The sequence below is a fragment of the Cyanobium gracile PCC 6307 genome, assembly GCF_000316515.1.
GTDB classification, from domain to species: domain Bacteria; phylum Cyanobacteriota; class Cyanobacteriia; order PCC-6307; family Cyanobiaceae; genus Cyanobium; species Cyanobium gracile.
In genome coordinates this window covers 614420-670313 of sequence record NC_019675.1, presented here as the reverse complement: position 1 = coordinate 670313, position 55894 = coordinate 614420, and the positions used below count along the sequence as shown (strand labels likewise).

At 70.0% G+C, this 55894-nt stretch carries 55 protein-coding genes, 1 tRNA gene and 1 other RNA gene (2 of these 57 cut by a window edge); 25 read left to right on the top strand and 32 right to left on the bottom strand.

The genetic code is table 11. The features are described 5' to 3' along the window. Positions 1-276, top strand: partial view of a glycoside hydrolase family 24 protein gene (locus CYAGR_RS03020; RefSeq protein WP_015108294.1) — the end only. 471 nt of this gene lie to the left of the window's left edge; 276 of the gene's 747 nt are visible here — the last part of the coding sequence; its start codon lies off the left edge, out of view; its stop codon occupies positions 274-276. 2 nt (positions 277-278) lie between these two features. Here the strand turns inward: CYAGR_RS03020 and CYAGR_RS03015 are convergent, their stop codons facing one another. Continuing rightward, a complete protein-coding gene (locus CYAGR_RS03015) occupies positions 279-1142 on the bottom strand; it encodes a TPM domain-containing protein (protein ID WP_015108293.1) in 864 nt (287 codons plus the stop codon). An 89-nt stretch (positions 1143-1231) separates the two neighbouring features. Here CYAGR_RS03015 and CYAGR_RS03010 point away from each other — a divergent pair, with 89 nt between their 5' ends. Continuing rightward, positions 1232-2410 (top strand): class I SAM-dependent methyltransferase, encoded by a 1179-nt coding sequence (locus CYAGR_RS03010; protein ID WP_015108292.1) that lies wholly within the window; start codon positions 1232-1234, stop codon positions 2408-2410. 191 nt (positions 2411-2601) lie between these two features. Here CYAGR_RS03010 and CYAGR_RS03005 read toward each other — a convergent pair whose 3' ends face one another. The 3 genes from CYAGR_RS03005 to recQ form a co-directional block, all read right to left on the bottom strand. Further along, positions 2602-3699 (bottom strand): DUF4912 domain-containing protein, encoded by a 1098-nt coding sequence (locus CYAGR_RS03005; protein WP_015108291.1) that lies wholly within the window; start codon positions 3697-3699, stop codon positions 2602-2604. 138 nt (positions 3700-3837) lie between these two features. Further along, positions 3838-4977, bottom strand: coding sequence for a 3-dehydroquinate synthase (aroB, locus tag CYAGR_RS03000; RefSeq protein ID WP_015108290.1), 1140 nt, complete (start codon positions 4975-4977; stop codon positions 3838-3840). Positions 4978-5004: 27 nt separating this feature from the next. Beyond that, positions 5005-6828 (bottom strand): DNA helicase RecQ, encoded by a 1824-nt coding sequence (gene recQ / locus CYAGR_RS02995; RefSeq protein ID WP_015108289.1) that lies wholly within the window; start codon positions 6826-6828, stop codon positions 5005-5007. A gap of 82 nt (positions 6829-6910) precedes the next feature. Between recQ and CYAGR_RS02990 the strand changes: the two genes are divergently transcribed. From CYAGR_RS02990 to CYAGR_RS02980, 4 genes are all read left to right on the top strand, one after another. Continuing rightward, positions 6911-7807, top strand: coding sequence for a carbohydrate ABC transporter permease (locus tag CYAGR_RS02990; protein WP_015108288.1), 897 nt, complete (start codon positions 6911-6913; stop codon positions 7805-7807). A gap of 28 nt (positions 7808-7835) precedes the next feature. Next, complete coding sequence (locus CYAGR_RS02985) at positions 7836-9158, top strand: 5-(carboxyamino)imidazole ribonucleotide synthase (protein WP_015108287.1); 1323 nt, start codon at positions 7836-7838, stop codon at positions 9156-9158. Positions 9159-9164: 6 nt separating this feature from the next. Then, positions 9165-9347: non-coding RNA, 6S RNA (gene ssrS, locus CYAGR_RS16845), on the top strand. A gap of 61 nt (positions 9348-9408) precedes the next feature. Then, the gene (locus tag CYAGR_RS02980; protein ID WP_156818369.1) at positions 9409-9858 is read left to right on the top strand and encodes a hypothetical protein; all 450 of its coding nucleotides are present in this window, start codon (positions 9409-9411) and stop codon (positions 9856-9858) included. Here CYAGR_RS02980 and CYAGR_RS02975 read toward each other — a convergent pair. Next, on the bottom strand, positions 9803-10078 hold the full coding sequence (locus CYAGR_RS02975; RefSeq protein WP_015108285.1) for a DUF2103 domain-containing protein: 276 nt from the start codon (positions 10076-10078) through the stop codon (positions 9803-9805). The genes CYAGR_RS02980 and CYAGR_RS02975 overlap by 56 nt on opposite strands. 9 nt (positions 10079-10087) lie before the next feature. Further along, the gene (clpS, locus tag CYAGR_RS02970) at positions 10088-10381 is read right to left on the bottom strand and encodes an ATP-dependent Clp protease adapter ClpS (protein ID WP_043325364.1); all 294 of its coding nucleotides are present in this window, start codon (positions 10379-10381) and stop codon (positions 10088-10090) included. 63 nt (positions 10382-10444) lie between these two features. Between clpS and petN the strand changes: the two genes are divergently transcribed. From petN to CYAGR_RS02965, 3 genes are all read left to right on the top strand, one after another. Next, complete coding sequence (gene petN / locus CYAGR_RS16840) at positions 10445-10546, top strand: cytochrome b6-f complex subunit PetN (RefSeq protein WP_015108283.1); 102 nt, start codon at positions 10445-10447, stop codon at positions 10544-10546. Next, positions 10524-10688 (top strand): hypothetical protein, encoded by a 165-nt coding sequence (locus tag CYAGR_RS18105; RefSeq protein WP_015108282.1) that lies wholly within the window; start codon positions 10524-10526, stop codon positions 10686-10688. Before petN ends, CYAGR_RS18105 begins: the two co-directional genes overlap by 23 nt. A 194-nt stretch (positions 10689-10882) precedes the next feature. Next, entirely contained in the window at positions 10883-12283 is a 1401-nt protein-coding gene (locus tag CYAGR_RS02965) for a hypothetical protein (protein ID WP_015108281.1), read from the top strand. Here the strand turns inward: CYAGR_RS02965 and psb29 are convergent. Next, on the bottom strand, positions 12246-12941 hold the full coding sequence (gene psb29, locus CYAGR_RS02960) for a photosystem II biogenesis protein Psp29 (RefSeq protein ID WP_015108280.1): 696 nt from the start codon (positions 12939-12941) through the stop codon (positions 12246-12248). The two genes, CYAGR_RS02965 and psb29, sit on opposite strands and share 38 nt — an antisense overlap. Before the next feature lie 95 nt (positions 12942-13036). Between psb29 and clpP the strand changes: the two genes are divergently transcribed. Next, on the top strand, positions 13037-13627 hold the full coding sequence (gene clpP / locus CYAGR_RS02955) for an ATP-dependent Clp endopeptidase proteolytic subunit ClpP (protein ID WP_015108279.1): 591 nt from the start codon (positions 13037-13039) through the stop codon (positions 13625-13627). Positions 13628-13692: 65 nt separating this feature from the next. Here the strand turns inward: clpP and ftsH are convergent, their stop codons facing one another. The 4 genes from ftsH to pyk all read right to left on the bottom strand — a co-directional run bounded on the left by ftsH (position 13693) and on the right by pyk (position 19291). Continuing rightward, complete coding sequence (gene ftsH / locus CYAGR_RS02950) at positions 13693-15672, bottom strand: ATP-dependent zinc metalloprotease FtsH (protein ID WP_015108278.1); 1980 nt, start codon at positions 15670-15672, stop codon at positions 13693-13695. Positions 15673-15747: 75 nt separating this feature from the next. Next, entirely contained in the window at positions 15748-16056 is a 309-nt protein-coding gene (locus CYAGR_RS02945; RefSeq protein WP_015108277.1) for a DUF1830 domain-containing protein, read from the bottom strand. A gap of 193 nt (positions 16057-16249) precedes the next feature. Then, positions 16250-17479, bottom strand: a complete 1230-nt coding sequence (locus tag CYAGR_RS02940; protein WP_015108276.1) for an ABC transporter permease — start codon at positions 17477-17479, stop codon at positions 16250-16252. A 27-nt stretch (positions 17480-17506) separates the two neighbouring features. Continuing rightward, the gene (pyk, locus tag CYAGR_RS02935; RefSeq protein WP_043325362.1) at positions 17507-19291 is read right to left on the bottom strand and encodes a pyruvate kinase; all 1785 of its coding nucleotides are present in this window, start codon (positions 19289-19291) and stop codon (positions 17507-17509) included. Between the two features lie 59 nt (positions 19292-19350). Between pyk and CYAGR_RS02930 the strand changes: the two genes are divergently transcribed. Then, a complete protein-coding gene (locus CYAGR_RS02930; RefSeq protein WP_015108274.1) occupies positions 19351-19680 on the top strand; it encodes a nucleoside triphosphate pyrophosphohydrolase family protein in 330 nt (109 codons plus the stop codon). A 98-nt stretch (positions 19681-19778) separates the two neighbouring features. Beyond that, on the top strand, positions 19779-20252 hold the full coding sequence (locus CYAGR_RS02925) for a hypothetical protein (protein WP_015108273.1): 474 nt from the start codon (positions 19779-19781) through the stop codon (positions 20250-20252). Here the strand turns inward: CYAGR_RS02925 and CYAGR_RS02920 are convergent. The 3 genes from CYAGR_RS02920 to ilvA are packed head-to-tail and all read right to left on the bottom strand — an operon-like array spanning position 20246 to position 22833. Next, on the bottom strand, positions 20246-20533 hold the full coding sequence (locus tag CYAGR_RS02920; RefSeq protein ID WP_015108272.1) for a YggT family protein: 288 nt from the start codon (positions 20531-20533) through the stop codon (positions 20246-20248). The genes CYAGR_RS02925 and CYAGR_RS02920 overlap by 7 nt on opposite strands. A 51-nt stretch (positions 20534-20584) precedes the next feature. Further along, complete coding sequence (scpB, locus tag CYAGR_RS02915; RefSeq protein WP_015108271.1) at positions 20585-21184, bottom strand: SMC-Scp complex subunit ScpB; 600 nt, start codon at positions 21182-21184, stop codon at positions 20585-20587. Positions 21185-21225: 41 nt separating this feature from the next. Beyond that, the gene (gene ilvA / locus CYAGR_RS02910) at positions 21226-22833 is read right to left on the bottom strand and encodes a threonine ammonia-lyase, biosynthetic (protein ID WP_015108270.1); all 1608 of its coding nucleotides are present in this window, start codon (positions 22831-22833) and stop codon (positions 21226-21228) included. A gap of 96 nt (positions 22834-22929) precedes the next feature. Between ilvA and dxs the strand changes: the two genes are divergently transcribed. Continuing rightward, positions 22930-24849: a 1-deoxy-D-xylulose-5-phosphate synthase gene (gene dxs, locus CYAGR_RS02905; RefSeq protein WP_015108269.1), complete on the top strand. Its 1920-nt coding sequence runs from the start codon at positions 22930-22932 to the stop codon at positions 24847-24849. Then, positions 24839-26098 (top strand): NAD(P)/FAD-dependent oxidoreductase, encoded by a 1260-nt coding sequence (locus CYAGR_RS02900; RefSeq protein ID WP_015108268.1) that lies wholly within the window; start codon positions 24839-24841, stop codon positions 26096-26098. Before dxs ends, CYAGR_RS02900 begins: the two co-directional genes overlap by 11 nt. Positions 26099-26102: 4 nt before the next feature. On the opposite strand, the gene psaK is transcribed toward CYAGR_RS02900, so the two are convergent. From psaK to CYAGR_RS02885, 3 genes are read right to left on the bottom strand one after another with little or no spacing between them, the layout of a single operon-like run. Next, entirely contained in the window at positions 26103-26360 is a 258-nt protein-coding gene (gene psaK, locus CYAGR_RS02895) for a photosystem I reaction center subunit PsaK (protein ID WP_015108267.1), read from the bottom strand. 55 nt (positions 26361-26415) lie between these two features. Further along, on the bottom strand, positions 26416-26775 hold the full coding sequence (locus CYAGR_RS02890; protein ID WP_015108266.1) for a DUF3593 domain-containing protein: 360 nt from the start codon (positions 26773-26775) through the stop codon (positions 26416-26418). Then, positions 26772-27089 (bottom strand): DUF2499 domain-containing protein, encoded by a 318-nt coding sequence (locus tag CYAGR_RS02885; protein ID WP_015108265.1) that lies wholly within the window; start codon positions 27087-27089, stop codon positions 26772-26774. The genes CYAGR_RS02890 and CYAGR_RS02885 overlap by 4 nt, the downstream gene beginning before the upstream one ends. A gap of 55 nt (positions 27090-27144) precedes the next feature. On the opposite strand from CYAGR_RS02885, the gene csaB reads away from it, so the two are divergent. Next, positions 27145-28176: a polysaccharide pyruvyl transferase CsaB gene (gene csaB, locus CYAGR_RS02880; protein WP_015108264.1), complete on the top strand. Its 1032-nt coding sequence runs from the start codon at positions 27145-27147 to the stop codon at positions 28174-28176. A 41-nt stretch (positions 28177-28217) separates the two neighbouring features. Here the strand turns inward: csaB and CYAGR_RS02875 are convergent, their stop codons facing one another. From CYAGR_RS02875 to CYAGR_RS02825, 11 genes are all read right to left on the bottom strand, one after another. Next, entirely contained in the window at positions 28218-28787 is a 570-nt protein-coding gene (locus CYAGR_RS02875; RefSeq protein ID WP_015108263.1) for a peroxiredoxin, read from the bottom strand. A gap of 52 nt (positions 28788-28839) precedes the next feature. Beyond that, positions 28840-29076, bottom strand: a complete 237-nt coding sequence (gene rpmB / locus CYAGR_RS02870) for a 50S ribosomal protein L28 (RefSeq protein ID WP_015108262.1) — start codon at positions 29074-29076, stop codon at positions 28840-28842. Between the two features lie 48 nt (positions 29077-29124). Beyond that, the gene (locus CYAGR_RS02865) at positions 29125-30132 is read right to left on the bottom strand and encodes an ABC transporter ATP-binding protein (protein ID WP_015108261.1); all 1008 of its coding nucleotides are present in this window, start codon (positions 30130-30132) and stop codon (positions 29125-29127) included. Beyond that, positions 30129-30923, bottom strand: coding sequence for a carbohydrate ABC transporter permease (locus tag CYAGR_RS02860; protein WP_015108260.1), 795 nt, complete (start codon positions 30921-30923; stop codon positions 30129-30131). The genes CYAGR_RS02865 and CYAGR_RS02860 overlap by 4 nt, the downstream gene beginning before the upstream one ends. Then, entirely contained in the window at positions 30920-31807 is an 888-nt protein-coding gene (locus CYAGR_RS02855) for a carbohydrate ABC transporter permease (protein ID WP_015108259.1), read from the bottom strand. Before CYAGR_RS02855 ends, CYAGR_RS02860 begins: the two co-directional genes overlap by 4 nt. Further along, entirely contained in the window at positions 31804-33186 is a 1383-nt protein-coding gene (locus CYAGR_RS02850; protein WP_015108258.1) for an extracellular solute-binding protein, read from the bottom strand. The genes CYAGR_RS02855 and CYAGR_RS02850 overlap by 4 nt, the downstream gene beginning before the upstream one ends. Positions 33187-33267: 81 nt before the next feature. Beyond that, positions 33268-35187 (bottom strand): molecular chaperone HtpG, encoded by a 1920-nt coding sequence (gene htpG, locus CYAGR_RS02845; protein WP_015108257.1) that lies wholly within the window; start codon positions 35185-35187, stop codon positions 33268-33270. An 87-nt stretch (positions 35188-35274) separates the two neighbouring features. Continuing rightward, positions 35275-35502 carry a ferredoxin family protein gene (locus CYAGR_RS02840; protein WP_015108256.1) on the bottom strand — a complete coding sequence of 76 codons (228 nt, stop codon included), beginning with the start codon at positions 35500-35502 and terminating at the stop codon, positions 35275-35277. A gap of 27 nt (positions 35503-35529) precedes the next feature. Next, positions 35530-36717, bottom strand: coding sequence for an ATP phosphoribosyltransferase regulatory subunit (locus CYAGR_RS02835; RefSeq protein ID WP_015108255.1), 1188 nt, complete (start codon positions 36715-36717; stop codon positions 35530-35532). A gap of 41 nt (positions 36718-36758) precedes the next feature. Then, the gene (locus CYAGR_RS02830) at positions 36759-37673 is read right to left on the bottom strand and encodes an inositol monophosphatase family protein (protein WP_015108254.1); all 915 of its coding nucleotides are present in this window, start codon (positions 37671-37673) and stop codon (positions 36759-36761) included. Further along, on the bottom strand, positions 37670-38038 hold the full coding sequence (locus CYAGR_RS02825) for a 2Fe-2S iron-sulfur cluster-binding protein (protein WP_015108253.1): 369 nt from the start codon (positions 38036-38038) through the stop codon (positions 37670-37672). The genes CYAGR_RS02830 and CYAGR_RS02825 overlap by 4 nt, the downstream gene beginning before the upstream one ends. 102 nt (positions 38039-38140) lie before the next feature. Between CYAGR_RS02825 and CYAGR_RS02820 the strand changes: the two genes are divergently transcribed. Then, positions 38141-38227, top strand: a tRNA-Ser gene (locus CYAGR_RS02820). 136 nt (positions 38228-38363) lie between these two features. Here CYAGR_RS02820 and pstB read toward each other — a convergent pair. The 3 genes from pstB to pstC are packed head-to-tail and all read right to left on the bottom strand — an operon-like array spanning position 38364 to position 41133. After that, complete coding sequence (gene pstB / locus CYAGR_RS02815) at positions 38364-39173, bottom strand: phosphate ABC transporter ATP-binding protein PstB (RefSeq protein ID WP_015108252.1); 810 nt, start codon at positions 39171-39173, stop codon at positions 38364-38366. Positions 39174-39222: 49 nt separating this feature from the next. Beyond that, entirely contained in the window at positions 39223-40131 is a 909-nt protein-coding gene (pstA, locus tag CYAGR_RS02810) for a phosphate ABC transporter permease PstA (protein WP_015108251.1), read from the bottom strand. A gap of 48 nt (positions 40132-40179) precedes the next feature. Beyond that, the gene (pstC, locus tag CYAGR_RS02805) at positions 40180-41133 is read right to left on the bottom strand and encodes a phosphate ABC transporter permease subunit PstC (protein WP_015108250.1); all 954 of its coding nucleotides are present in this window, start codon (positions 41131-41133) and stop codon (positions 40180-40182) included. A 124-nt stretch (positions 41134-41257) separates the two neighbouring features. Between pstC and dnaK the strand changes: the two genes are divergently transcribed. The 4 genes from dnaK (at position 41258) to murQ (ending at position 45796) form a co-directional block, all read left to right on the top strand. After that, positions 41258-43405, top strand: coding sequence for a molecular chaperone DnaK (gene dnaK / locus CYAGR_RS02800; protein WP_015108249.1), 2148 nt, complete (start codon positions 41258-41260; stop codon positions 43403-43405). A gap of 5 nt (positions 43406-43410) precedes the next feature. Next, a complete protein-coding gene (locus CYAGR_RS02795; protein WP_015108248.1) occupies positions 43411-44355 on the top strand; it encodes a DnaJ domain-containing protein in 945 nt (314 codons plus the stop codon). Positions 44356-44441: 86 nt separating this feature from the next. Beyond that, positions 44442-44843, top strand: a complete 402-nt coding sequence (locus CYAGR_RS02790; protein WP_015108247.1) for a DUF3110 domain-containing protein — start codon at positions 44442-44444, stop codon at positions 44841-44843. Continuing rightward, the gene (gene murQ / locus CYAGR_RS02785) at positions 44840-45796 is read left to right on the top strand and encodes an N-acetylmuramic acid 6-phosphate etherase (RefSeq protein WP_015108246.1); all 957 of its coding nucleotides are present in this window, start codon (positions 44840-44842) and stop codon (positions 45794-45796) included. Before CYAGR_RS02790 ends, murQ begins: the two co-directional genes overlap by 4 nt. Here the strand turns inward: murQ and mtnP are convergent. Next, complete coding sequence (gene mtnP / locus CYAGR_RS02780) at positions 45753-46748, bottom strand: S-methyl-5'-thioadenosine phosphorylase (protein ID WP_015108245.1); 996 nt, start codon at positions 46746-46748, stop codon at positions 45753-45755. The two genes, murQ and mtnP, sit on opposite strands and share 44 nt — an antisense overlap. A 49-nt stretch (positions 46749-46797) precedes the next feature. Here mtnP and CYAGR_RS02775 point away from each other — a divergent pair, with 49 nt between their 5' ends. From CYAGR_RS02775 to CYAGR_RS02755, 5 genes are all read left to right on the top strand, one after another. Beyond that, positions 46798-47238, top strand: coding sequence for a peptidylprolyl isomerase (locus CYAGR_RS02775; protein ID WP_043325359.1), 441 nt, complete (start codon positions 46798-46800; stop codon positions 47236-47238). A 422-nt stretch (positions 47239-47660) separates the two neighbouring features. Further along, positions 47661-50369, top strand: coding sequence for a beta strand repeat-containing protein (locus CYAGR_RS02770; protein ID WP_015108243.1), 2709 nt, complete (start codon positions 47661-47663; stop codon positions 50367-50369). Between the two features lie 93 nt (positions 50370-50462). Next, entirely contained in the window at positions 50463-52520 is a 2058-nt protein-coding gene (locus CYAGR_RS02765; RefSeq protein ID WP_015108242.1) for a hypothetical protein, read from the top strand. 49 nt (positions 52521-52569) lie between these two features. Continuing rightward, entirely contained in the window at positions 52570-53373 is an 804-nt protein-coding gene (locus CYAGR_RS02760) for a peptidylprolyl isomerase (protein ID WP_015108241.1), read from the top strand. 3 nt (positions 53374-53376) lie between these two features. Next, positions 53377-55894: the 5' portion of a peptidase domain-containing ABC transporter gene (locus CYAGR_RS02755; protein WP_015108240.1), read on the top strand. The gene runs 1025 nt beyond the window's last position; 2518 of the gene's 3543 nt are visible here — the first part of the coding sequence; the start codon lies at positions 53377-53379; its stop codon lies beyond the right edge, outside the window.

The window sequence follows — 55894 nt, the reverse complement described above, 5'->3', positions numbered from 1 at the left end:
CTGCACCTGGCCGACCGCGGCGAGCTGACCCCCGATCTGGCGGCCCGCCTGGCGCCCGAGTGGGCCTCCTTCCCCACCCTGGCCGGCCGCAGCTTCTACGGGCAGCCGGTGAAACGCCTCAACGACCTGCGCCGCTTCTACGAGCAGAACCTGGCCCAGCTGCGCAGGGAGGAGGCCACCGTCTGGGAGGACGTGGCCATCCGCCAGGTGCCCCCGGTCTGCAACGACGCCAGCCTGTCCTGTCAGCTGGAGCGCGTCAGCACCCCGGCTCCCTGATCTCAGCCCTCCCCCTTACCCTCCAGCCGCACACCGCCGAGCGTCTTCTGGGCGATCAGGTAGGCCAGCACCGCCGCCCCGAGGAAGCCCAGAACGTTGCGCAGCAGGGGCAGCACGTCGTGGGTACGGGTGATGATCGGTCCCATGCCCAGGGCGACGAACAGAATCACCCACAGGGGTGAGAGCAGCAGCACCCAGGTCCATTCCACCCGGCGACCTTCCTGGCGGGGGAAGGCGGCGAACCCGACGATCAGGCCCCCCAGGATCGAGGTGCACAACGTCAGGATCCACTGCTCCTGGGGCAGGCCGGGAACCACCTGGCAGCCGCCGATGGCCAGGCACCCCTTCACGGCATGGATGGCGGAGAGGATCGAACCGTCCTCCCCGTGGTCCCGCACGTAGAACTGGTTGCCGTAGCGGGTCTGGAGTTCTACCCAGAAGGTGCGGGGCATCAGGGCGAACAGGGCCTCACCCACGTTGAAGTTCAGCAGGTTGCCTCCGCGGGGATCGGCCACCAGCAGCAGGCTGCGCTCATCGAGGTCCCAGAAGCCCTTGACCGCCAGGCCGGGGGTGCGCTCGTACTGGGTCAGCACCCGCAGCTTCCAGCCGCTGGTGGCTTCGAACTCCTCCAGTTCGCTCTCCAGGGCCCCCCGTTCGCCGTCGGTGAGGGCCTTGGCCAGGTCGATCACCGGGGTGGGGTGATCGGGCAGCAGCTGGGGGTTGTCCGCCGCCAGGGCAGGTCCGACGGAGCCCGGCAGCAGCCAGGTGACGAGCACGAGGCAGACGCCGGCCAGGGCGGCCCCGAGCCGCCGCGCCAGGACGCCGCGCCGCTGCTGCCCATCCCGGTGCGGTTGCTGAGCCGCCATCGCAGCCGCTATCGGTGCCGTCGCTGCCGCCATCGCCATCGTTCCGTCGTCCATCGGTCAGCATTCTCACCGAGTCGCCCCGACGCCGCGTGATCCCTCCCTCCCCTGGCTTCCCGGCGGTTCCCGCCTGGCTGGCTCAGCGACTGCGAGCGGCGGGGGGCTCGGTGCCGTTCCTCGACTACATGGACTGGGCCCTGCACGACCCGGACCATGGCGCCTACGGCAGCGGCCGGCTCCAGATCGGCCCAGGGGGTGACTTCGCCACGGCCCCCTCCCTGGGGGAGGAGTTCGCCCGGCTGCTGGCCCCCCAGGTGGCCCAGTGGCTGGCCCTGCTCCCCGCTGATGAATCCCTGACCCTGGTGGAGACCGGCCCGGGAGAGGGACAGCTGGCCCAGCAGCTGGCCGAGGCGCTCCATACGGGCTGGCCCTCCCTGGCCGGGCGCACCGAGCTGGTGCTCGTCGAGCCGAATGCCGGCATGGCCGAGCGGCAGCGCCACCGCCTCGCCAGCTGCCCCCTGCCTGTGCGCTGGGCCGACCTTCGGACCCTGGCAGATGCCCCGCGGCGCGGGGTGGTGTTGGCCCACGAAGTGCTTGACGCCCTGGCCGTGGAGAGGATCGAGCGCCGGGGTGAAGGCTGGTGCCGCCAACGGGTCGTGCTGGAGGACGACGGTCTCCGGCTAGAGGCCGGTGAGCCCGTGTCCGGCGCAATGCTGGCATCGCTGGCCGATCTCGGACTGCTGCCCCTCGATGGACGTCGCCCCGAGGGCTGGTGCAGCGAGCTCCATCCCGGTCTGGCCCCCTGGCTGGCCGCCTGCGCCGGAGCCCTTGCCCAGGGCTGGCTGCTGGTGATCGACTACGCCCACGAGGCCCGTCGTTACTACGCGCCCCAGCGCAGCAACGGCACCCTGATGGCCTACCGCCGCCAGAGGGCCAGCGACGACCCGCTGCGGGAGCCGGGCCAGTGGGACCTGACCGCCCACCTCTGCCTGGAGAGCCTGGAGGTCGCCGCCCGGGCCGGTGGCTGGCAGCCCCAGGGCGTCTGCCGCCAGGGCGAAGCCCTGCTGGCCCTCGGTCTGGCCCAGCGTCTGCACGGGCTCCAGCGGGAGAGCGGTACGCCGCTGGCGCAGCTCCTTCAGCGCAGGGAGACCCTGCTGCGGCTGGTGGATCCGGCCGGGCTCGGTGAGTTCCGCTGGATCGCCCTGCGCCGCGACGGGGAACCGCCAACCCCAGGTATGGAACCGCTGTTCCTGAGTCCACCCTCGGTCTGATCCCGGGGGGCAGCGCCGCCCCTCAACGCAGCATTTCGCCCTCCGGGCAGCGTTTCACCCTCCGGCACCGTTCCATCCCACAGGTTGGCTGGCGTAGTCCTGCTCCAACCTTCAGGCGCCGAGAAAAGTCCGGTGAGATCGCCAGCATCACGATCGGCACAGAGCCGGTGCGGGAGAGCCACGGAGGCCGGTCAGAACCACTCCGACTGGGCCTCTTCGCGGGGATTGACGTTGGCCTGGGGGGTGGTGCGGCGGAACTCCATGGTGATGCTGCGCTTCTGTTCCCCATCGGCCGCCAGCGCCTCGATCGGGTAGAACTGCTGACCATCGCGGAAGGGCACCTGGAGCCGGAAGGTGCCATCGGCGGAGAGGGGAACGACCTCACCGCCGATACTCAGGCGGGCTGAGGGGTCGGTGGCTCCATAGACAATCAGCTCGGCATCGGCCACCAGCCAGAAGGAACGCTGCCGGGGGGCCACCCCACCGATGCCGGAACCGCTGCGGCCGGAGGCCCAGGGACCCGCGCCGGAGTCGGACAGGACACCGCCCGCCCCGTGCAGGCCGGCGGCGGAATCGATCTCGTGGAAGGCCTCCGAGCCGCGGCCCAGCCGCCGCCAGGGGCTGGTGGCGCTCTGGTAGAGCCGTTCGTGCAGATCGTTGACGATCTCGCCGGCCGGCGCGGCTCCCGGTGCCGGTTCGGCGGCGGGAGGCATGGAGAAAGCCACGAAGGGATCGGGCGTGGTCAGGGCCGGACCGTCCAGCTCCGGCACATGGGCGGTGGCGGAAAAGGCCAGGGAGATCCAACCGCCGCTGCCGCCCTTGCGGAAGCCCAGTTCCACCCGGTAGTCGCGGCCGGACAGGGGCACCGGCAGATACCACTCACTGGCCTGGCTGTCGACCACCACCTCCTGGAGGGTGTGGGGATGGGTGGACCCCCCATCGAGCCCGGTGACGTCGGCGACGCGCAGGCACAGCTGGGTGGCTCCCTCGGCCTGGGCCCGCTTCCGGTCGGCCGGCTCGATGAACCAGCGCACCTGGGACCACTGGGGATCGCGGGGAATGAAGGCCACCCAGCTGGCACCGCTGCCGGGCTCCTGGGGCGCGGGCTCAGGTATGGAGGACGCCTGTGCCGGCGCCGACGACGATGGGGGCTCCTCCGCGGGGGCGGCGGATGGGTCGGGGTCGGCGGTCTCCTGTGGGCCCCCGAGCCCGACGGTTCTGGCGAGGGCACCGAGTCGTCGCAGGGGCTGGCTCAGGATGTCTTTGAACCGGCTGGGACGAAGGCTCATGGGCCGTGCTGAAGAAAACCTTGCGGTGATGGTCTCCGATCCGAGGGGTCCGCGCCTTCCCTGTCAGCGAAAGACCACCTTTGAGCCCCTCTCCCCGGCCCCCTGGCCCGCAGGAGGGGGCCGCAGCGGGCCCCTGTGTCAGGGGGCGCCGATCGAAGTGGCGACCGCCAGGGTGGCCTGGATCGTGGCGGGATCGACGTCATCACGGATCGTGACCGACCCCACACCGGTGGGCAGGACGAAACGCACCTTCCCCTGACGCACCTTCTTGTCGGCCTGCAGGGAAGCCAGCACCGCCTCGGGATCCAGGGCCGGCCAGTCCATGGGCAGACCGGCGGCGGCGATCAGACGTCGCTGGCGGTCCTGATCGGCCTGGCTCCAGAGCCCCATGGCCACGGCGATGTCACCGGCCGCCAGCATGCCCAGGCCCACGGCCTCGCCGTGCAGCCAGGTGCCGTAGCCGCTGAGGTTCTCCACCGCATGCCCCAGGGTGTGTCCGTAATTGAGGATCGCCCGCAATCCCCCTTCCCGTTCGTCAGCCGCCACGACGCGGGCCTTGGCGGCGGCGGAACGTTCCAACAGCCGCTGCAGCAGCACCGGGCCGAGGGCGTCCCGGCTGGCCAGGCCCCCGCTGGGATCCCGCTCGGCGGCCGCCTCCAGATCCCGGAACAGGATCCCGTCGCCGATGACGGCGTACTTGATCACCTCCGCCATGCCGGCCCGGAACTCCCGTTCCGGAAGGGTCCCCAGCACCAGGGGATCGATCAGCACCAGCTTCGGCTGGTGGAAGGCGCCGATCAGGTTCTTGCCGCCGGGATGGTTCACGCCGGTCTTGCCGCCGATGGCCGCATCCACCATCGCCAGCAGGGTGGTGGGCACCTGCACCACGGCGATGCCCCGCAGCCAGGTGGCGGCGGCGAAGCCGGCCATGTCCCCCACCACACCGCCGCCGAGGGCGACGATCAGGGAGCTCCGCTCCAGGCGGTGGGCGAAGGCGGCGTCGTGGATGGCCGCCACCGTGGCGGGGGTCTTCTGTTCCTCACCGGCCTCGATCACCAGCGTCCGCACCACGAAGCCGGAGGCCTCCAGGCTCTGCAGCGCCCGGGCCCCGTGGAACGCGTCCACATCGGGGTTCGTCACCATCAGCACCCGGGTGCCGCTCTGGATTCCCCGTTCGAGCAGGAACGAACCGAGGCCCCCGAGCAGGCCCTCACCGATCAGGATCGGGTAAGGATCGGCAGCGAGGGACACCGTGATGGTGCGGTACTCCTGCGGCACGGACGAAGGGGCGAGGGTGGACCGAGGCTAGGCCTGGGGCGAGAGGCGCCGGACCACCTCCAGCACCGCCTCCCCGTAGCTGGCGAGCTTGGCGGTGCCGATGCCGGTGAGGCCGGCGAGCTCGTCGAGGCTGGTGGGACGGCGTTCGGCGATGGCCACCAGGGTGCGGTCATGAAAGACCACGTAGGGGGGCAGGCGCTGCTGCCGGGCCTGCTCCAGCCGCCAGGCCTTCAGGGCCGCCAGGAGTTCCGGATCGGCGGACTCCGCGCCGGCCGCGGGCGTTGCGGCTCCCCCGGAGGCGCGCCCACGCCGCTCCCGGGCCGGCGGCGGCAGCCGGATCTCGAGGCGGGACTCGCCCCGCAGCAGCGGCCGCACCAGCGCATCGGGGCCGAACTCCAGGCCGCCATGGCCATCGGCGGCCGCCACCAGGTACCCCCTGGCGGTGAGCTGGCGGAACAGGCTGCGCCACTGGAGCCGGTCCAGTTCCCTGCCGATCCCGTACACCCCCAGCCGGTCATGGCCGAGGCTGCGGACCCGGGCGGTGTCCCCCCCCAGCAGCACGTCCACCAGGTGGGCGGCGCCGAAGCGGCCGCCGGTGCGGTAGACGGCCGAGAGGGCCTTCCGCGCCGGCTCGGTCACGTCCACCCCCTGGTTCGGCTCCAGGCAGACGTCGCAGTTGCCGCAGTCGGCACTGCCTGTTTCGCCCAGATAGTCGAGCAGGATCCGGCGGCGGCAGCCGGAGGTCTCGGCGAAACCGATCAAGGAATCGAGCCGGCCGTGCTCGATGCGTTTCTGGGCCGGTTCGGCGTCGGACTCCTCGATGAAGCGACGCAGCGGTGGCACGTCAGCGGCGCCGTGCACCATCCAGGCAATCGCCGGCAACCCATCGCGGCCCGCCCGGCCCGTCTCCTGGTAGTAGGCCTCCAGGCTCTTGGGCAGGTCGACATGGGCCACGAAGCGCACGTCGGGCTTGTCGATGCCCATGCCGAAGGCGATGGTGGCCACCACGATCACGCCGCTGCCGTGACGGAAGCGCTCCAGAGCGGCGCTGCGTGTGTCCGCCGCCAGCCCGGCGTGGTACGGCAGGGCGTCATGCCCCTCGGCCTTGATCAGGGCTGCGAACTCCTCCACCCGCTTGCGGGAGCGGGCGTAGACGATGCCGGCGTGGCCCCGCTGGCTGGCGAGGAACTCCAGCAGCTGGCGCTTCGGGTCGCTCTTGTCCCGCAGCAGGTAACGGATGTTGGGCCGATCGAAGCTGGCCAGAAACACCGCTGCCTGCTCCAGGCCCAGGCGCGCCACGATCTCGGAGCGGGTGCGGGGATCGGCGGTGGCGGTGAGGGCGATGCGGGGAACGGCCCTGAAGCGCTCCGCGAGCACTGCCAGCTGCAGGTACTCGGGACGGAAATCGTGGCCCCACTGGGAGACGCAGTGGGCTTCATCGATGGCGAACAGGGCCAGGGGCAGGTCGGCGAGCCGCTCGATGAGGTCACCGTTCAGCAGCCGCTCCGGCGACACGTAGAGCAGATCCAGCCCGCCGGCCTGCAGCTCCCGCCAGGTGGCGGCGGCCGAGGCGGCGCTCTCGGCCGAATGGAGTGCGGCCGCCCGCACGCCCGCCTGCCGCAGGGCCCCCACCTGGTCCTGCATCAGGGCGATCAAGGGTGAGACCACCACCGCCGTGCCCGGCCGGCAGAGGGCCGGGATCTGATAGCAGAGCGACTTGCCGCCACCGGTGGGCATCAGCACCAGGGCCGACCCCCCGGAGCAGACGTGCTCGACGATGGCGGCCTGGGGGCCGCGGAAGGCGTCGTAGCCGAAGACCTCCCGCAGCACCTGCTTGGGCGTCGGCGTCATGGGGAATGGGAATCGGGCGGCACCGGGGGGCTCCTGCCTCGGTTCCGATTGTGCATCGCCCCGGCTCCGGCAGGATGCCCCCATGGCCCCACCCACCCCCGCCGCACCGGCAGCCACCCGCTCCGCCTGGGCGTTCCTGACCCCCGCCCTGGTGCTGCTCGCCGTCTCGGTGCTGATCCCGGCGGCGATGGCCCTGGTGATCAGCTTCACCCGCACCGGTCTGGATGTGGGCGAGCCGCTCACCTTCGTGGGCCTGGCCAACTTCCGCCGCCTGCTGGCCGACCCGATGCTGCTGCGGGTCACGGGCACCACCTTCCTTTATCTGGTGGGGGTGGTGCCGCCGATCGTGCTCGGATCCCTGGCCCTGGCGGTGCTGGTCAACCGCCAGCTGCCGGGGATCCACGCGTTCCGCGGTGCCTTCTACACCCCGGTGCTGGTGTCGCTGGTGGTGGCGGCGATCGCCTTCCGCTGGCTCTACGCCGAGAACGGCCTGGTCAACGGCTGGCTCGGCGCCCTGCTGGGGGATCGCTTCTCGCCGATCGGCTTCCTCACCTCCACCGGCCTGGCCCTGCCCTCGGTGATGCTCGTGACCCTCTGGAAGGGCCTCGGCTACTACATGGTCATCTTCGTGGCCGGCCTGCAGGGGATCTCCGCCGATCTCTACGAGGCGGCGGCCCTCGATGGCAGCGAGGGCTGGCGCCGCCATCTGGACATCACCCTGCCCCTGCTGAGGCCCTACATCACGCTGGTGGCGGTGATCTCGGCGATCGGGGCCACCAAGGTGTTTGAGGAGGTCTACCTGATGACCCAGGGGGGGCCGGCCGACAGCACCCGCACGATTGTGTATTACGTGTACGACCAGGCCTTTTCCGAGCTGGAGATCAGCTACGCCTGCACCGTGGGGCTGGCCCTGTTCCTGATCGTGCTGCTGCTCAGCCTGCTGCGCTACGCCTTCGCCGCCGACAATCCGCTCCAGTGATCCCCCGCCGGGGTGCTGCGACGCCCTGATGGCAGGCTGGTTTCCGCTCCGAGCCACCGACCCCAGGGTGCAGACCATCGCGGACCCCCTTTCCCAGGCCACGCCGGCACCGCTCGATTCCATCGGCATCGTCGGCGGTGGCCAGCTCGCCTGGATGCTGGCGGAGGCCGCCCGGGACCTCGGTGTCGCCTTGCATGTGCAGACGCCCGGCGCCGAGGATCCGGCCACCCGTGCCGCCGCCAGTGTGGTGCTGGCGCCGGTCGATGACGTGAACGCCACCCGGGAGCTGGCGGGCCGCTGCGGCGCCATCAGTTTCGAGAACGAGTGGATCCCGCTCGAGGATCTGCGGGGCCTGGAGGGGCCCGGGCTGCGATTCCTGCCGGATCTCGACGCCCTCCAGCCCCTGGTCAGCAAGGCGGGCCAGCGGCGGCTGCTCGGCGATCTGCATCTGCCCGCCCCCCGCTGGTGTCCCCTGGCCGATGTGCTCCAGCCGGAGCTTCCGCTCTCCCCGGGCGGCGATACGGATGGGTTGCCGCCGGCGGGCCCACCGAGCCCGCTGCAGGCGCCGGCGGTGCCGCGCCTCCCCGACGGCTTCCGCTTTCCCCTGATGGCCAAGGCCAGCCGGGGCGGCTACGACGGCCGGGGCACGGTGCCGGTGGCCGACCTGGGGGAGCTGGAGCAGCTGCTGGATCGCGTCGAGCCGGACGACTGGATCCTCGAGGAGCTGGTGGCCTTCGAGCGGGAACTGGCGATCGTGGCCTGCCGCGACCGACAGGGGCAGGTGGCCTGTTACCCCCTGGTGCAGACCCACCAGCACCGCCGTGTCTGCGACTGGGTTCTCTTCCCCGCACCGGTGGACCACCGGGTGGAGGTGTTCGCCCGCAACGTGGCCGCCTCCCTGCTCACCGCCCTGGATTACGTGGGGGTGCTGTCGATCGAGTTCTTCTACGGGCCCTCGGGGTTGCAGGTCAACGAGCTGGCCCCCCGCACCCACAACTCCGGCCATCTGACGATCGAGGCCTGCCGCACCAGCCAGTTCGCCCAGCAGGTGCGGATCGTCGCCGGTCTGCCGATGGGGGCCACCGAGGCCGTGGTGCCCGGGGCGCTGATGGTCAACCTGCTGGCGCCGGAGGCCGGTGATGACGACCAGCTGGCGCGACGCCGGGCACTGGAGGCCCTCCCGGACGCCCACCTGCACTGGTACGGCAAGCGGGGCGGAGGGGTGGGTCGCAAGCTGGGCCACCTGACCCTGCTTCTGCAGGGCCGAACCGCAGAAAAGCGGGAACTGGAACGGCAGCGCCTGTTGGCCGAGGTGCGGGCCATCTGGCCGCTCCCCCACCAACCCGCCTAGGATGCATCTGGACTGCTGTGTTGGTGACTGCCTTTCACAGTTTTCTGATCTGACTCCCTTTCGACACGGGGAGTCTTCAGCGACGGCAACGTAGACCGGCTTCATTGCCGGAAACGAAGCCCCGCCCCTGACTCCCCTTCTGGTTCATCCAGGTCGAACACTGGGGCAAGACGGCACGGCGGTCCACCCCTTTTCACCCCATCCCGATCGCACCCGGGCCGGCATGCTGGGGACACGTCGCCCCGCCGCCGTGAACAGCGAGCCTTCGAGCTTCCAGCAGGCCTTCGAGCGCCTGCTCGCCCGTGCCCCGGGTCCGGTGTTCCCCCGGGCCCGGGCGCTGTATCTGCAGAAGTACCCCCTGGAAGGGGAGGCGACGGGCGAGTTCCGCACCTTCCTGCTGGAGGAGGAGATCCAGGAAAGTCCCGCCGGTGCCCTGCGGATCCGGGCCCTGGCATTGGCGATCGTGGCCTGGGGCCAGCCCCGCTTCGATGCGGCCGCTGCCGCGGCCTATCTGGAGCGCCGCTGGGGTCTCCACCCCAGCGATCTGCAGGTGGTGGAAGGGGCGAACTGGTTTCGCGACAGCGGTGCCTACGGCCGCTTTGGCACCCCGGCCGTCTACGAACGGGTGGCCCCCACCAGCCTGCTCAGTTCGTCAGCCGATCCAGCTCCTCCTGCAGCTGATCCCGGCTCAGCCGGGTGACCACGAACACCTCCTGGGCCGTGCTGCCCCGGCGGGCCAGCAGCTTGTGGCCCCCGGTGATCGGGGTCGACACCCGCAGCCGCAGGCCGACGCTGCGGCCCCTGACCCGGGTGATCACTGCCGGGGTGATCGTGTCGATCTCCGGCAGGGTCGCCAGCCGCCTGAGCAACGGGATCAGGCCCTCCACGTAGGTGCTGTGGGTGATCACCAGCCGGGCCATGGGTGCTGCTCAGCCGTGGCCCAGGGGAGCCATGGTCAGACCTTCGGCGGAGAGCAGCTGGTGGTACAGCTCCCCCTGCTCGAGCGGTCCGCTCCAGACCACCGCAGATCCCTCGCCATCGATGCGGTGGGCCAGCTCCCAGGCCCGGTCGGGCTGCATGCCGGGCAGATGGCGCACGAGCACCGCGACCACGTGCTGAAACGTGTTGACGTCGTCGTCGAGCACGATCACGTTGACACTGGGGTAGGGCGCGGACCGGCGCTGGGCGATCGGTGCGGGACTTCTCGAGGGGGCGACGACCATGGGCCTGCAGCGGCTGCCGGTCCCCAGCGTAGGTAACATGCCGGGAGTCTTGAACCGGGCCCGATGTTGATCACCCTTGGTTGGTCCGCCCTTGCGGCCATCTTCACTTTCTCGATCGCCATGGTGGTGTGGGGCCGCAACGGTGACAACAGCATCGGTTTCTGATCTGGCCTTCCCCACCACCACCCTGCTGGCGGGCCTGGCCTCTGCCCTGCTGCTCTTCGTGAGTGTGGGCGTGATCTATCTCTCCACCGTCGAATGGCGCGACAAGCGTCGGCGCCGCTCCAGCGAAGGCCGGAACCGCTGATGGGAGACGCTGCGGCGGCCCCGGCGTGAGGGGGGCCGATGGGCTTCTGTTGCTGATTCCCCCCCCGCTGGTGGCCAGGCCATCGCCACCGTTCGCTGACGCCCGTTTGCCGCAGGGTCACCACCGATGAAGGAGCGGCCCTGGGGCCGGCAGCCGCGTCTCTCCCTCCCTGGCTCCACCCCGCCGGCGATTCCATGAACCGCCCGATCCATCGTCTGCGCCGCTCGCTGATGGCACCGGCCCTGCCCCGGCTACCCCGGGGGCTGCCTGGGCCGCTGCCCCTGCCGCTCACCACGGTCACCCTGCTGCTGTTGCTGCTGCTGCCCAGCCTCACCCTGTGGCGCTGGCCCCGGCCCCGCGCCCAGGGACTTGAGCAGCTGATGGCGGTGAGCAGCCTGCTGCAGAGCTTCCCCGCCAGCCCGGAGCGGGCGGTTCCGGCCCTCTGGCGTGACCGCCTCGGCGAGGCAGCGGGCCGCCGGCTGTGGCGCGAGCAGCGCCGCACCTGGTGGCAGTTCTGGGGGCCGCACACCGATGGGGGCGCCTACCTGGTGGTGCAGGAGAACGCCGCCGCCGGGGCCCAGCGGCCCCTGCCGGCCCAGGGCCTGCGGGTGGGGAACCTGCTGGTGGTGGCACCGGACCCCCTCTCCCGGCGCCTGCTGCAGGACCAGCTGCGGCCGGACCAGCGGGCCGGCCGCGGACTGTTCAGCACCTGCCTGCCCCGGCTGGAGAGCGGTCAGGGGGTCTTCTGGAACGCCTCCGGCCTCGGGGCGCTGGTGGGGCCCCTGGCCCCCCTGCTGGAGGCCTACCAGGAGGGTTGCTTCTCCCTGTCACTGGAGGGCTCGGAGGTGCGCTGGCAAGGCGAAGCCTCCGACCGCCCCGCCTCCACCGGCCCGGCGGGCCGCCTGAGGATCCCGGACCTGCCGCCCACCTCCCGGCCGCCGCTGCCCGCCGACCTTCTGCTGGAGCTTCAGGGCTCCTCCCTCGAGCAGCTGTTCCGTGGCCTTCTGACCCGGCAGCTGATCCGCGATCCCCTGGCAGCCCGCTACGGCATCGACACCAAGGGGCTCGCCCTGCTGCGGCGTTCCCCCTTCCGGCTGCGTCTCCAGCCCCAGCCCTCCGGTGCTTTCCAGGCTTCGCTCGAGCTCCAGGTGGCGGTGGGGGCCGACCGCCAGGGCTGGCGCCAGCTGCTTCAGGGTCTGGCCCGGGCCCTGCAGGCCCAGGGGCTGGAGGCTGGCCCCGCCACGGCCGCATCCCAGGCGGTGGCCGCCACCTGGAGCCGGCAGGACGGCGTGGTGCTGGGGGGATGGCGCTGGATCGGCGAGGGGGGACCAGCACCCCAGCTGCTGCTGTTCCTCGGTCCGGTGCCGGGCCGCTGGCAGGCCATGACCACCAGAGGGGCGAGCGCCCCGGCCAGCGGCGAGCTGTGGTTGCGGGTCCGACCCCGGGGGCTTGACCAGCTGGGCCTGCTCCCCGAACCCCTGCCGGAGCTGGTGCGCCGTGCCGATCAGTTGTGGATGGAGGCCGTTCCCGGCACAACGGCCACCGGAGCCGATGGGCTCAGCTGGCTGAAGGGACGCCTTCAGGTGAGCCGCTGACGGCTTGGCGCTCGCGCCGCCGCCGCTCGGCGGCCACCGTTTCCTCCATGAGCTCGACGGCCATGGACATCTTCTCCAGGTTGCTGGCGTAGAGGGCGAGGTCCTTATCGAGACGGTCGCGCAGCAGGCCCATCGACTCGCCGATCTCATGGGCCAGCTGGCGCAGGGCCTGGGGTTCCATGGCGTCGTCGGCCAGGGCCTGCTCCAGCAGGGCCAGCAGGCCGACGGCCATCAGACGCGAGTAGTGGAAGTCGGGCCGGCGGATGCCGGCCAGGGCGGTGGCCACCGGCGCCGGGGCCCCCGCCCCCTGGCTTTCGATCCACTGGCGCACCTCGGCCTGGCTGTGGCGTCCCATGGCGGCCAGCGCTTCCTGGCACTGGCGGCGCAGGTCGGGGCCATCGAAGCCGGAGGAGGCGCACAGGGCCTGGAAAAGGGGGCCCTTCTGGGCCTCGGGGCGGTAGCCCCGGGCAAAGCCATCGAACACCTGGATGAGTCCGACGGCGAACAGGGCATCAATCTGGAAGCCCTTCTGACGGCTCAGCAGGTGGAGCTCCACCAGCAGTTCGTCGACCATGCGCCGGTAGAGGGGACTGATGACATGGGGGAAGGCGCCGTGGAAGGCGCGCTTGCTGTCGGCGACGGTGAGAGCAGCGCTCACGCGGATGGATTCTTCGTTGCAGCGACCTTAGCGCTGCAGGCACTCGACCCGATCGGCGGCTGGGTAGGATCGTTTCAATCGCCTGTCTGGAGCCCATGATCCCGATCGTCATCGAGGAGTCGGGTCGCGGTGAAAGAGCCTTCGACATCTATTCCCGCCTGCTGCGCGAGAGGATCATCTTCCTCGGCGAACCGGTAACGGCGGAGTCTGCCAACCGCGTGGTGGCCCAGCTGCTGTTTCTGGAGGCCGAAGATCCTGAAAAGGATATCTTCCTCTATGTCAATTCCCCCGGCGGTTCTGTTTACGACGGACTCGGCATCTTTGACACGATGCAGCACATTAAACCCGATGTGCAGACCGTCTGCGTGGGCCTGGCGGCCAGCATGGGTGCCTTCCTGCTCTGCGCCGGCGCTAAGGGCAAGCGCAGCAGCCTCAGCCATTCCCGAATCATGATCCACCAGCCCCTCGGCGGGGCCCGGGGCCAGGCCAGCGACATCCGCATCCAGGCCGACGAGATTCTCTATCTGAAGGACAAGCTCAACCGCGAACTGGCGAGCCGGACCGGGCAGGATCTGGAGCGCATCCAGATCGACACCGACCGGGATTTCTTCATGTCCCCGGCCGAAGCGATGGCCTACGGCCTGATCGACAAGGTGATCGAGAAGCGGCCTGTTCGCCCCGTCTGAGCCCCTGCCGCCCACAAAAAAGGGCCTGCCGGAGCAGGCCTTTTTTCAGGCGCCGAAGCCGAAGCTCAGGGAGCTTCCCTGATCTCGGCCACGGCGGCGCCCTGAGCGGGGGCGGTGGCCAGGTCTGCGGCGGTGAGCAGGGGGGAGAAGCGATCCTTGTCGGGTATCGAAGCGAACTCGGAGACGATCAGACGGAACTCGTCACCATCGAGGCTCTCCTTCTCGATCAGCAGCTCCACCAGCCGGTCCATGCAGGCCCGGTGGTCAGCCACGAGCTTGACGGTGTCGGCGTAGCAGCTCTGGACGATCTGGCGGACGGCCTCATCGATCTTGTGGGCGATGGCATCGGAGACATCGCTGCGGGTCATCAGGTCGCGGCCCAGGAACACCTCCTGGTTGCCGGCCTCCAGGGACATCGGACCCAGATCGCTCATGCCGAAGCGGGTCACCATCTGTCGGGCCATCGAGGCCACCTGCTGGATGTCACCCCCGGCCCCGGTGGTCACCTCCGAATGGCCGAACACCACGTCCTCGGCGGCACGACCCCCGAGGGCCCCCATGATCCGGGCCCGCAGCTGGGCACGGCTGACGAGCATCTGCTCCTCATCGGGGGCGAACCAGGTGAGGCCCTGGGCCTGGCCCCGGGGGATCAGGGTGACTTTCTGAACAGGGTCGTGCTGCTTCACCAGGGTGCCCACCAGGGCATGGCCCACTTCGTGGTAAGCGATCAGACGCTTGCTGCGGCCATCGGTGAGGGGCTTGCCCTCCATGCCGGCGATGATCCGGTCGACGGCATCGTCGATCTCCGCCAGACCGGTGGCCTCCTTGCGCCGGCGGGCGGTGAGAATCGCCGCTTCATTCAGCAGGTTGGCCAGGTCGGCGCCGGTGAAGCCGGGGGTGCGGCGGGCGATCATCTCCAGGGAGACGTCGTCGGCCAGCTTCTTGTTGCGGCTGTGCACCTTGAGGATCGAGAGCCGTCCCTTGATGTCGGGCGCATCCACCTGCACCTGGCGATCGAAGCGGCCTGGCCGCATCAGGGCCGAATCCAGGACGTCGGGTCGGTTGGTGGCGGCGATGATGATGATGCCGCTGTTGCCCTCGAAGCCATCCATCTCGGTAAGGAGCTGGTTGAGGGTCTGCTCCCGCTCATCGTTGCCGCCGCCGATGCCGGCGCCGCGCTGGCGGCCGACGGCGTCGATCTCATCAATGAAGATCAGGCAGGGGCTGTTTTCCTTGGCCCGTTTGAACAGGTCGCGGACCCGGCTGGCGCCAACGCCGACGAACATCTCCACGAACTCCGAACCGGAGAGAGAGAAGAAGGGCACCCCTGCCTCGCCGGCGATCGCCTTGGCGAGAAGGGTCTTGCCGGTGCCGGGAGGGCCCACCAGCAGCACGCCGCGGGGGATTTTGGCTCCCACAGAGGTGAAGCGCTCGGGTGTCTTGAGGAAGGTGACCACCTCCTGAAGGTCCTGCTTGGCCTCTTCCACCCCGGCCACGTCGTCGAACTTGACGCCGGTTTCGGCCTCCATGGCGAAACGGGCCTTGGACTTGCCGAACTGCATGGCCTGGCCGGGCCCACCCGGCATGCCGGAGGAGCGCCGGGCCAGGAAGATCAGCGAGCCGATCAGCAGCAGTGGGAAGAGAAGGTTGCCCAGGAGGCCCAGGGCCGGCGGGGTGGACTTGGGGGGATGAACATCGAAGCTGATGCCCTGATCCTTGAGTTTGTTGATCAGCTCGGGAGCCACGCCGGGCAGATCGACGCGCAGGCGCTGGACGCGGTTGTCGAGGTCAGGGTCCACCGCCTCAATGACGGCGGTGCGACCCCCGTCGAAGATGTCAACGGCGGTGACACGCCCGGCCTCCACGTAATCCAGGAAACGGCCGTAGCTCATCCGGGCCACCGCCGCATTGCGGGGGGCGGTGGTGTCGCCACCACTGCCGGCGGGGGCCAGGCGCCCTCCGGAACTCAGCAGCTGCCAGCCCAGGAAGAGGGCCACGGCGACCGGCAACAGCCACAGGGCAAGGACACGCCAGCGCTGATTCATGGTTGTGAAGCTTTTGGACAACCTTAAGAGCGCGGGGCCCGGCAACGGGAGCTCGGCAGCCCCGGAGCGGACGGCTCAGCTGGCCTGCAGCCAGGGGTTGAGCTCAATGCCGCCGGCGGCAGCCTCGGGGACGGGGGCCGATTCCATGATCAGTTCGCGGGACTCGATCGATTCGAGCAGCTCCGGGCCGCCCAGGCCGTGGGTCCAGATCTCCACCTCGCTCATTTCGGGACACTGAAAGGTCAGGAGTTCGAAAGGAAAGACGACCCGTTCGAGGAAGAACTGCCCCGGCCCGATGCAGCGCAGGATGACCATGCGGTCGGAGCTGTTCCGGTAGCCGCAATCCACCTGTTCTGTCCTGGCCAGTTGATCCAACACCTTCATGCGGCGACGTCCATACCATCAAGCCATTGCGGCTGTGGGGATTCGGTGACGAAGGCGACGGATTGGCAGTCTTAATGTTTTCTTCGATTCTCTCAGGGCGAAGCCGGGGCTAGGCCTGCCCGGGCGATGGCGTCGGGCCCCGTGCGCGGTGACGGCAGCCTGGCCGCTCCCCCCCCCGAGCTCCCCCGCGACTTCAGAGACTCCTGAGGGCTGCGATTGGATCCAGTCGGGCGGCGCGGCGGGCCGGCACCACCCCGAAGAACAGGCCGATCGAGCCGGACAGCCCCACCGTCAGCAGCACGGTGCTGGCCTCGATCGTGGCCGGCAGGGGGGTGAAGGCCGCCACCAGGGCCACGGTGCCCAGGCCCATGGCGCTGCCGATCACCCCGCCCAGGCTGGCGAGCACCAGGGACTCCACCAGAAACTGGAGCAGCACGTCGCTGCTGCGGGCTCCGAGGGCCTTGCGCAGGCCGATTTCCTCGGTGCGTTCACTCACCGACACCAGCATGATGTTCATGATGCCGATCCCGCCCACCAGCAGGGACACGGCGCCGATGGCCGCGAGCATCAGGGTGAGCCCGCCGGTGATCGTGCCGACGATCGTGAGGGCATCCTTCTGGGAACGCACGGCGAAGTCGTCCTCCCGCAGGATGCGGTGGCGCTGGCGTAGCAGGTTGGTGATCTGGAAGGCGGCGGCGCCGGTGCTGGCCTCGTCGCGGGCCTCCACGCTGATGAAGGTGAGGCTGACGCCGAAGGTGGGATCCCGTCCGCTCAGCTGGCTCACCATGGTGGTGAGGGGGATGTAGGCGTTCTCGTCCTGGTTGGAGCCGAACACCGCCCCCTTGGAAGCCAGAACGCCGATGACCTCGAAGGACTTGTCCCGGATGCGCAGCTGGCGGCCCAGGGCTTCGCCGGTGGGCATCAGCTTCTTCTGCAGATCGGGCCCGATCACCACCACGTTGCGGGCGCCCTTGAGATCGCGCTCGTCGATGAAGCGGCCCCGGGTCACTTCGAAACTGCGGACCGGCAGGAATTCCGGCGTCACCCCCGAGACCGAGATCGTTGAGCTGAAGCCCCCGGCCTGGGCCACCTCATTGAGGGTGATCTGGGGGGCGACGCGGCGCACGCTCGGCACCTGCTCGGCGATCGCCTTGGCGTCCTCCAGCACCAGGGTGCGCGGGGTCTCGATCCCCTGGCGCCGGGTGTCGTTGTTGCCCGGCACCACGAACAGCACGTTGGCGCCCAGGGTGCTGAGCTGGCTCTCGGCAAGGTTCTGGGCGCCGCGCCCGACCCCCACCAGGGTGATGACCGAGGCGTTGCCGATCACGATGCCGAGCATGGTGAGCAGGCTGCGCAGACGGTTCGAGCGCAGCGTCAGCAGCGCCATGGCCACCGTCTCGCTCAGGGGCAGCTTGGAGGCCATGGCGGCGCAGCCGGAGTCGCTTCGGTTCTAGAGGAAAGAGGGCACCTCCGAAGGGTGGGCACTGCGGGGGCCCCGGTGCACCACCCCCTCCTGAATCTCGAGGGTGACCACCTCGCCCATGCGCAGTTCGAGGGTGGCGTTGGCCACCCCCACGATCACCGGCACCCCGAGTCGCTCGGCGATCACGGCGGCGTGGCTCTGGCGGCCCTCCTCCTCGGCAATCACCCCGCGGGCCTTGCGGATCGCCTCCAGGTAGGCGGCGCTGGTCTCGCGGACCACCAGGATCTCGCCGGCCTCCAGACGGGCCGCATCCTCCGGTGAGCTGGCCAGGCGCACCTTGCCGCTCACGGTGCCGCTGCCGATGCCGACACCACGGCCCATGACGGCGGAGACGATGCCCACCTTGACCAGGTCGGTGGAGCCGCTCACCCCTTCGAGGGTGCCGGCGGTCTGGACCACCAGGTCACCGGCACCCAGGAGCCCCAGCTGCTGGGCCGTGGCCATGGCCACGCTGAAGGTGCGGCTGCTGCTGGATTGGTCCTGGATCAGCAGGGGGTTGACCCCCCACACCAGCTGCAACTGCCGCGCCACCGTCACATCGGAGGTGATCGCCAGGATCGGGGTGCTGGGGCGGAACTTGCTGACGTTGCGCGCCGTGGAGCCGGTCTTGGTGAGGGGCAGGATCGCCGCGGCGTTGAGCTGGCGGGCGATGCTGCTGACCGCCTGGCAGATGGCATTGGGAATGGTGGTGGCCATGTGGCTGTCGAGCACCCGCTGGGGGTAGTCGCGCTCGATGCGACGGGCGATCTGGTCCATGGTGGCCACCGCCTCCACCGGGTAGTCCCCCACGGCGGTTTCGTTGGAGAGCATCACCGCATCAGTGCCGTCGAGGATGGCGTTGGCCACATCGCTCACCTCGGCCCGGGTGGGCCGGGGACAGGCGGCCATCGAATCGAGCATCTGGGTGGCGGTGATGATCGGGATGCCGAGGCTGTTGGCTTTGCGGATCAGTTCCTTCTGCAGCAGCGGCACCTCCTCGGCGGGCATCTCCACCCCGAGGTCGCCCCGGGCCACCATCACCCCATCGCAGAGGGGCAGGATCGCGTCGATGGCGTCGATGGCCTCGAATTTCTCGATCTTGGCCACCACCGGCGTGTTGTGGCCCTGGCTGCGGATCAGTTCCCGGATCTCCAGCATGTCGGAGGGGTTGCGCACGAAGCTCAGGGCCACCCAGTCGACGCCCTGCTGCAGCCCGAAGGCCAGGTCACGCCGGTCCTTGGGCGTGAGGGCCCGGATCGAGAGCTGCACATCGGGAAAGTTCACCCCCTTGTTGTTGGAGAGCACCCCGCCCACCGTCACCCGGCACTTCAGGGTCTGCCCGGGGCCGTCGACCTCCACCACCACCATCTCCACCCGGCCGTCATCGAGCAGGATCCGACTGCCGCTGGTCACCTCATCTGCCAGCCGGTCGTAGGTGACGGTGGCGATGGTGTGGTCGCAGTTGACGGCGCGGGATGTAAGCGAGAAGGGATCCCCCTTGGCCAGGGTGATGGGACCGGCCTGGAAGCGGCCCAGACGGATCTTGGGACCCTGCAGGTCCTGGAGGATGCCGATGTGAACGCCCAGTTCGTGGGCCACCTGGCGGATGGTGGCGATCCGATCGGCGTGATCGCTGTGATCGCCGTGGGAAAAGTTGAGACGGAAGGTGGTGGCGCCGGCGGCGATCAGCTGCCGCAGCACCTCGGGCGACTCGGTGGCGGGCCCGATCGTGGCCACGATCTTTGTGCGACGCATGAGATCGTGAGGGGCCATTGGACGACCGATGACAAGGGCGGAAACTACCATCCGGACTTGCCCGGAGCGCGCTTGCAATGGACTTTCACGACTACCAGCAACGCTCCCGTGAGACGGCGCGCTATCCCGATGCCGGCAACAACATCCTCTATCCCACCCTGGGCCTGTGCGGCGAGGCCGGTGAGGTGGCCGACAAGGTGAAGAAGGTGCTGCGCGACCGAGCGGGGGTGTTCAGCCCCGAGGTTCGCGACGACCTGCGGCTGGAGCTGGGGGACGTGCTCTGGTACGTGGCCCAGTTGGCCACGGAACTGGGGCTGGATCTCGACGACGTGGCGGCCGCCAACCTGGCCAAGCTGGCCGACCGGGTGAACCGTAACGTGATCGCAGGCAGCGGCGACCGGCGGTGACTCAGGCAGGGATCGTCGTTCCAGGGACCAGGACTCCGGCCGGACCGTGGGCCGGCAGGCTGGCCGCCACCCGGGTCGGGCCCCTCCTCGGGCTGCTGGTGCGGCTGGCGCTCGTGCTGCTGGTCGTCTGCGGTGCCCCGGCCCTGGCCGGCGCCACCGACCTGACGGTGTCACAGGTGGTTCTGGAGCCCTGCCCCGCCGATGACCTGGCCACCCAGCCCACCCTGGCCCGCCCCAGTGGTGCCACCTGCTGGGCGCTGCGGGGCGTGGTGGTCAACCCCGGATCGAAGCCGGTGGTGGATACCGATGTGTTCGGCCTGATCCTCGATGCCAGCGGTGAACCGGTGCTGCCGAACCGCACCCGGGTGGGATCGATCGGTGATGTGCCCCCCGGGCGCTCAAGCTTTGCCCTGCGGCTGGCGGTGCCGGCCGGTACCCCGGGCCCCCTGGGCACCCGCAGCGTCAAAGCCCGGGGGTTCAGCGCCCCGGTGCGTACGCGTGCCGGCGTCGACGACGAGCTCCTGCCCCTGGAGGAGGCCCTGGCGACGTCCCCGGCCGCCGACCCTCAGTAGAGGCCGCCGGAGAGGCTGGCGATGGAGGCCCCCAGCAGGCTCTGGGCCAGCTGCAGGGCGATGAAGGCCACCAGCGCCGAAAGGTCGAGGCCACCCAGCGGCGGAATCAGCCCGCGGAAGGCGTTGAGGTAGGGGTCGGTGATGGCGCTGACGCTGGAGAGCAGCGGATTGCTCCAGTCGAGATTGGGGAACCAGCTCAGCAGCACGCGGACCAGCAGCACCAGGAGGTAGATGCTCAGGGTCTGGGCCAGCACCTGGAGCAGGAAGACGAGGATGCTCATGGAAGGGGTCGGAGGATGGGCTGCAGGCTTGCGCCATTTGTTGGGCCAACTCTATGGATCCGCCTCCTCGTCGGGAGGCGGCGGCGTTCCGGCCGTCTCGGCGGCCGCCAGGCGGGAGCCGAGGGCGGCCAGATCATCGGCCTTCAGGGAGAAGGTGCGATGGAACTTCTCGCTCAGGCTCAGCCAGTAGGAGCGGCCGTCGCTCTGGCGGCGGCGTTCGATGAAGTCCTGGGCGAGGAGCTCCCTGATGTGGTCATAGGCCCCCGAGCCGCGCAGCTCCACCAGCTCCGACTGCAGCAGGCGCTTCTTGAGGGCGATGGTGGCCAGGGTCCGCAGGGCGGCGACCGAGAGATCCACCGGCAGCAGGTTCTGGACCAGATCCCCCAGGCCGGCGCGCAGCTGCAGGGCGTAATGCTGGCCCTCCTGGTGGATCTCCAGGGCGGTGTCCCGGTGCGCGTAGTCGGCCATCAGGGTGATCAGGGCCAGCTCCGTCTCGTCCCGGTCGATGCCGGCGATGGCGGCCAGCTCCCCCAGCTCCAGGGGCCGGCCCTTCAGATAGAGAATCGCCTCGAGCCGGGCCGGCAGGGACAGCCCCGGGGTGGCCGCCGCGGAGGGGTCGCCGTCGGGGGGCAGGGCGTCGGGTTCAGCCATGGGGACGTCCGGCACGGCGTGGCGGCAACGTATCGCAGGCCTCAGACCCCCACCAGCCCGCCCGGACTGGGCAGGGGCCGTCCCACCTCACCCAGGAACAGCCGGTAGGCCGGATTGCCCGTCTCCTCCCAGTGCTGGTAGGGGAGATCGGCGAGGAAGGCCCGCCACGCCTCCAGCTCCCCCGGGGGCACCTGCACCCCGACCACGATGCGCCCGACGTCGGCGCCGTGGTTGCGGTAGTGGAAGATGCTGATGTTCCAGTTCGGGTGCAGGGCGTTCACGAAGGCCATCAGGGCCCCGGGCCGCTCCGGGAACACGAAGCGGTACAGCCGCTCCTCCCCCTGGTTCAGGGCCGCCCCAGCACTGGCCGGCAGCCGGCCGCCGACCATGTGACAGAGGTGGAGCTTGGCCAGCTCGTCACCGCTCAGATCGAGGCAGGGAAAGCCCTGGGACTCGAGGGCGTCCATCAGCTGACGGGTGTCCTGGTGCCCGCTGATCTGCACCCCTAAGAAGATGTGGGCCAACTGGGGGTCGGCGAGGCGGTAGCTGAACTCGGTGAGGCTGCGCTGGCCGAGGACAGCGCAGAAGCGCGCCAGGCTGCCGGGTTGCTCCGGGATCTCCACCGCCAGCAGGGCTTCGCGCTCCTCGCCCAGTTCGGCCCGCTCGGCCACGAAGGCCAGCCGGTCGAAATTCATGTTGGCGCCGCAGGCCACTGCCACCAAAGTGCGGTCCCGGAGCTGTCGCTGGGCCACATCCTTCTTCATGCCCGCCACCGAGAGGGCGCCGGCGGGTTCCAGGATCGAGCGGGTGTCCTCGAAGACGTCCTTGATCGCGGCGCAGATCTCGTCGGTGTCCACCGTGACCATGCGGTCGACGCAGCGCTGGGCCAGGGCGAAGGTGTGCTCGCCCACCTGACGCACGGCCACCCCGTCGGCGAACAGGCCCACCTGCTCCAGCCGCACCCGCTCCCCCGCCGCCAGGGAGCGGGTCATGGCGTCGGCATCACTCGGCTCCACCCCGATCACCTCCACCCGGGGCCAGAGACTCTTGACGTAGGCGCCGATCCCCGCGATCAGGCCGCCGCCGCCCACCGCCACGTAGATGGCATCGGGGGGATCGGAGCACTGGCGCAGGATCTCAAGGGCAATCGTGCCCTGACCGGCGATCACGTCCGGATCGTCGAAGGGATGGATGAAGGTGAGCCCCCGCTGGCGCTGCAGGCGGTGGGCTTCCTCACAGGCCTCGTCGTAGGTGTCGCCGTGGAGCACCACCTCGGCCCCCCGGGCCGCCACGGAGCGCACCTTCATCTCCGGCGTCGTGACCGGCATCACGATCACGGCGGTGCAGCCCAGCCGCTGGGCCGCCAGGGCCACCCCCTGGGCATGGTTGCCGGCGCTGGCGGCGATCACCCCCCGGTCGAGCTCGGCGCGCTCCAGGCCCGCCATCTTGTTGTAGGCGCCGCGCAGCTTGAAGCTGAACACGGGTTGGAGATCCTCCCGTTTCAGCAGCACCTGGTTGTGGAGTCGGCGGGAGAGGTTGGGGGCGGGATCGAGGGGGGACTCGATCGCCACGTCGTACACCCGGGCCCGCAGGATCCGCTGCAGGTAGGCGGTCGCCCCGGGGAAGGCGTCGTCGTCGGCCGTGGTCATCGTTCCAGTGTCGCAACCCGACCTCGGAACGGTGGCGTTCGTCGCCGTGTGTCGGGGCGAACCCCGTAGATTGGCCACCTGGAAGCAAGGAAGGGCATGCATCTGAGCGAGCTGAGCCATCCCAATCAGCTGCACGGCCTGAGCACCGCAGAACTCGAGGCCATGGCTCGCCAGATCCGCGAGAAGCACCTGGAGGTGGTGGCCACCAGCGGCGGGCACCTGGGTCCTGGCCTGGGGGTCGTCGAACTCACCCTCGCCCTCTATCAGACCCTCGACCTGGAGCACGACCGGGTGGTGTGGGATGTGGGCCACCAGGCCTATCCCCACAAGCTGGTGACGGGCCGTTACAAGGATTTCCACACCCTGCGCCAGCAGGGCGGCGTGGCGGGTTACCTCAAGCGCAGCGAGAGCCGCTTCGACCACTTCGGCGCCGGCCACGCCTCCACCAGCATCTCGGCGGCCCTGGGCATGGCCCTGGCCCGCGACCGTCGCGGAGAAGATTTCAAGTGCGTCGCCGTGATCGGTGACGGGGCACTGACCGGCGGCATGGCCCTGGAGGCCATCAACCACGCGGGCCACCTGCCCCGCACCAAGCTGCTGGTGGTGCTGAACGACAACGACATGTCGATTTCACCGCCGGTGGGGGCCCTCTCCACCCACCTCAACCGCATGCGGCTCAGTAAGCCGGTGCAGTTCCTCTCCGGCAGCGCCGAGGAGGCGGTGAAGCACCTGCCGTTCCTGCACGGGGAGCTGCCCACCGAGCTCAAGACGCTCAAGGAGAGCATGAAGCGGCTGGCGGTGCCCAAGGTGGGGGCCGTGTTCGAGGAGCTGGGCTTCACCTACGTGGGACCAATCGACGGCCACGACATTCCCGAGATGGTCCGCACCTTCCAGGCGGCCCACCGCTGCGAGGGCCCGGTGCTGGTGCACGTGGCCACCACCAAGGGTAAGGGCTATCCCTATGCCGAGGCCGACCAGGTGGGCTACCACGCCCAGTCGGCCTTCGACCTGGCCACCGGCAAGGCCTACCCCTCCAGCAAGCCCAAGCCGCCCAGCTGGAGCAAGGTGTTCGGCCAGACGCTCGTCAAGATCTGCGAACAGGATTCCCGCGTGGTGGGCATCACGGCCGCCATGGCCACCGGCACGGGCCTGGATCTGCTGGAGAGGGCCCTCCCCAACCAGTACTTCGACGTGGGCATCGCCGAGCAGCACGCCGTCACCATGGCGGCGGGCATGGCCTGTGAAGGTCTGCGGCCGGTGGTGGCCATCTACAGCACCTTTCTGCAGCGGGCCTACGACCAGCTCATCCACGACGTGGGCATCCAGAAGCTGCCGGTCACCTTCGTGCTCGACCGGGCCGGCATCGTCGGTGCCGATGGACCCACCCACCAGGGCCAGTACGACATCAGTTATCTCCGGGCCGTCCCCAACTTCACGGTGATGGCCCCTAAGGACGAGGCCGAGCTGCAGCGCATGCTCGTTACCTCGATCGCCCACGACGGCCCCTGTGCCATTCGCATCCCCCGGGGCGAAGGGGAAGGCGTGCCGCTGATGGATGAGGGCTGGCAGCCCCTGGAGATCGGCCGCGGTGAGCTGCTCACCGATGGCGACGACCTGCTGATCGTGGCCTATGGCGCCATGGTGGCGCCGGCCATGGCCACCGCCGGCCTGCTGCAGGAGAAGGGTCTGCGGGCGGCGGTGGTCAATGCCCGCTTCCTGCGACCCCTCGACGAGGCCCTGATCCTGCCCCTGGCCCACCGCATCGGCCGGGTCGTGACCATGGAGGAGGGGGCCCTGCCCGGTGGCTTCGGTGCCGCGGTCGTGGAATCTCTCAACGACCACGATCTGCCTGTGCCGGTGCTGCGCCTTGGTATCCCCGATGTCCTGGTGGACCATGCCAGCCCCGACCAGAGCAAGGAGAGGCTGGGGCTGACCCCCTCCCAGATGGCCGAACGCATCCTCGAGCGCTTCGGCCCCGTCTTCCGGGCCACCGTTCCCACCGCCCTTGCCGTCTGAGTCCTCCCTCCGCTGCCAGGTGCTGGTGGTGGGGGCCGGACCGGCTGGCGGTGACCTGGCCCGGCGTCTGGCCCTCCAGGGGGTGGATGTGGTTCTGGTTGACCGGCTCGACGACCTGACCCGCTGCGCCTTCAGCAGCGCCGCCCTTCCGATCGAGACGATGACCAGCCTGGGCCTGCCGGCAGAGGTGGTGGGCAGCCGCTGGCAGGAGTGGCAGCTGATCGGGCCCGGGGCCGCCACCCGGCGCTGGGCCTCGCCGCACCCCCTCGGCGTGGTGCTGGATTTCGGTGCCCTGCGCCGCTGGCAGGCCGACCAGTGCCGCCGATGGGGCGGACGGGTGCAGCTGGGCCTGCACGCCTGCGCCAGCCGCCAGGAGGGCGAGCGCATGGTGACCTTGCTGCGCCGCTCCGATGGCAGCACGCTGCAGGTCAGCAGCGACTGGACGGTCGATGCCAGCGGCCACGGGCGGGCCCTGCTGGGGGATCCGCCGGTGACAGACCGCCGGCGCGATGGGCTGGTGCGGGCCGCCGGCCTGGAATGGCTGCTGCGGGTGTCCCCTGCCTGCTGGGAGCGCTGGGCCGACCGGCTCAGCTTCTGCCTGGGCAGCGGCTGGGTGCCCCAGGGCTACGGCTGGATCTTTCCGATGCAGCCCGGGGTGCTGAAGCTCGGCGTCTGCCGGCTGGTGGACCCCCAGCGCCAGCAACCCCCCCTGGGGGGTCTGATCAACGACCTCGGCCGCCGGTTGCTGGCGGAGGGCGGGGCGGCCAACGGGGGCGGCAGCGAGCCCTTCGAGGTGCTCGATCGCCACGGGGGCCTGGTGCGCAGCACGATCCGGCGGCGGGAGCCGCACCGGCGGGGCCGGCTGCTGGGGCTGGGGGATGCGGTCAGCACCGCCAACCTGCTCGGCGGGGAAGGCATCCGGCACGCCCTGACCAGTAGCGCCGTGCTAGCCCCGCTGCTGCTGGAGGCCCTCACGGCCCAGGCACGTTCTTCGATCCAGGCGGAGCGAGCTCTGCGGAACTACGCCCCCAAGCTGCGCCGTGCCCTGGGCTGGCGCTGGTCGCTCAGCGGACGTCTGGCCCGGCGCACCTGGCTGGGCCTGCATGGGCCCGGTGCCGATGGCCGACTGGACCAGGTGCTGCGGGGGCTGGAGAGCAGCAGGGCGGAGGATCTCTCGGCCCTGCTGTTCGGCTATCGGTTCGAGCGCTACGGCCTGCGGGCGATGCCGTACCTGCTCGGCTGGCGCTGAGCTCTCAGAGGACGCCGCGGGAGGCCAGGCCCAGGATCGCGCCCATGCCCAGGATGTGACCCAGGCTGGTGGTGCCGAGCATGGCGCCGTGGCTGAAGCCGCCGAAGAAATTGTCGCTGGGCAGCTTGAGGCCGACGTTCTGCTGCTGGATGGTGGCCTTGCCGATGGCGATGGCGATGACGTTGCAGACGATCATGACCAGGGCCACCTTCGGGGACCAGCTGATCGAAGCGGGAGCCATGGCCAGGAGAGGAGCGATCATGATGCACGTGGCGACGCCCCATCTTCCGGGTCAGGGCGACCTGTGCTCCGCCCCCTTAAGACTTGTTCACCTGGGGTCCGACTGAGCCCGCCGCAGAGGGGACTGACGGCAGCAGCCGGAACCCCAGCAGCACAACCAGGTTGCTGAGGGTCAGGAAGGCCTCGGCACCGCCGTGCAGGGGATCGACGTCGGCCAGTTGCCGCCCGTAGACCTGCTGGGCCACTAGCGCGGCGACGATCGTGACCGCCACGAACAGCAGCGTCAGCTGGAATCCCCGCAGCGCCAGCCGCGGAAAGGCCCGCACCTGGCGGGCCCACCACAGGAAGGCCAGGTAGGGGAGCAGGGAGAGCACGAAGAATGGCCCCGGATCGATGGCGCCGAGGCCCTGGAACCAGGCGGCCAGGGGCAGGGTCACGAGGGTTCGTCCTCTGCAGAGAGGCGCTGCTGGCGCAGCAGGTTCCAGGCGGCCAGGGCCATCGCCCCGTTACCCAGGGCGGTGAGGCCGGCCTGCAGCACCACCAGGCCCCTGAGGGCCTCGCTGTTGTCGAACAGATGCCAGGTGCAGGCGGCCATGGCGCTCACCAGCGCCGGCACCATCGCCAGGGCCAGCCAGCGCCAGCCCCCCTCCCGCCGCCGGCTGCCGAAGGCCTGCACGGCCAGGATCGCCAGCATCCACTCCAGCACCGAGGTGATGTGGATCCACCAGGTGGGCAGCGACAGCGCGTGCATGGGCGGGGCCTGGTGCGATCCGTAATGTACGGAGCCGGACCCGCCGCTGCGTCGGATGCGTGCTCTGATCTGCGGCTATTACGGCGAGCACAACCTCGGTGACGATGCCCTGCTGGAGGTGCTGCTGGACCAGCTGCCGGCGGGTTGCCGGCCCCTGGTCACGGCCCATGACCAGATCCTGGTGCAGGAGCGCTTCGGTGTGGAGACCACCGACCGTCGCCACCTGAAGGGGGTCCTGGCCGCCCTGGGCCGCTGTGACGCCCTGGTGCTCGGCGGCGGCAGCCTGCTCCAGGACGCCACCAGCTTCCGCAGCCTCTTGTACTACGGCGCCCTGATGCTGGCGGCCCGCACCCGGGGCAAGCCCGTCCTGCTCTGGGGCCAGGGCCTGGGACCGCTGCGCCGCCGCCGCAGCCGGCTGCTGGTGCGTGGGCTGCTGCCCCTGGCCACGGCGATCAGCTGGCGGGACCCGGCCTCCGCAGCCCAGGCGAGGGCCTGGGGCGTGGGGACCCGTGTCGGCAGCGATCCGGTCTGGGGGCTGCCCGCCCGGGCCTGGCGCGGCAGGGGCGGGCCGATCGTGGTCTGCTTCCGGCCGGTCCGGCAGCTCGATGCCGCGGCCTGGCGGCCCTATCTGGAGGCCCTTGAGGGGCTGGCGGTGGCTGCCGACCGCCCGGTGCACTGGCTGCCCTTCCACCAGGACCAGGACCGGGGTCTGCTGGCCGACCTAACCCTGCAGGGTCTGGTGGGCCCGGCCCTGGCCGCCCGCAGCCGCGAGCTGGCGGCCGCGACGCCGCAGGAGGCCATGGAGGCGTTCGCCCAGGCTGGTCTGGTGCTGGCCATGCGGCTGCATGGGCTGATCCTGGCGGCCCTGGCGGGCAGCCCCTGCGCCGCCCTCAGCTACGACCCCAAGGTGGCCGCCGCGGCGGCCGGCATCGGCTGCCCCTGCCACGACCTGGAGGCCCCGCCGCCCCCAGGCCTTCAGGAGGACTGGGCCGCCGTGCTCGACCAGCCACCGGATCCGGCCGGCATCGCCGCCCTGAAGCGCCAGAGCCAGGTGCACCGGGCGGTGCTGGACATCCTGAAGGGCTGAACCCTCCACTCACCTGGTGCCCCGGATGGTGGCCCGGCGGCTCAGCCCGCCGTCTCCCCCTGCAGGCGGGCGAGTTCGGCGAGCACCTCCTGGCTGTGGCCGGACGGTCGCACCGCCACCCAGCTGGCGCGCAGCACCCCGTCCGGGTCGATCAGAAAGGTGTGGCGCGCCGAGAACGGCGGCAGCCAGGAGCCAAAGCGACGGCTGACGGCACCGCCCGGATCCGACAGCAGAGGATAGGCCAGACCCTCGCTGCTACAGAAGGATAGGTGGGCGTCCGGGTCATCGGCGCTCACACCCACCACCTCGGCGTTGCGGGCGTGGAAGGCCTCCAGGTCCCTCTGGAATCCCCGGGCTTCAAGGGTGCAGCCGCTGGTGAAGTCCTTGGGATAGAAGTACAGGGCAAGCCAACGGCCACGGAAGTCGGCCTGGCTGCGGTGGGTCGTGACGACGTTGCCGTCCGCTGACGGAGCGACGCCGTCAAGGTCGAAGTCGGGGGCAGGCTGGCCGATCTCGGGAAGCGTGCCGCCCATGGCCCGGGCCCGGGAAGGGTGCAGCAGCAGGCTGAGGGCGGCCAGCAGGGAACCTCCCAGAAACGTCCGACGGTCCACAACCAGGCTTCGATCAGGGCCGGACCCTAGCGGGGCCGGCCGGTGGATCCGATCAGATCTTGGCCAGATTGACGCCCAGCTCTTTGGCATAGGCACCGAGACCCTTCTTCTGGATCGTCTTGAGGGCCCGGGTGGACACGCGCAGCTTCACGAAGCGGTTGCCCTCGGCCCACCACAGGCGCCGCTCCTGCAGATTCACCTGCTGCAGCTTCTTGGTGCGCACATGGGAGTGGCTGACGGCCATGCCGTTGTTGGCGCGCTTGCCGGTGAGCTGACAGACCCGGGACATGACGATGTGACGACGTTGGACGATGCAGGCCTGAGCCAGCCTGCGACTTTACCAAACAGGCCCCAGGCCATGGAGCCGGGCGCCGCTGAGGGGATCGAACCAGAGTTCGTGCTGCCGCTGCCAGACCAGGCGCGGCTCCGCGGGAACCGGCGCCTCGGGGTCGCTGAGCACCCGCACCGGGCCCCAGCGGCTGTCAAACCAGAGAAGCTGCTGATGGCCCCACCATTCGCGCCGCAGCAGCCGGGCTGCCACGGGCCCCTCCTCGTCCAGGTGCAGATGCTCGGGCCGCAGGCCCAGCTGACGACCGGGCGTGATCGCCAGCAGGTTGATCGCCGGACGCCCCAGGAAGCTGGCCACGAAGCGGTTGGCCGGATCGGCGTAGAGCTCCCGCGGGCTGCCCACCTGCTGCAGCCGGCCCCCGTCGAGCAGGGCGAGGCGGTCGGCCATGCCCACCGCCTCCTGCTGGTCGTGGGTGACGTAGATCACCGGCTGCTCCCGGCCGCACACCAGCCGGCGCAGTTCCGGTCGCAGCTCCTCCCGCAGCTGGGCGTCGAGGTTGCTCATCGGCTCATCCAGCAGCATGATCCGCGGCTGGCGCAGCAGGGCCCGGGCCAGGGCCACCCGCTGGCGCTGGCCGCCGGAGAGCTGGGCAGGGCGGCGCTGGCGCAGCTCGTCGAGCTGGAGCAGCTCGAGGACGGCCCCGAGGCGCCGCTGGCGTTCGGCGGCGGGCACCCCGCGCACCTTGAGCCCCAGTTCCAGATTGCCCTCCACGCTCAGGTGGGGGTAGAGGGCGTAGCTCTGGAACACCATCGCCACCTGGCGTTCGCCCGGGCTGAGGGCGCCCAGGTCCAACCCGTCCAGGAACACCTGGCCCGCACTGGCGGGATCCAGCCCCGCCACCACCCGCAGGGTGGTGGACTTGCCGCAGCCGCTCGGGCCGAGCAGGGCGAGGCATTCGCCGGGGGCGACGGCCAGGTCGAGCCGGTCCAGCAGTCGGCGCCCCCCCACCTCCCGGCACAGCTGGCGCAGCTCCAGACCGGCGGCGGCGGCGTTCATCCCTTGACCGCCCCGCGTGTAAGACCCGCGACGATCGGCCGCTGGGCCAGCAGCACCAGCAGCAGCAGGGGCAGGCTGCCCAGCACGGTGGCGGCGGCGAAGGCGCCGTAGGGGATGGTGAACACCGAGCCGCCGCCGATCCGGGCGATGGCGATCGGCAGGGTGAGCAGGTCGTTGCGGCTGATCCAGGTGAGGGCGATGGCGTACTCGTTCCAGCTGGCCAGGAACACCAGAATCCCCGTGCTGGCCAGGGCGGGCCCCAGCAGGGGCAGCAGCACGTGCCGCAGCCGCTGGCCGAGGCCGAGGCCCTCCAGCCGGGCCGCGTCCTCCAGCTCGATGGGGAGGTCGGCGAAGGCGGCGCGCAGCAGCAGCACGGCCAGCGGCAGCGACAGGCCCGCGTAGGGCAGGCTGAGGGCGAGCAGATCATTGGCCAGTCCGAAGCTTCGGGCGATCTCCAGCAGCGCCAGGAACAGCAGCACGGTGGGGAACATCGCCGCCGCCGCCAGAGCCAGGCCGACCCCCCAGCGCAGCAGGCCGCGCTGCTGCTGCAGCCCGTAGGCGCAGGGCACCGCCAGCAGCAGGGTGAGCAGGGTGGTGGCCAGGGCCACCAGGGTGCTGTTGCCCAGGTAGCGCCAGAAGGGCGGGTCGCCGGAGAGCACCAGCCGGTAGTTGGCCAGGGTCCAGGGGTTGCCCTCCAGCAGCGGGGCCACCAGCGCCTCCGGCCGCAGCAGGGAGGTGCGCAGCTGCCAGAGCAGCGGCCCCAGGCTCCAGAGCAGCACCAGCAGTCTCATGCGGCCCGCTCCCGGCCGGCCTGGAGGCCGCCCCGCCGCCAGAGCCACCAGCCGCCGCCGAGCAGCACCAGCAGCAGCAGGAAGGTGGCCAGCATCACCGTGGCGGCATAGCCGAAGTCGAGGAAGCGCATGGCGTTGAGGTAGGCGTAGAGGGCCAGGCTTTCGGTGCTGCCGGCCGGCCCCCCGCCGCTGAGCACCTGGATCAGGTCGAACACCCCCAGGGCCTGGGCCAGCCGGAACAGCAGGGCCAGGGTGAGGTAGGGCACCAGCAGCGGCAGGGTCAGGCGGCGCAGGATCTGCAGACGGTCGGCGCCCTCCAGCCGCAGGGCCTCCTCCAGATCCTCCGGAATGGTCTGGAGTCCCGCCAGCAGCAGCAGGGCCACGAACGGCAGGGTCTTCCAGACGTCCGCCAGCACCACGAAGAACCAGGTGGTGGCCGGGGTGGAGAGGAATCCGTAGCTGCTGCCGCCCAGGGAGCGGATGGCGGCGTTGAGGGGGCCGTGGGGATCGTTAAGGATCCAGCGCCAGCCCAGGGCCATCACGGTGGTGGGCAGGGCCCAGGGCAGCAGGGTCAGGGCCCGGAGGGTCCCCCGCCCCCGCAGGGGGCGATGCAGCAGCAGGGCCAGCCCCAGGCCGCCGGCCAGTTCCAGCGCCACCGAGCAGATGGCGAAGCGCAGCGTCTGGCCCGCATCCGTCCAGAAGCGGGCGTCATCGAGCAGCCGCCCCCAGTTGGCGCCCCCGTTCGGCACCGGCACCAGCCCGGTGAGCACCGAACTGGCCTGGAAGCTCAGCCAGCCGTAGCGCAGCAGGGGGTAGACGAACACCGCCGCCAGCAGCAGCAGGGCCGGCGCCATCAGCAGCAGGCTGGCCGCACGGGGTTTCATCGGTCCACGGCAGGTCGGCCCCCTGCAGTGTCGCCGGCGGGTCCCGCCAGCGAGCGCAGCACCTGCAGGCTCTGGCGCTGGGCGGTGGCCATGGTCGGGCCGGGGCCCCCCTGGCCGGTGAGCATGCCGTTCACCTGGCGCGCCAGCAGATCGCTGAGCTGGGCATAGGCCGGCGTGGGCGGCCGCAGCTGGGGATGCTGCAGGGCCTGGCGCTGCACCGCCAGCAGCGGGGCCTGGCGCTGCAGGTCCGGGTCCATGTAGAGCGCGCTCCAGGTGGGCGCATAGCCCTGCTCGATGGCGAGCTGGCGCTGCACGATCGGGCCGGTGAGCCAGCGGATCGCCGCCACCGCCTCCTCCGGATGGGGGCTGCCCTTGATCAGCGAGAGGCCCCAGGTGCCCAGGGTGCCGCCCCCCTGTTCACCCGGGGCCCCCACCATCGGCGTGACGCCCACCTTGCCCTTCACCGGGCCCCCGCCCTTCTCGATCTCCCGCCAGGCGTAGGGCCAGTTGCGCAGAAAGGCGGCCTCCCCGGCAGCAAAGGACTGCAGGGTGTCGTTCTCGGCATAGCTGGCCACCGCCGGCGGGCTCACCCCGTCCCGCAGCAGTGCCGCGAGCCACCTCGCCGCCGCCACGGCCTCCGGACTGTCCAGCTCCGTGCGTGCGCTGGAGCTATTCCACCAGCGGGCTCCGAAGCCGTGGAGCACCTCCACCATCACACAGCTCAGCCCCTCGTACTGGCGCCCCTGCCAGAGGTAGCCCCAGCGCACTTTGCCGCGGCGCTGCAGGTCCCGGGAGATCGCCACCAGCTCGTCGGTGTCGCGCGGTGGGCGCTCCATCAGGTCGGTGCGCCAGTAGAGCAGGCCGGTGTCACCCGTGAGGGGCATGCGCCAGAGGTGGCCGTCCAGGCCATTGCCCAGGCGGGCGCCGGGCTCCATCGCCGCCAGCAGCTCCGGCCCGAACCAGCGCTCCAGGGGCTCGAACCAGCCGGCAGCCACATAGCGGGCCAGCCAGCTGACATCCACCAGCAGCAGGTCGAAGGGGGCCTCCCCCAGCAGCAGGCTGCCGGTGGCCAGATCGGAGATGGTCTCGGTGTCGAGGGGCCCCCGGATCACCTCCAGCACCACCCCGGGCGTGCTGGCGTTGAACTGGGCCACCGGGGCGGCCACCGCGTCGGCCAGGGGGGCGGGCATCAGCACCCGCACCGGCACGGGTTCGGCGGCCGCCGTCGGGGTGCTCGAGAGCCCGGAGGTCGACTGGCCGGATCCAGGCAGGAGCACCAGCAGGGCCGCCGACGACAGCAGGGCCAGGAAGGCCAAGGTCAGCAGCCTGGGGAGCGACCGCCACCGCCGCAGGCTGGAGAAGGGGGGGCGGGCGGCCATCGGGCCAGGTTAGGCGGCCTGGGGGGACCGATCCGCAGGGGGGCTCCCGGGGGCCCCTCCAGGCGCCCCGCCTCTCCAAGCTCAGAGGCCGCGCTGCATCAGTTGTCCCATCAGATCGGCACTGCGCTGCTGGAAGCCGGCCAGCTGGTTGGGCTCCAGGCCCCCCACCGCCAGGCGCGCCATCTCGTAGACGTGGCGGCTCAGATCCTCGGCCAGCTGGAGGCTGGGGGAGCTGCCCCCCCCGGTGATCACGGCACCGGAGGACAGCTTCAGCAGGCCCTCCACCAGGGGATGGCGGCGGTTGACCAGCAGCACGTGGTGCTCGGGCAGGCCCGGCAGCCGCTGCTCCATCAGCGCCCCCATGTCGTTGAGGCGGCGCATCTGCTCCGGCAGCAGGATCAGGGCGGCCGGGGAGCCCTCCCCCTTGAGCGACTGCACCTGGATGGTGATCTTGTCGTTGGCGAGGGCGGTCTTGAACAGACCCCGCAGCTTCTCGCCGCAGTCCACGCCGTCGGCGTCTGCCAGCGCGCTCTCCGGCTCATGCAGGCTGGCGTCCAGTTCGGCGTCCACCCGCTGGAAGCGCAGGTCGCCGTGGCGGGCCTCGAGCCAGGGGATGAACTGGGAATCGATCAGGGTGTCGGCCAGCAGCACCTCGGCCCCCTGCCCCTTCCAGAGGGCCAGGGCCCCGGCCTGGCCGGCCTCATCGGTGCAGTAGAGGATGCGGGTGGCGTTGTCGGCCGGCAGACGGCCGCGATAGCCGGCCAGGGTGGTGTAGGTGCGGTCGTCAGTGGCGACGGGGTCGGGGGAGACCTCCGCCTCCCCTTCCGCCGGCGGATCGGCGGCGGCGGCGGTGGTGCCGAACAGGATCAGGTCGGCCACCTGGTCGGCGAACTTGTCATCCTCCATGGCGCCGATCTTGATGAAGGGGGCCAGGGAATCCCAGATGTCGGCGTAACGGGCCGGTTCGTCGCGGTGCAGTTCCTTGAGCCGGTCGCCCACCTTCTTGGCCACGAAGTTGCCGATCGAGCGCACCCGGCGGTCGGTCTGCAGGGCGCTGCGGCTGACGTTGAGGGGAATGTCGGGCGAGTCGATCACGCCGCGCAGGGGCAGCAGGTAGCGGGGTACCACCTCCTTGATCGAATCGCTGACGAACACCTGGTTGCAGTAGAGCCGGATCTCACCCTTCTCCCAGTCGGCCCGGCCGGTGATCCTGGGGAAGTAAAGAATGCCCTGCAGGTTGTAGGGGTAGTCGGTGTTGAGGTGCACCCAGAGCAGGGGATCCCCCTGGAAGGGGTAGAGATAGCGGTAGAGGGCGATGTAGTCGTCGTCGCTGAGCTCCCGGGGGCTCTTGCGCCAGGGGGCCTCCCGCTTGTTGACGGTTTCGCCGTCCAACTGCACCGCCACCGGCAGGAAGTCGCAGTAGGTGGTGATCAGGGTGCGGATCCTGGAGGGTTCGATGTACTCCAGCTCCTCCTCCATCAGATGCAGGATCACGTCGGTGCCGGGCTCGGACCGTTCGGCCCCCTCGAGGCTGAAGTTGGGCGAGCCGTCGCAGCTCCAGCGCACCGCCTCGGACTCCGGCCTGGCACTGAGGCTGACCAGCTCGACCCGGGAGGCCACCATGAAGCTGGAATAGAACCCCAGGCCGAAGTGGCCGATGATGGCGTCGCTTTCGCTCTTGTACTTCTCGAGGAAGTCTTCGGCGCTGGAGAAGGCCACCTGGTTGATGTAGCGCTTCACCTCATCGGCGGTCATGCCGATGCCGTTGTCGCTGATGGTGAGGGTCTTCGCCTCCCGGTCGATGCGGATGGAGATCGTTCCCTCATCCCCTTCGCTGCAGTCGCCGGCCATGGCGGCCATGCGCCGCTTGCTGATGGCATCGACGCCGTTGCTCACCAGCTCCCGCAGGAAGACCTCATGGCCGGAATAGACGGCCTTCTTGATGATCGGGAAGATGTTCTCGGTGTGGATCTGAATCTGGCCCTGTTCCAGCACCGTCATGGCGAAAGAGAAGAATCGCCCTGAACCTAGGTGGGGGTCCGCGGCGGCTCAAGACCGGCGAGGGTGGGGTCCCCGAACCACCGGGCGTCAGCCGCCCGGCTTCTGCAGGTCGGGACGCTCCTCGGGCAGGATCGCCCCCGCCACCGGACACACCTGCAGGCAGATGCCGCAGTCGATGCAGGTGTCGAAATCGATCCAGTAGAACGCCGTGCCCTTGCTGTTTGCCCCCGCTCCGGGGTGGATGCAGGCCACTGGGCAGGCGTCGACGCAGTCGGCCACGCCCTCACAGACGTTGGTGACGATCGAATGGGCCATCGACGCGAAAGAGCGAGCGGCCGGATCCTAGGCAGCCAGCCACAGGGCACCGCGGCAGCCCCGTTGCTCCGCCAGTTGCTCCGCCGCCGCCTGGTCGGCGCAGGGCCGCGTGCAGAGTTCGGCCGCCTCGCCGCCGCCGTGCAGTTCTGCCATGCGGCGCAGGGCCGCCCCGAGCCCGGCGGCGGTGGCGCAGGCCACCAGCCAGGGACCCGGCACCTCCACGGCGGCCGGGGCGGTCGATGCCGATTCGAGCAGATCGCGGATCGCCTCCACGTCGAAGCCGAAGCCGGTGCCGGCCGCCTGGGCGGAGTCGCTGCAGAAGCGGCCCACCAGGCCGTCGTAGCGGCCGCCGCTGGCGATCGCCACTGGGGCATCGGCGCCCTGGCAGACGAGCTTGAACACCAGCCCGTCGTAGAGATCGAAGTGGGGCTGGAAGGTGGGATCCAGCTGCACCCGCACCCCCAGCGCCCTGGCCGGCTCCTGGACGCTGGCCAGGGTGGCGGCGAGGGACTCCAGCAGCGGCACCGGTCCGAGCCACTGCTCCAGCTGGTAGAGCACCCGGACCGGCTCGCCCCGCAGGCCGATCAGGCCCATCAGCCGCTGGCGCTGGCTGTCGCTCAGGCAAAGGGCGCCAAGGGCGAGGGGATCGAAGTCGGTGAGGGCATGGCGTGCGGCCGAGCGCTGCTCCGCCGGCACCTGGCTCAGCAGGGCGCTGAGCAGGCCGTGGTGGCCCACCAGCAGGGTCGGCCGGTGCTCGGGCGACAGCCCCAGGGTGGCCATGGCGGCCAGCAGCAGATGCAGCAGCTCCGCGTCGGCGGCGGGGGAGGGCTCGCCGAGCAGTTCCACGCCGCTCTGCAGCTGTTCGCTGATCCGCTGGCCACCGCCGTCGCCGATGAAGCTGCGGAAGGTGGTGCCGCTGGCCCAGAGCCGCAGGGGGCGGGGACGCCCCAGCATGCGGGTGCTGGCCGCCCGGGCGATCGGGGCGGTGAGTTCCGGCCGCAGGCCGAGGGGTTCATCGGCCGCCAGCCGCACGAGCTCCCGCTCGGCGATCGCGCCGCCGGCCTCGAGGGTGTCGAGTCGCTCGATGGTGGGCGGCGCCACCTCCTGGTACCCCCAGAGGCGGTACACCGTGGCCAGCAGGTCGCAGAGTCGCCGGTTGCTGTCCACCTGACCCGGGTTGAGGTCCCGGGCGCCGGCGGCGGGTTGGAGGGCCATGGAGGGGAGTGCTGGGGCGGTGGGGTGGAGTGGGGCGGATCCTATGGAGCGTCGGCCGCGACGCCGGTCGGGTCGCCGGCGGTGGCATCCAGCTCCGGGGCACCGAAGCTGGCCCCGCTGAGGGGTCGGCACAGGGCCAGGCCCTCGATCAGCGGCTGACGCAGGGCGGGGGTGCAGGCGATCACCCGTCCGTCGGCCAGGTCGAGGGGACCGCCGTCGTAGGCGCACACCTGCCCGCCGGCCTCCTCCACCAGCACCACGCCGGCCACCAGGTCCCAGGGGGACAGGCCCCGCTCCCAGTAGCCATCGACCCGGCCGGCGGCGACGAAGGCCAGATCGACCGCCGCCGCCCCCGCCCGGCGCACGCCATGGCTGCGGTGGGTGAACCAGGCGAACTCGGCGTAGTTGTTGTCGAGGCGCCGCACCCGGTCATACGAGAACCCCGTGACGAGCAGGGAATCCGCCAGGGCGCCGCAGTCACTGACGCTCAGCCGCCGTCCGTTGCACCAGGCCCCCCGCCCCGGGGCGGCCCAGTAGTGCTCCTCCAGCACCGGCACCTCCAGGGCGCCGAGCAGGGGCAGGCCCCGCCAGCTCAGCCCCACGGAGGTGCCGAAGAAGGGGTAGCCGTGGGCGTAGTTCGTGGTGCCGTCGAGGGGGTCGACGCACCAGAGCAGGTCGCCCTGGCCAGCGAGTTGGCCGCTCTCCTCCGCCAGCACGGCCACGGTGGGGGTGCCGGCCGCCAGCACCGCCAGCACGGCCGCTTCGGCCGCCAGGTCCGCCTCGGTGACCAGGTTGCCCGCCGTGCCCTTCTCCTTCACCTGCTCCAAGCGCCCGAAATGGCGCCGCAGTTCCCGGCCGCCGGCTTCGGCGGCGTCTCTGGCCACCTGCAGCAAGCGCTCCAGCTCGGTGGCATCGAGGCGGGACCCTTCCAGGGCCCGTTGGCAGAGGGAACTCATTCGTCGTCCAGGGGCAGGCCGGGACGCACCAGACCGCGGCCGAAGAAGCGGCCGAACTGGCGGTCGTACACCTCGTCCTCGTCCTGGGTCTCCACCTCCAGCGGACCGGTGGCCCGGGCGACGCATAGGAGGCCGTAGCCCTCCTCACGCAGCTGCTTCGAGAGGCCGAGGGCCTCCCGCTGGTCGATCTGGCCGTCCAGCACCCGCACGGCGCAGGCGGTGCAGCAGCCGTTGCGGCAGCTGAAGGGCAGCGGTTCCCCCTGGGCCTCGAAGCTGCGCAGGATGTACTCCCCTTCCGGAACGTCGAGGCGGATGACACGGTTGGCCTGTCGCCAGTGGACCGTGATCGGGTGGGTGCGGGTCATGGGGGCGCTGGGCAGGGGTTGGAGCGTGGGGTTGGCGGAGGCGCGGGGGAGAGGGGCCAGGTGCAGCCCCTGCTACATTGCCATCTGCCCCATTTCGCCGCTGGAGAGGTGGCCGAGTGGTCGAAGGCGCAGCACTGGAAATGCTGTATAGGGGCAACTCTATCGAGGGTTCGAATCCCTCCCTCTCCGTTTGAAGAAGCCGGTCCCCAGGGCCGGCTTTTTTTTGCCCGTCTCACCAGGATTCGACACGAGAAACTTTCGCCACCCCTGGTGGGGGGCGGGATGTCCCGTTCGCTTTGCTGATGCCGCCGCCCCGGAATGGGGCTCAGCCGAAGCGTCCGCTGACGTAGTCGAGGGTCGACTGCTGGCTGGGGGAGTTGAAGATGTTCTCGGTTTCGTTGAATTCCACCAGATAGCCCACCTTGCCGGTCCCGCCTTCGACGGCCTCGGCATTGAAGAAAGCGGTCATGTCAGCAACGCGCACGGCCTGCTGCATGTTGTGGGTGACGATCATGATCGTGTAGCTGCGCTTCAGTTCATGCATCGTTTCCTCGATCTTCAGGGTCGAGATCGGATCGAGGGCCGAGCAGGGCTCGTCCATCAGGATCACCTCCGGCTCGGTGGCGATGGCCCGGGCGATGCAGAGGCGCTGCTGCTGGCCACCGGAGAGAGAGAGGCCGCTCTCCTGGAGCTTGTCCTTGCACTCGTCCCACACGGCCGCCTTGCGCAGGGAGCGTTCCACCAGTTCATCCATGTCGCCCTTATAGCCGTTGATCCGGGCCCCGAAGGCGATGTTCTCGTAGATCGACTTCGGGAAGGGATTGGGCTTCTGGAACACCATGCCGATACGACGTCGCACTTCCACCGGATCCACCCGCTTGTCGTAGAGATCGTGCTGATCGAAGATGACCCGGCCCTTGAGGCTGCAGCCCGGGATCAGGTCGTTCATGCGGTTGAGGGCCCGCAGCACCGTGCTCTTGCCGCAGCCCGAAGGGCCGATGAACGCGGTCACCTTGCCCCTGGGCAGATCCATGTAGACGTTCTTGACCGCTTCAAAGCTGCCGTAGGAGATCGTCACGTCCTGGAGGGACATGCAGACGTCGCTGGCCGCGGTGGAAGAAGGGGAAGCAGTCATGGCAGGGATGAAAGGAAACGGAGCCGGAGAGTTGGGGACGGAGAGGGAGTCAGGAGCGCGAGACTCGGCTGATCCAGCGGGCCAGCAGGTTGGCGCCGAGAATCATGATCACCAGCACGAAGGAGGCGGCCCAGGCCAGTTCGTTCTGGGCTTCGTACGGCATGATCGCGAAGTTGAAGATCAGCACCGACATGGTGGCGATCGGGTTGAACACCCCCTCGGGCCAGAAGGGGGAGAACAGCGCCGTGAAGATCAGCGGTGCCGTTTCCCCGGCGGCCCGGGCGATGCCCAGCACCACCCCCGTGGCGATGGGGGTGAAGGCGGCCGGCAGGGTGATCCGGGTGATCGTCACAAAGCGGGAGGCGCCGACGCCGTAGGCCCCCCAGCGCAGTTCCTGCGGCACCAGCAGCAGGCCCTCATAGGTGGTCTTGATGACGGTGGGAAGCATCAGCACCGACAGGGCGATGCCGCCGGCCATGGCGCTGAAGCTCTGGTCGAAGAAGACCCGGGTGGCGACGATCAGGGAGTAGATGAAGACGCCGCAGATGATCGAGGGCACCCCGGCCAGCACGTCGTTGCCGAAGCGCACGAAGCGGGAGAACCAGCCGTTCTGGGCGTACTCGGAGAGGTAGACACCGCCGCCCACTCCCACCGGAATGGCGATCAGGGAGGCGATGAGGGTGACGACGATCGTTCCCAGGATGGCGTTGCCGATGCCGCCGCCTTCGAGGCCGGGGGCCGGGGGCAGCTCGGTCAGCAGCTGCAGGCTGAGGAGCCGTCCCCCCTGGATCAGCACGTAGATGATCACCAGGAACAGGGGGATCACCGCAACCACGGCGAAGAATCCGGCGATGGCGGTGGCGATCTGGTTGAAGCGGTTGCGCTTCAGGGACGGGTCGTAGTGAAGGCTGAGCCGTTCCGTGAAAAGACGGGTCGTCGGCGGAGTCGAGACGGACATGGCCAGGGAACGTCGTGAACGGAGGTGGGTGGGGGGGAGGGAACCGGATCAGTAGCGCAGGCTGAGGCGCCGCACGATCCATTGGGCCAACACGTTGACGACGAAGGTGAGGATCATCAGAACGACGGCCGCGTACATCAGGGCAGACACCTGGATGCCATCCGCCTCACCGAACTGGTTGGCCAGCATGGAGGAAATGGTGTTGCCCGGGGCCAGGAGGGAGACACTGAAATTGAGGGAGTTGCCGATGATCATCGTCACCGCCATCGTTTCCCCCATGGCCCGGCCGAGGGAGAGCATCACGCCGCCCATGATCGAGGAGACGGCCGCCGGCAGGATGACGTTGAAGATGGCACCCCAGCGGGTGGTGCCCACCCCATAGGCCCCCTGGCGCAGCTCGATCGGCACCTGGTTGAGGGCATCGCGGGAAATGGCGGTGATGATCGGCAGCACCATCACCACCAGGATCAGGATCGCCGGCGCTGTGCCGGGACCCTGGGGCTCGGTGGAGAAGAACGGCGTCCAGCCGAGGCTGCTGTGCAGGAACGAGAGGAAGGGGCGGATCGCGGGCTCCATCACGAAGATGGCCCACAGACCGAGCACCACCGAAGGAATGGCGGCCAGCAGTTCCACCAGCAGGCCGATCAGATCCCGCAGGCCCCGGGGGAGCAGGTCCTCGGTGATGAAGATCGCCGTTCCCAGACCGATGGGCACGGCGATGAGCAGGGAGAGGATCGAAGTGACGAGGGTGCCGTAGATGGCGATCAGGGCGCCGTAGTCCTCATTGACCGGATCCCAGGCGGACGTCGTCAGGAACTTGAGACCGAAGGTGGCCATGGCCTCCCGGGCGCCGCTGAACACCGTCAGGAAGATCGCCAGAAGGACGACTCCGACCGAAGCGGCCAGGACCAGGGTGAGCTGGCGGAAGCCGATGTCGACCAGCTTTTCCTGCGGGGGCCGTCGTCTGAGGGTGAAAGCGTCGGTGGAGGGGGAGCTCCTCATGCAGCAATGATGCCGGTCGGCATGGACGTTGCTCCTGATCTCAGCACGAGTTTCAGCCGGCCCGTTTAAGCTCGGTTTAACGGTCGACAGGCTCCGGTAGCGTTGGGCCGCCATCAGGATTTCCATGGGGCGCATCGTCGGCATCGATCTGGGCACCACCAATTCGGTGGTGGCCGTGCTCGAAGGCGGCAGACCCCAGGTCATCGCCAATGCGGAGGGGGGGCGCACCACCCCCTCGGTGGTGGGGTTCAGCCGCGACCAGGAGCTGCTCGTGGGCCAGCTGGCCCGGCGCCAGCTGGTGCTCAATCCCCGCAACACCTTCGCTAACCTCAAGCGCTTCGTTGGCCGCAGCTGGGACGAACTCGACGAGGGCAGCCTGGGGGTGCCCTACAGCGTGCGGGCCAACGACCAGGGCAATGTGCGCGTCATTTGCCCGGCCACGGAACGGGAGTACGCCCCCGAGGAACTGGTGGCCTCGATCCTGCGCAAGCTGGTGGACGACGCCACCACCTACCTGGGCGAAGCGGTCGAGGCGGCGGTGATCACGGTGCCGGCCTATTTCAACGATGCCCAGCGCCAGGCCACCCGCGACGCCGGCCGGCTGGCGGGCATCACGGTGGAGCGCATCCTCAACGAACCCACCGCGGCGGCGCTGGCCTATGGCTTTGACCGCAGCACCGTCAAGCGGGTGCTGGTGTTCGACCTGGGCGGCGGCACCTTCGACGTCTCCGTGCTGCGCATCGCCAACGGCGTCTTCGACGTGATGGCCACCAGCGGTGACACGCAGCTGGGGGGCAACGACTGGGACCGTCGCATCGTCGACTGGGTGGCCGATGCCTTCCTGGCTGAGCACACCATCGACCTGCGCCGTGACCGCCAGGCGCTGCAGCGGCTCACCGAGGCCGCCGAGAAGGCCAAGCAGGAGCTCTCGGGCGTGCAGAGCACGCCGCTGTCGCTGCCGTTCATCGCCACGGGACCCGACGGCCCCCTCCACATCGAGACCACCCTGGAGCGGGGCACCTTCGAGGGGCTCTGTCCCGACCTGCTCGACCGGCTGCTGCGGCCCGTCCAGCGGGCCCTGCGGGATTCGGGTCTGAGTGCCGACGCCATCGATGACGTCGTGCTGGTGGGCGGGTCCACCCGGATGCCGATGGTGCAGGAGATGGTGCGCACCCTGATTCCCCGGGAACCCTGCCAGTCGGTCAATCCCGACGAGGTGGTGGCGATCGGTGCGGCGGTGCAGGCCGGCATCCTGACCGGTGAGCTCCGCGACCTGATGCTCAACGACGTCACGCCCCTGTCCCTCGGACTGGAGACCATCGGTGGGGTGATGAAGGTGCTGATTCCCCGCAACACCCCGATCCCGGTGCGCAAGTCGGATCTGTTCAGCACCTCGGAGGCCAACCAGTCGTCGGTGGAGATCCACGTGCTGCAGGGGGAGCGCCAGATGGCCGCCGACAACAAGTCCCTCGGCCGCTTCCGCCTGTCCGGCATCCCGCCGGCCCCCCGCGGTGTGCCCCAGGTGCAGGTGTCCTTCGACATCGACGCCAACGGCCTGCTGCAGGTGTCCGCCACCGACCGCACCACCGGGCGCCAGCAGAGCGTCTCGATCCAGGGGGGATCGAACCTCAGCGAGGAGGAGATCAACCGGCTGCTGGAGGAGGCGGAACGCAAGTCGGTGGAGGACCGCCGCAAGCGGGCCGTGATCGACCGCCGCAACCGCGCCCAGACCCTGGTGGCCCAGGCCGAGCGGCGGCTGCGGGATGCCGCCCTGGAGCTGGGTCCCGCCGGTGCCGACCGCCAGCAGCGTGCCGTGGAGCTGGCCCTGCGGGACGTGCAGGACGTGCTCACCCAGGAGGACCCCGCCGACCTCGAGCTGGCCGTGAGCCAGCTGCAGGAGGCCCTGTTCGGTCTCAACCGGCGTCTGCTGGGGGAACGGCGGGCGGAGAGCGGACCCCTCAAGGGCCTCAAGAACACCCTGGGGTCCCTCAAGGACGAACTCTTCTCGGACGATGACTGGGACGACTGGGGCGGATCGGGCCGCTCCGACCCCTGGTCGAGTCCGCCCCGGCCGCTGCAGCGGGATCCCTACCCCCTCGGCCGCTTCGCCGAGCGGGAGGCCGGCTACGACGACGACCTCCCCCCCCGCCGTTGGGACAACGGTCGCACCTGGGATCGCCAGGAGCCCTACGACCGTGAGGTCTCCGGCGAGCGGCACCGTCCACGCCGCGGCGGCCGCTACGACCAGGACGATCCCTGGGCCGACGGCTGAGGGTCGTGAGCCAGTCCCCCACGTCGGACCCGGCGGCCACGGCCGCCCGCGATCACTGGGAGGTGCTCGGGCTGGCTCCGGGCGCCGACGCCGCCGGCATCAAGCGGGCCTTCCGCCAGCAGGCCCGCCGCTGGCACCCGGACCTCAACGACAACGACCCGGTGGCGGAGGCCCGCTTCAAGGAGGTCAACGAGGCCTATGCGGTGCTCTCCGATCCGGCCCGCCGTCGCGCCTGGGAAGCCGGTGAGGGCCAGGACAGCGCCGGGCTCGACGCCGATCCCTTCGCCACCGGCTTTCCCCGCTTCGAGGACTACCTGGCGGAACTGTTCGGCCAGGAGCGCCGTAGCCCGCGGGACTGGGAGGAGGAGCCCGTCGAGGAGGATCCCCCTGCCGCCGGCGAGGTGGCGACGGCGCCGGCCGCGCCGCCACCGGTGATGGCTACCACAGACGAGGAGACCCTCGTGACCCTCGCCCCGGAGCAGGCGCTCAGTGGTCAGCGGCTGGAGCTGGAGCTGCGGGACGGCACGGTGGTGGAGGTCTGGACCCCGCCCCTGGCGGGGGATGGCTGGCGGCTGCGGCTGGCGGGGGTGGCGCCCGGCGGGGCTGATCACTTCCTGCAGCTGCGGGTGCGCACCGCGGAGGGTCTGCGCATCGATGGCCTGCGGGTGCACTACCAGCTCGATCTCCATCCCGCCGATGCCGCCCTCGGCTGCCAGGCGGTGGTGCCGACCCTGGAGGGGCCTGTGCGGCTCAGGGTGCCGGCCGGATCCTCCAGCGGCCGGCTGCTGCGGCTGCGGCAGCGGGGGCAGCGGCTGGGGGAGCAGCGCGGCGACCAGCTGGTGGAGGTGAGAATCGTCGTTCCGGAGCGGCCGACGGAGGCGGAGGAGGCCCTGTTCCGGCGGCTGCGGGAGCTGGACCGGGAGCAGAACGGCCCCAGGGACGGGGACTGAACGCCCCATCGACCGCCGGCGGATGAGACACTGGCCAGCGCCCCACCCCTGACGATGTGACAGACGGCGGTCTCCCACCCAACCCGGTGCATGTCCTGCTGTTCGATCCGGGCAGCGACCAGGAAGGCATCCACTCGCTCGAGCTCGGCGGTCGCACGGTGGTGCTGTTGTTCGAGAACCCCGACGACGCCGAGCGCTATGCCGGGTTGCTCGAGGCCCAGGACTTTCCGGTGCCCTGCGTGGAGGCCCTCAACCGCCAGGATCTGGAGGATTTCTGCGCCGAGGCGGGTTACGAGGCCCGCTTCGTCCCCGCCGGCTTCATGCCCGAGAGCGAGGAGGAGCGGCTGCTGCTCGCTCCACCGGAACGCAACATGGAAGTGACGGGCTGGAAGGAGGAGCCGGCGGCCCCCGAGGCGGACGATCCCCATGGCCCCGCCGGCGATACGGAGCTGGAGGCCTTCCGCCGTCGCCTCGAAGGTCTGCTTTGAGCGCCCCCGGCGGCGACAGGGGCCATCTGCTCACCGAGCGGGCCAACCCGGCCAGCGAGACCCTCGACCAGCTGCCGACGGCCAGCCTGGTGGATCTCTTCTGTGCCAACGACCTGCTGCCCCAGCAGGCGGTGGCCGCCGCCGCCGGGGAGCTGACGGCCGCCATCGACGCCATCGCGGCGCGGCTCGCCGGCGGCGGGCGCCTCTTCTACCTGGGGGCGGGAACCTCCGGACGGCTCGGAGTGCTCGACGCGGCGGAGTGTCCACCCACCTTCTGCAGTCCCCCCGAGCTGGTCCAGGGGGTGCTGGCGGGCGGGGCGGCGGCGCTGCTGCGCAGCTCCGAAGGACTGGAGGACCTGCGGGAGGCGGGTCGCGACGACCTGGTCCAGCGGGGTTTCGGCCCCGGGGACGCCCTGGTGGGCATCGCCGCCGGCGGCACCACCCCCTACGTGCTGGGGGGTCTGGCCCACGGCCAGGCGATCGGGGCCCTCACCGTGGCCATGGCCTGCGTTCCCGCCGACCAGGGGCCGATGCCCTGCGACATCGACATCCGCCTGCTGACCGGGCCGGAACTGCTGACCGGCTCCACCCGGCTCAAGGCGGGCACCGCCACCAAGATGGCCCTCAACATCCTCTCCACCGGCGTGATGGTGCGCCTGGGCAAGGTGTACGGCAACCGGATGGTGGATGTGGCCGTCACCAACAGCAAGCTGGAGGACCGGGCCCTGCGCATCCTGCGGGATCTGGCCGCCGTACCCCGCGCACAGGGGCTGGAGCTGCTGGAGCGGGCCGGAGGATCGGTGCGGCTGGCGCTGCTGATGGCCGCCTCCGGCCTTGAGGCCGGGGCGGCCCGATCGGCCCTGGAGCGCCACGGCCCCGGCCTGCGCCAGTGCCTCGAGGCCCTCGGCGTCAGCCTGCCGCCGTCGCCGCCCCCGATGTCGCCGCCGTCGTGACCTCACCCTCGCTGAACGGTCCCCAGTAGGGGGCGGTGAACAGCTCGGTGCGGCGCCGGGTGGCCGGCGGCACCTGGGCGGCCGGGGTCATCAGCGCATCGCGCAGGGCCTGGTGGGCCGGGCTGGGGGGCCGCAGGGCCTGCACCCGTTCGGCGGCCAGCCGCACGATCTGCTGGGCGAGGGCCGCATTGGCCCGCAGGTTGTCGATCACCAGCTCGACGGTGACCGCGTCATGCATCGCATGCCAGCAGTCGTAGTCGGTGACCATCGCCAGGGTGGCGTAGGCCATCTCCGCCTCCCGGGCCAGCCGGGCTTCGGTGTGGTTGGTCATGCCGATCACCGTGCAGCCCCAGGAGCGGTAAAGCTCCGATTCCGCCCGGGTGGAGAAGGCCGGCCCCTCCATGCAGAGGTAGGTGCCGCCGCGGTGCAGCTGGCGCCCTTCCGGCATCAGGCTGTCACTGACGTCGCCGAGGACCCGGGAGAGCACGGCGCAGTAGGGGTCCGCATTGCCGACGTGGGCCACCAGGCCCTCCCCGAAGAAGGTGAGCGGCCGCTGCATGGTGCGATCGATGAACTGATCGGGCACCACCATGTCCAGGGGCCGCACGCTCTCCTGCAGGGAACCCACGGCGGACACCGACAGGATCCAGCGAACGCCGAGGGAGCGCAGGGCCCACAGGTTGGCCCGGTAGGGAACCTCACTGGGGGTGAAGGTGTGGTGACGGCCGTGGCGGGCCAGGAACACCACCTCCAGATCGCCGATGCGGCCGATCCGCAGGCTGTCCGAGGGGGCCCCGTAGGGGGTGTCGACCGTCAGTTCACGCACGTCCTCGAGGCCCTCCATGGCATAAAGGCCGCTGCCGCCGAGCACCCCCAGGCGGGCCCTTGCAAGGTCGGACGTCGGCAGACCGCTGGCCTGGGGTGAAGGGGTGCGGGGCTCGGTGCTGGCCATGGATACGGGGTGCCCTGGACGGATACAGTCGAAGTTTGCCTCCTCGACCGTGACCAAGGCCCTGATGGACACCGACGCCGGCCTGATCACCATCGATCTGTTCGACGCCGATGCCCCCGGCACCGTCGCCAATTTCGTGAAGCTCTCCAAGGACGGCTTCTACGACGGCCTGGCCTTCCACCGGGTGATCGACGGCTTCATGGCCCAGGGGGGGTGCCCCAACAGCCGCGAGGGCGCCCGCGGCATGGCCGGCACCGGCGGACCCGGCTACACGATTCCCTGTGAGATCAACGCGCAGAAGCACAAGGCCGGCAGCCTGTCGATGGCCCATGCCGGCCGCAACACGGGCGGCAGCCAGTTCTTCCTGTGCCATGGCCCCCAGCCCCACCTGGATGGCCAGCACACCGTGTTCGGCCACACCGAGAACCTGGATGTGGTTCTGGCCCTGAAGAACGGCAGCCGGATCCGCACAGTGACGATCGAGGCCTGACGACCCACCGGACGCCAGCCGGACCCATTCAGCTCCGCTGATCCCTGCCGGGGAGCGTCACGCTCTCCGGCTTTTTCGTGGCTTCGCCATGTGTGAACCCATCTCCAGTGCCCTGAGCCTTCGGAGCGGTCGCACCACCCGATCCCTTCCTGAGGGCCCGGTGACTTCGCCACAGTTCGTTAAACAATCGTGGTGCAGTCTTTCGGATGACAAGGCGATGCAGATATCAGTCGCCGCCAGATGATGCGCAGCCGATGCGCTGCATCAATGCAGACAATCAATAATTGGTGAGGTTTCAACATGAAAAAACTGAAAAAGGCTGGAAGAAACGGTGGTAGAAATCAGGTCCGGCATGGCTGACCCAACTGCCTCGCCCTCTCCTGGGATTACAGGACTTCAAGTACCTTCATCCTCAGCAAACAATGACAGCCACCAACACCACACGCACCGTCGGCATCGACAAGACCAAGATCGATGTGGGGACCAGTACGACGCTGACGGCGAGTGCGACTTCCACCACACCGGCCAGCGATACCGTGGTCTCCGGTGACGCCAGTGCCACCGCGAACACCACGGCCCAGGCCGCCATCCTGAACAGCAAGATCACCATCGGCACGGCGGGCACCCTCAAGGCCACCGAGCTGGGAACGGTGGGGGCCACGGCCACCACCACCACCGGTGATGCCACGGCCAGCGCCAGCAACGACGGACCCACCGGCGGGATCATCGCCAGCAGACGTCCGATCCAGATCGCTGTCGGCACCAATGCGGTGGTGGAAGCGACCGCCACCAACGGCGCCACGGCAGCTGCCAACAGTGTCGATGGATTCTCCTCCGCCACCGCCAACACCGGCAAGGTGTTCGGCCTCAAGAATGTGGGGCTCACGGCGGGCAACGGCACGAGCCTGGATGCCAGCGCCACCGCGGTGAACACGGCGAACGCCACGTCGGTGGGCCTCTCGAGCGACGATGACGGCTCCTCTGCCACCGCCGGGAATGACGGCGCCAAGGTGGTGGGCATCTATGCCAGCGGCGCCAAGGTCGTCGTCCCATCGGACACCGACACCAGCCCTGAAGCCGAGGCCAGCTCCAGCGACGGTGGCTATGGCGACGGTGGCGATGACGGCCCATCCGGCCCACTCAAGATCTCCTTCGGCAACAGCGCTGCCCTCTCCGCCTTCGGCACCGGCGGGTTCAACGCCACCGCCACCAGCGTGACCGGTTCGGCGGATGCCGAGAGCCTGGCCAAGCTGGTCGCCGGCATCGCCGTGGGCCCGAACAAGATCGTCACCGGAGAGGTCTCCGATCCGGTGGTCGAGCGGACGGGCGGCATCGCCATCAGCTTCGGTGAGAACGGCTCCGTTGCCGCTCAGGGCGAGGCGGACGGCAACGCCACGGCCTCGACGACCACCGGTCCTGCGTCGGCGACCGTGGCTCTCACGACGATCGGCGGCATCGTCGATGTGAACAAGCTCCCGGGAGCTTCCCAGCCTGACGGCTTCGGCGGCAGCAGCCTCACGATCGGCAAGGACGGTGACATCCAGGCGGCCGCGGTCGGCACGAGCGTCGCCAGGGCGACCTCGGTGACCGCGCCGGCCGGAGAGGACGTGATCGCCACCACCAACAACACCAATGTGGTGGGTGTCTCGATCGACAAGCTGGCCATCGGCGCCAACGCCACACGGCTCTATGCCGGGGCCGGCAGCACCCAGGCCGCCACGGCCCAGAGCACCACCTCCGGTGGCGATCCGGCCGCCAGCGCGGCGGTTGGCGACTTCGTCGCCGGCTTCCACGACACCAAGGTGACGGTGGGCCAGAACGCCACCAGTCCTCTGGCCGAAGCCGTTCTCGGCGCCACCGCCACGGCCGTCGGTGTCACCACCACGGCGGGGAGCAACGCCGCAGCCGGTATCGGCTCCAAGGTGGTGGGCTTCAACGAGGGCAGCCTGGCCATCGGAGGGAGCATCACCGGCACCGGCGTCTTCAACGCCAACGCCACGTCCAACGTGGCGGCCAACGCCTCCGCCGTCACCGGGGACTCCAGCGCCCAGGCCGGCGGGGACGGCAGCAAGGTGATCGGCATCAACAAGGCCCCGGTCTCCATCGGTCAGGCCGGCAGCGTGGCGGCGGTCGCCAGCGGCAGTGTGGCGGCCACGGCAGCCTCTGTGACGGGCGATGCCACGGCCGACGCCGCCCAGAAGGCCCGGGGCATCAAGGACAGCGAGATCACGATCGGCACGAACGGGAATGTCGCCGGCAGCGCCTCCCTGCTCGGCACCGCCTCGGCGGGCACCACCACCGGTGACGCCACAGCCCAGACATCCCTGTCCGCGAAGGGCATCGACAACGATGTGCGGATCGCCATCGGCAGGGCCGGCAACGTGACCGGTACCGCCTCGGCCAGCGATCAGGGCACCACCGCTGCGGCCGTCACCGGCGATGCCTCCAGTGGATCCGAACTCAAGGCGATCGGCATCCATCTGGGCAGTGGCACGCCGATCACGATCGGGACCGTCGGCGACACCACCGGCACCGCCACCGCCAGCGCCCCCAACGTGCTGGCGACCACCACCACCGGCAATGCCTCCACAACGGTGGATCAGACCGCCATCGGTATCAAGGGCAGCGGCTACGAGAACGGCATGGCCTCCCTCAGCATGGGCGGCAGCTCGATCGTGGCAGGCCTGGGCGGCAACGGCAAAGGGGAAGGCACCGGCAGCGCGACCTCGGCGGCCAACACCATCACCGGTGACGCCGATGCCAGCACCTATGCCCTCATCGCCGGCATCAAGAAGGTCGACTTCTCCGTCGACAACCTGACGGCGAACGGGAGGGGGACCTACGCCACCACGGCGACCGCCGTGACGGGGGATGCCACTGCCAGCTCCGATGTGAAGGTGGCGGGCCTGCTGGGTCACTGGAACACTGCCAGCCTCAACGGTGATCTCAACGCCTCGGCGATCCTGAGCAACACCGTGCTGGCCAGCACGGTCACCGGTGCCGCCACCGCGAATGCCTCCAGCGATGCGGTGGGGATCAGCGGCTATCACATCAACGTTCTCACCAGCGGCAACATCACGGCCTCGGCGGTCAGCAACACCCTCGCCTCCGCCTCCACCGTGACGGTCTGACATCTCCCAGGAGATGGCTCCCAGCGGGGCCGGATCTTTCGATCCGGCCCCCTTTCCCAGCCTCCGTTCCGGTCCCTGCGCCTGCCGCTCACCATGGAGTTCCAACCCATCACCACCGCCCTGTCCCGGGCCCTGGCCCTGCGTCTCGACCCGGGCACCACCTATCTCGGTGGCGGGCTTCAGCTCACCATCTCCCCCAGCGCCCAGGCCAGCAACCGGGTGGTCCTGCCCGCCCTGCAGCCGATCGGTTCCGTCGCCACGGCCCTGGGCCTGGGCCTCGGCGCCAGCCGCTTCCTCACCGGCCCCGACAACGCCGCCTTCTTCAACAGCCCGGGGCTCTCGGTGGTCACCGGGGGAGGATCGATCGGCGGCACCGCCGCCGCCACGGCCACCACCACCGGCCGCAACGCCAACAGCGCCGACGCCACGGCGGTCAACATCGGCCTGGCCCAACTCGATGTCGTCACCCGCGGTGGCGGTGCCCTGAACATCGGCACCCCGGCCAACCCCTTCGGCGCGACAGCGTCGGCGGCCAGCCGTTCCCTGCTCGCCGCGCAGCCCGACCCGGTCCTCACGGCCCAGCTGTCGGCCCTCGCCACCGCCCGCGGACTGGAGGGCGCCGCCCAGTCGCTCGGCCCCCTGCCCACCTTCTTCGGCCAGCCCAATGCCGCGGTGCTGGCGGCCGCCGACCTCGACCTGGATCCCGGGCCCGCCACCACCTCCGCCCGTGCCGTCGCCGATGCGAAAGGCATCGAGGGCTACCGGGTCATGGCCCTCGCTCCGGGTCCCTCGGCCCCCCCGGATGCCTTCGCCAGGGTGAGCGGCAGCGCCACCGCCAGCGTCGGTCTGGCCGGTGCCCCGCCCACCGCCGCCCAGCCGGCCGATCTCACGGCGACGGCCATCGGCATCGATCAGGCGGCCCTGCGGGGCCCCGCCAGCGGATCCGTGCTGTTTCAGGGATCGGGCCTGGCCCTGCTCAACGCCCCGGCCGTCCTGCCCCCGGGAGCCCTTAATCTGCAGAGCCTACAGGGGATCGGCATCGCCGGCAGCGACATTCAGACCAACGGAGGCCCCGCCGCCGTGGTGGGAATCGGTGGCTTCGCGGCTCCGAACAGCGGTGGGCTGCTGCCCGGCATGGATGCGGCCGGGATCGACGGCTCCACGATCTACGCCGGCGCCGGCAACCTCACCGTGATGGGCAGCATCCTCACCGAGCAGCAGGCCGGGGTGGATGCCAACGGCGACGGGGTGATCGCCGCCGACGTCTTCCTCGATGCCTCGGCGCTGACGGGGGGGCAGGGCGGCTTCGACGGAATCCGCAACAGCACCATCATCACCGGCCCAGGGACTGCTTCGGTGCTGGGCTCCTCCAACGACAGCACGATCGCCCTCAGCCGCGGTTCGATCCAGCTGGATCGCGCCAAGGACTCCACCCTCTCGGTCAACGACGGCTCCATCACCGTGACGGGCCTGGCGTTCGAGAACAGCCTGAAGGGAGGGTTCGGCAACAACGTGGTGCAGGTGGCCGGCGGCAGCGGCAACCGCCTGGATGGCGGTTTCGGGCAGGACGTGGTGATCGCCCCGTCCGGCGGGGCCGGCAGCAACACCCTCCTGCAGTCCAACGCCGGTGCCGCCCTCGCTGCCGCCAGCCGCCAGGCGCCCCCGGGCGGCACCAGCGGCTTCGCCGAACGGCTCACGGATCCCTCCTTCTGGGCGGGCCTGGGGGCCCAGCAGAAACAGACGCTGTGGGAGACCGGCAGCCTGGTGCTGGGCGCTCAGACGTTCACCGCGGACAGCTTCAGAAACTTCGAGGCCTCCCGAGGCGATGTGCTCGAACTGAGCAGCTCCCTGGGGTCACTCACCCAGAGCCTCTGGGACAGCCAGGGAGCCTTGTTCGGCGTGCAGAACGGCCAGCTGGTGGTGCGCGACGGTCCGGCGAACAGCCAGCTGGGTGTGGTGGTGGGAACCCTGGCGGACATCCGCTCGCTGGGCATCGGTTCCCCTTCGCTCGCCTACGCCACCGACACCCGCCAGCTGATGTTCGATGCCGACGGCGACTGGTCGAAGGGCAGCCAGAGCCTCGGCACCGTGAGCATCGCCAATCCAGCGGCCCTCACCAAGGCCAACATCCACTTCGGCAGCGGCAGCTGAGCCGAGGGCGATCGCGCCCCGTCCCGATCCCTCCCTGACGGCCTGATCCATGCTTCCTCTTCCCCAGCTTCACCTCGAACTCCGCAGCGCTGTGGACGCCATGGCCAGGCGGCCCCTGAACGAGCTGCTCGAAGAGCAGGGAATCCTGCAGGCCCTGGCGCGGGACCTGGCCCTGGAAGCGCTGCGGCAGGAAGTCCGCTTCACGCCGGAGGAGCTGCAGGACGTCCAGGCGCAGGTCTGCGCGGGATTGCCCTGTGCCCCTCCCATCAGCCTGGAGGGCGACTGGATCGGCACTCTGCCGGAGAATCTCCGCGCCACGGTGAAGCAGCGCTGGGATCATCTCCGGCTCCAGAAGGTCCTGGAAGATCGCTACGGCGAGCGGGTGGAGGCTCACTTCCTCGATCGGCGGGAGGATCTCGAGCAGGTGGTGTTCCGCCTCATGCGGCTGCCTCAGCAGGGGCTGGCCGAGGAGCTGTACCTGCGCCTGATCGACGACGACGCCAGCTTCGGTGACCTCGCCAGCTGTCATTCGCTCGGGGATGAGAACGTCACCCGGGGGATCGTCGGCCCGATCGAGATCTCCCAGCTGCACCCCACCCTCCGTGGCGTCCTCCGCTCGCTGGCGGCGGGGGACATCCATCCCCCCTTTCTCCTCGAGCAATCGATCCTGCTGGTGCGGCTCGAGCACCGGCGGCCCGCCAGGCTGAACGAAGCCCTGCGGCACCGGCTGCTCGACGAACTCCTCCAGCCTGATCTGCAGGCCGGAATCGAAACCTCCCTGGCCGAATACCGGCGAACTCTCGCTGCGGCGGAAACTTCGGTGCCGCCGGCTCTGGCCCTGGCGGGAGGCTGATCCATGGCCACCGCCACCCGGATCGACGAGCTGCTGCGTTGCTTTCCCTTTCTGGCCGACCAGCCGGAGGAACTGCTGCAGCGGCTCTGCTCCCAGGCCCAGCTGCAGCGCTTCGAGCAGGGCCAGCCCATCTGCCGGGTCGATCAGCCCCCGGCCCTGATCTACTTCCTGCTGGAGGGAACCGCCCGTGCGGTGGTGTTCTCCCGCCGCCTGCCCCGGGGCGTGGCCACATTGGAGCGGCTGCAGCCGGGCACCGTGATGGGCTGGACCCTGATCAGCTGCGGCCGCTGCTGGGAGACCCTGATCGCCTCCACGGACCTGGTGGTCGTGGCCCTGCCCCATGAGGCTCTGCGGGGGGAGATGGAGCGCCACCCGGCCCTGGCCGAACGCCTGCGGCGCAGCGTCAGCCCGGCCGAGCTGTTCGGCGTGCTCGATGCCCACCTGCAGGATTATCCGCGAGCCCTTTCCCATGAGGTGCTGGAGGCCGCGACCCAGCTGGCGGATGGCTGCGTGGCCCTGACCTGGACGCCCACCGATCCGCCTGCCTTCGAGGCGAACGGGGAGCGGCTCTGGCTGGTGGCGGCGGGTCCCTTACCCCTCGGCAAAGCCCTGATCGGCGGCGAGCCCATCGAGACCGAAGGGGACGTCCGCCTGCTGGGGATCGACCGGCGGCGGCTGGCCACCATCCTGGAGCCACCGGCGACGGAAGAGGTTGAGAGTTCCGGCAACGGCTGGCACGCCAGGCTTCTCGCCAGCTGGGCGCAGCAACGCCGTTTGCTGGAGCCCGCCGCGATCGGTGCCGCCACCCCGATCGACCCGGGGGCGGCGATCGAACCGGCCGACGAGGAACGGCAAGGCCCGGAGGCCTTCCCCTGGGTCAAGGGGGAGGGACCGCTGGAGTCGCCGATCGCGGCCTTCCTGATGCTCAGCCAGCACCTCGATCTGCCGTTCCGGCGTGACCTGCTGCGCCGAGTGTTCGGCGATCAGGTGCAGCGCCATGGCGAAGCATCCCTGCCACTGGCCGGCGCCGTGGCCGAATCGATGGGCCTGCAGACCCAGCTGCTGGAGATCCAGGCCGAGGCCCTGCCCCGACTGACGCCCCCCCTCATGGTCCGCTGGGGCAACGGCCTGGCGGTGGTCTACCGCTGCACGGCGAAGTCGCTGGTGCTGGGCATCCCCGCCGTCGGCAACCAGGAACTCAGCCTCGCCGACTTCCGCGAACAGTGGGGGGAGGCGGGCGATGTGCTGACGCTGCGGGTGAACGATCTCACCCCCCATCGCCGCTTCGGCTTCCGCTGGTTCCTGCCGGCCCTGCGTCAGCACCGCACCGTGCTGATGGAGGTGCTGCTGGCCAGCTTCTTCGTGCAGCTCTTCGGACTGGTCAATCCCCTGCTGATCCAGCAGGTGATCGACAAGGTGATCATCAACAACAGCCCCAGTGCCCTGGGGGTGCTGGGGGTGCTGCTGGTGGTCTTCGCCCTGTTCGAGGGCCTGCTTCTGTGTCTCCGCACCTTCCTGTTCGTGGACACCACGAACCGCATCGATCTGAGCCTGGGAACCCAGATCATCGACCACCTCTTGCGCCTGCCCCTCAGCTACTTCGACCGGCGATCGGTGGGGGAAGTGAGCAGCCGCATCGGAGAACTGGAAAAGGTGCGGGGCTTCCTCACCGGCACCGCCCTTACCACCATTCTCGATGCCATCTTCTCGGTTCTGTACATCGGGGTGATGCTGATCTACAGCTGGCAGCTGACCCTGCTCACCCTGGCGGTGGTGCCCTTCCTGGTGCTGCTGGTGCTGGTCGTTTCACCGATCGTGCGCATTCAGCTGCAGAACAGGGCCGTGGCCAATGCACGCACCCAGAGCCACCTGGTGGAGGTGCTCAGCAGCATGATGACGGTGAAGGCCCAGAACATCGAACTGCGCAGTCGCTGGAAGTGGCAGGACCTCTACACCGACTACGTGGCCGATGGATTCGACAACACCCTGGTGGGAACCACGGCCAACTCGATCAGCGGATTCCTGAACAAGCTTTCCGGCCTGATCGTGATCTGGGCCGGCGCCGGCATGGTGCTCTCGGGATCCCTCAGCCTGGGGGAACTGATTGCCTTCCGCATCATCGCGGGCTACGTCACAGGTCCGTTGCTGCGCATGACCTCCATCTGGCAGTCCGTGCAGGAAACGGCCCTGTCGCTGGAACGCCTCAGCGACGTCATCGACCACCCCCAGGAGGCGCCCGAGGACAACGCCACCCGGCTGATCATGCCGGCCATCCAGGGCGAGATCTGCTTCCGCAACATCTCCTTCCGCTACAAGTCCTCGTCGCCCCTGCTGCTGAAGGGCCTGAATCTGACCATCCCCCGGGGGACCTTCGTGGCCATCGTGGGGACGAGCGGATCGGGCAAGAGCACCCTCACCAAACTGCTGGCCAGGCTCTACAGCCCGGAGGAGGGCGTGGTACTGGTCGACGGTATCGATGTGGCCAAGGTCGAGCTCCATTCCCTGCGTCGCCAGCTCGGCA

Excerpts from the sequence above, each read along its gene's own strand:
- CYAGR_RS03015 (WP_015108293.1), bottom strand. The coding sequence starts at position 1,142 with ATGGCGGCTCAGCAACCGCACCGGGATGGGCAGCAGCGGCGCGGCGTC.
- CYAGR_RS03005 (WP_015108291.1), bottom strand. The coding sequence starts at position 3,699 with ATGAGCCTTCGTCCCAGCCGGTTCAAAGACATCCTGAGCCAGCCCCTG.
- recQ (WP_015108289.1), bottom strand. The coding sequence starts at position 6,828 with ATGACGCCGACGCCCAAGCAGGTGCTGCGGGAGGTCTTCGGCTACGAC.
- CYAGR_RS02990 (WP_015108288.1), top strand. The coding sequence starts at position 6,911 with ATGGCCCCACCCACCCCCGCCGCACCGGCAGCCACCCGCTCCGCCTGG.
- CYAGR_RS02985 (WP_015108287.1), top strand. The coding sequence starts at position 7,836 with ATGGCAGGCTGGTTTCCGCTCCGAGCCACCGACCCCAGGGTGCAGACC.
- CYAGR_RS02975 (WP_015108285.1), bottom strand. The coding sequence starts at position 10,078 with ATGGCCCGGCTGGTGATCACCCACAGCACCTACGTGGAGGGCCTGATC.
- clpS (WP_043325364.1), bottom strand. The coding sequence starts at position 10,381 with ATGGTCGTCGCCCCCTCGAGAAGTCCCGCACCGATCGCCCAGCGCCGG.
- petN (WP_015108283.1), top strand. The coding sequence starts at position 10,445 with ATGTTGATCACCCTTGGTTGGTCCGCCCTTGCGGCCATCTTCACTTTC.
- CYAGR_RS02965 (WP_015108281.1), top strand. The coding sequence starts at position 10,883 with ATGAACCGCCCGATCCATCGTCTGCGCCGCTCGCTGATGGCACCGGCC.
- clpP (WP_015108279.1), top strand. The coding sequence starts at position 13,037 with ATGATCCCGATCGTCATCGAGGAGTCGGGTCGCGGTGAAAGAGCCTTC.
- ftsH (WP_015108278.1), bottom strand. The coding sequence starts at position 15,672 with ATGAATCAGCGCTGGCGTGTCCTTGCCCTGTGGCTGTTGCCGGTCGCC.
- CYAGR_RS02945 (WP_015108277.1), bottom strand. The coding sequence starts at position 16,056 with ATGAAGGTGTTGGATCAACTGGCCAGGACAGAACAGGTGGATTGCGGC.
- CYAGR_RS02940 (WP_015108276.1), bottom strand. The coding sequence starts at position 17,479 with ATGGCCTCCAAGCTGCCCCTGAGCGAGACGGTGGCCATGGCGCTGCTG.
- pyk (WP_043325362.1), bottom strand. The coding sequence starts at position 19,291 with ATGGCCCCTCACGATCTCATGCGTCGCACAAAGATCGTGGCCACGATC.
- CYAGR_RS02930 (WP_015108274.1), top strand. The coding sequence starts at position 19,351 with ATGGACTTTCACGACTACCAGCAACGCTCCCGTGAGACGGCGCGCTAT.
- CYAGR_RS02920 (WP_015108272.1), bottom strand. The coding sequence starts at position 20,533 with ATGAGCATCCTCGTCTTCCTGCTCCAGGTGCTGGCCCAGACCCTGAGC.
- scpB (WP_015108271.1), bottom strand. The coding sequence starts at position 21,184 with ATGGCTGAACCCGACGCCCTGCCCCCCGACGGCGACCCCTCCGCGGCG.
- ilvA (WP_015108270.1), bottom strand. The coding sequence starts at position 22,833 with ATGACCACGGCCGACGACGACGCCTTCCCCGGGGCGACCGCCTACCTG.
- dxs (WP_015108269.1), top strand. The coding sequence starts at position 22,930 with ATGCATCTGAGCGAGCTGAGCCATCCCAATCAGCTGCACGGCCTGAGC.
- psaK (WP_015108267.1), bottom strand. The coding sequence starts at position 26,360 with ATGATCGCTCCTCTCCTGGCCATGGCTCCCGCTTCGATCAGCTGGTCC.
- CYAGR_RS02885 (WP_015108265.1), bottom strand. The coding sequence starts at position 27,089 with ATGCACGCGCTGTCGCTGCCCACCTGGTGGATCCACATCACCTCGGTG.
- csaB (WP_015108264.1), top strand. The coding sequence starts at position 27,145 with ATGCGTGCTCTGATCTGCGGCTATTACGGCGAGCACAACCTCGGTGAC.
- rpmB (WP_015108262.1), bottom strand. The coding sequence starts at position 29,076 with ATGTCCCGGGTCTGTCAGCTCACCGGCAAGCGCGCCAACAACGGCATG.
- CYAGR_RS02865 (WP_015108261.1), bottom strand. The coding sequence starts at position 30,132 with ATGAACGCCGCCGCCGCCGGTCTGGAGCTGCGCCAGCTGTGCCGGGAG.
- CYAGR_RS02860 (WP_015108260.1), bottom strand. The coding sequence starts at position 30,923 with ATGAGACTGCTGGTGCTGCTCTGGAGCCTGGGGCCGCTGCTCTGGCAG.
- CYAGR_RS02855 (WP_015108259.1), bottom strand. The coding sequence starts at position 31,807 with ATGAAACCCCGTGCGGCCAGCCTGCTGCTGATGGCGCCGGCCCTGCTG.
- CYAGR_RS02850 (WP_015108258.1), bottom strand. The coding sequence starts at position 33,186 with ATGGCCGCCCGCCCCCCCTTCTCCAGCCTGCGGCGGTGGCGGTCGCTC.
- htpG (WP_015108257.1), bottom strand. The coding sequence starts at position 35,187 with ATGACGGTGCTGGAACAGGGCCAGATTCAGATCCACACCGAGAACATC.
- CYAGR_RS02840 (WP_015108256.1), bottom strand. The coding sequence starts at position 35,502 with ATGGCCCATTCGATCGTCACCAACGTCTGTGAGGGCGTGGCCGACTGC.
- CYAGR_RS02835 (WP_015108255.1), bottom strand. The coding sequence starts at position 36,717 with ATGGCCCTCCAACCCGCCGCCGGCGCCCGGGACCTCAACCCGGGTCAG.
- CYAGR_RS02830 (WP_015108254.1), bottom strand. The coding sequence starts at position 37,673 with ATGAGTTCCCTCTGCCAACGGGCCCTGGAAGGGTCCCGCCTCGATGCC.
- CYAGR_RS02825 (WP_015108253.1), bottom strand. The coding sequence starts at position 38,038 with ATGACCCGCACCCACCCGATCACGGTCCACTGGCGACAGGCCAACCGT.
- pstB (WP_015108252.1), bottom strand. The coding sequence starts at position 39,173 with ATGACTGCTTCCCCTTCTTCCACCGCGGCCAGCGACGTCTGCATGTCC.
- pstA (WP_015108251.1), bottom strand. The coding sequence starts at position 40,131 with ATGTCCGTCTCGACTCCGCCGACGACCCGTCTTTTCACGGAACGGCTC.
- pstC (WP_015108250.1), bottom strand. The coding sequence starts at position 41,133 with ATGAGGAGCTCCCCCTCCACCGACGCTTTCACCCTCAGACGACGGCCC.
- dnaK (WP_015108249.1), top strand. The coding sequence starts at position 41,258 with ATGGGGCGCATCGTCGGCATCGATCTGGGCACCACCAATTCGGTGGTG.
- mtnP (WP_015108245.1), bottom strand. The coding sequence starts at position 46,748 with ATGGCCAGCACCGAGCCCCGCACCCCTTCACCCCAGGCCAGCGGTCTG.
- CYAGR_RS02770 (WP_015108243.1), top strand. The coding sequence starts at position 47,661 with ATGACAGCCACCAACACCACACGCACCGTCGGCATCGACAAGACCAAG.
- CYAGR_RS02765 (WP_015108242.1), top strand. The coding sequence starts at position 50,463 with ATGGAGTTCCAACCCATCACCACCGCCCTGTCCCGGGCCCTGGCCCTG.
- CYAGR_RS02760 (WP_015108241.1), top strand. The coding sequence starts at position 52,570 with ATGCTTCCTCTTCCCCAGCTTCACCTCGAACTCCGCAGCGCTGTGGAC.